Origin of the sequence: Oligoflexus sp. (assembly GCF_035638955.1) — a bacterium.
Lineage (GTDB): Bacteria > Bdellovibrionota_B > Oligoflexia > Oligoflexales > Oligoflexaceae > Oligoflexus.
This window is the reverse complement of sequence record NZ_DASQYZ010000187.1, coordinates 1-57,671: the sequence shown is the minus strand read 5'-3', so window position 1 is coordinate 57,671 and position 57,671 is coordinate 1. Positions and strand designations below refer to the sequence as shown.

The window sequence follows — 57,671 nt, the reverse complement described above, 5'->3', positions numbered from 1 at the left end:
CAGCGGCGAAAAACTGGAATGAAGGTCCACCACAGTCGCGCCGTCAATTTCCTTTTCCTGCACACGGGCGTTAGCCAAAATGCCCTTGGCCAGGCGGGTCGCCGTCCTGAGCAGGTCCTGATGCCCGCGGTTGCCGAGTTCGGCGCTTACAGACTGGATATAAATTTCATTCATGAATTTCAGACGAAAGATCAAATCCTTGATCAAGATATTGGCCCAGGGTGGAATGTCCTTCAGCAACTTTTCCATATCCTTGCTGCCAATCATCGTAACGACTGTCTCGGTCAGGGCTTTGACGGAAGCTGTCCGCGGCGTGCCGGTGGTTGCGGTCATGGCTCCAAGGAGTTCGCCCTGACCTAGCTGGGCGAGGAGGATTTCGCTGCCTCCGCGTACCTGGTAGACTTTGACTTCTCCCGACTTAATGATATAGATATCACCGCCGGGGTCGCCTTCATGAAAAATAACAGCACCCGCGGGGAAGGTTTTTTCAATTTTAGTCATACAGCCTCGTGTTTACCCTGAGCAGGACTCGAAACTTTTGTGTATTCAGAGTAAACTTGCAACGGAGCCATGGTCAAGATTTGCCTGGAGGTCAATCATTTCTTTATGGGCTACACCCCGCACCTGAAACTGAGGACGCCGATGAAGGTCATGCAGCTGCTGTCCGGATTGATCATCGTCACGAGCCTTGTGGGATTAGGCTATGGTGTGGCCTATCGTTGGGCGCTGCTCCCCTCGCATGAGACCGATGCCTACGGCCAGGTTACCGAACCGGAACGCTGGGGCGAGGAACCAGCTGCTGGTGCCGTCTGTGAACGTTGGCAAACCGATTGGCCACCAATCCAACCTGGACCTGAGCTTCACGAAATGAGTGGAATCGTCAGCTCACGTCTTTATAAAAACGTCCTCTATCATGTGGTCGATTCCGGCAATGATCCTGTGATTCTGGTCACCGATCTGAAGGGACGCCTCCTGCATTCCATTCGTTATGCGGACACGACCACCGATCCGGAAGCGCTGAGCCAAGGGCCCTGCCCCTGGGGAGGCCATTGCCTGTTTGTGGCTGACACCGGCGATAATTTTCATGTCCGCAGTAAAAAACGCATTCATGCCATCGATGAGAGCACGCTGTTCACCAATGCCTTGCATTCCGCTGAAATGGAATTTCAGTTTCCCAAACAGGATCGATTGGATGTGGAAGCCCTGGCCGTGCATCCCCAGACCGGCGACATGTTCTTATTCAGCAAGGAACCGAAACGCAGCCTTGTCTTCCGCCTGCCGGCCAAAGCCTGGCGCAAGAATGATGGTGAACAGGTTGCAGAAGCGGTTGGATTTTTTCTTTACGATATGATTACGGATGCGGCCTGGAGTGCGGACGGCAAGAGACTCCTCCTGATCAACTGGCAGGGAATCTTTGAGCGCACGGGACAGGCCGATCATGTCCATTCCGAGCGCGAAGGATGGTTGCCCTTTGAGCGCAAGATTCGTTTGCCACAACTAGCCCAGCAGGAAGCAGTGGCATTTCTGCCAGATCAACGATCCATTATCTACACTTCTGAGAAGAAATTCCTTAAAAGCAGCGGCTGGGGCCTTGTGACCGCGCGCTGCGTCCACGGTCAAGGCTGATCAAAACCTAAAAACGTCCTCAATTCCCCACACTATCAATGCGTTTTGGCTGAGTTCAAGATATTGAGCTTCCATCCGATAGGATTCCTTGATAATGACTAGAAATCGATAGTGGTCAACGAGTCAGAACCCACTGAGGTTTCCATGACATACGAAAACGAAAAAAACGACAAAGAAAACAGGATCATGGAGGCTGCCCAGACCCTGTTCAGTCGCTATGGCCTGAAGAAAACCTCCATTGAGGAGATAGCCAAGTCAGCTGGGCTGGGCAAAGGGACGGTCTACCTGTACTTCCGTAGCAAGGAAGAAATTTATGAAGCTGTGGTGCAAAAACTTGGCGAGATCTTTACGGAACAACTGCGAAAAGAAATTGCCGATGTCCACACTTTTACCAGCAAGCTCGAACAGTATATCAATACGCGTTTCCGCTTTATGTACGACTTGATTCGTAACAACGGACTGACAGCCGAAGTGATGAATGAGGGCAGCTGCGCACCTGGCGTTCTCAGATTGCGGGATAAGTTTGGTTGCCAGCAGATTGCCCTTTTGAAACAGATTATCGACGATGGGGTGGCTGCCGGTGAATTCGAAACCAGTGATTCGGAAGTGTCGGCCATGGCCATTTTTGTGGCGATGGATTGTCTGGAGAAACCCTGGAGTTTTCAGGGACGCGAGCTATCCGTGGAGAACAAAGTCAAAGCTCTCATTGAGCTTTATCTGGTTGGTCTGAAAAAAAGAACAAGCTAAACCTACGACAGGTTAAGATACGGTTACAATTTTTGTTGAAGGACGGCAACGATGGTACGATCCAAGTTAACAAGCTTGATGATGTTGGGGGCTCTCAGCATCACAGGGCCGACAGCCTGGGCTCAGGAAGCGGCCAATCAGAAAACCTTAACTTTACAAGATTCAGTGACGCGTGCAGTCACCAGCAATCCCTCGGTGGACCAGGCCCAGGCTGAAATGGATGCCGCCACGGAACGCAAGCGCAGCGCCTGGACCAACATCGGCCCTCGGGTGTCAGCCGAATATAACGAAGCGCATTTTGAAAAAGAGCAGACGGTCCCTTTCGGTGAAACGACTCTGGTGATACGGGATGATGTGACCAAGACCGGAAGTTTGACCATCGCCCAGCCGATCACCGGCTTGTATGCTGCGGTCCAATACGGTCGCTTCAGCAACATGCAGCAGGATTTGAGCTTTGAAACCCTGCGTCAGGCTAAACGTGACATCGCATTCCAGGCTGCCGAAGCCTTTTTAAATGCCTACCAGGCCCAGGAGCAGGAAGAAATTTCCGGAGCCTCCTTGAATGCCGCCAAACGCCAGTACGAAGACGCTCAGGCTATTCAACGTGTGGGAAGGTTGAGCCAGGGTGATGTGTTAAAATTTCAGTTGGCTTTATCACAGGCGGAAACGCGGGCCGCTCAGGCGCGAACGACCAAACAGGTGGCTTTCGCCATGTTGCGTCAGCTCATTCAGGCCAAGGATGAAGACGAGCTGCTTTTGGAAAAAAATCTGCCCAAGCTGGAAGAAGAGACGGTCGACATACAAAAAGGTATCGAGCAGGCGCTGGCCCATCGCCCGGAAGCGAAAAGAGCCGAGCTTGCCACCGAGCTTGCAGACTATAATAAGGATTTGGCCTATGCTCAGTTCATTCCCAGCGTGAATCTCTTTAAGAAATGGGATCGTAACTTTGGTGAAGTGGCAGGACTGGGTGCGGAGAAAGAGACTTCTTATTACGGCATCAGTCTGCAGTGGGATATCTGGAGCAATGGCTCCAGCGTGTTTGCGGTACGGGAAGCCATCGCCAATAAGACCAAGGCGGAAGCCACGCGCGACAGTGCGAAAGACGGAGTCAAACTTGATGTGATCCAGGCCTGGCAGAATTTTCAAGCGGCCAAGCAGACGTTAAAATTCGCCCAGACGGGCGTGGCCCAGGCTGAAGAAGCCTATCGAATCGATCAGACCCGTTTCAAAAACGGGCAGATTTCCGCCACCGATTTGATTTTTTCCGAGAGCGCCATGACCACAGCGCAGGGCGGCAGGGTATCAGCAGAAACGCAGTATCTGCTTTGGCATTTCCGTCTGCAGCGTTCCATGGGCAAAGACATTCCACAGGCACAAACCGCGTCGTGAGAGCGGTTAAGGAGATAAGATTATGAAACGGAATCAGGTTATTCTTTGGACAAGCGGTTTGTTGCTCCTCGGCTGTACAAAAAGCAAAGTGGATTTGCCGGCCACGCCTCCGCCCGCTCAACCGGCTGCGTTGCAGCCGGTTGAGACTCAACCTGCTGCGACACAGCCGGCTGCGACTGATGCGGCAACCGGGGCTCAGACTGCGGTCAATCCTGCTCCGGCAGCAGCCACGACGGCCCCAGCCACGACCCCCGCTGCGAATTCAGCACCGGCCTCCACAGCAGGCACACCGGCAGGCCAGGAGGGAAGTGTGAACACACGTCTTTCCGGAGAAGTGGCGTCGCAAACCAAATCGCAGCTTTCATTCCGCGTGTCTGGCTTTATACAGGAACTGAAATACAAGGCTGGCATGACCTGCAAAAAGGGTGATGTCCTGGCCGTCCTGGATACCCGTGACTATCGCCTGTCGCTCGATATGGCCCGTTCGCAAAAGGAAATGGCTCGCGTGGCTCTGACCAACGCGCAAAGCGAATTCCAACGGGAAGAGGAACTTAAAAAAGCCAATGTTTCAACCGAATCGATGTTCGATAAATTGAAAGCCGGTTATGATAAAGCACGGCTTGATTTGCAAATGGCAGACTTGAAACTGACTCAGGCGAATCAGGCCATGCAGGACACCAAGCTGGTGGCGCCGTACGATTGCATCGTGACCAAGCAGCTGCGCAATGTCGGCGAAAAAGTGAACCCAGGCGATGCCGTCTTTGAACTGTACAGCACTTCGGATGTGGAAATGAATTTCCAGGTTCCGGAACGCATGGCGGGTCGCATCAAAGTTGGCGACAAAATCAAAGTTACCATTCCGGCCACTGGTTTTTCCGGTGAGTTGGAAGTGATTCGCCTCGTTCCCGTGGTGGAACAGGCCAGCCGCACATTCCGGGTGATCGCGAAAGCTCCTGACCAGGATCAACGCGTGGTGCCGGGATTGTATGCCGAAGCTCAATTGCTTTAACACTCATACCTGAGGAACGGGTGCGACCATGATACTTTCAGACGTTTCCATTAAGCGTCCGGTGTTTGCCACCATGCTCAACCTTGTGCTGGTGGTGTTTGGTCTTTTCGCGCTGCCACGACTCGCGATTGACCAATATCCGGACGTTGACTTCCCTGTGGTTTCGGCGACGGTCGTCTACCCAGGCGCCGACCCTGAAACCATCGAACAGCGCGTTCTCGATCCGCTGGAAAAAGCTGTCAACGGTATTTCCGGATTGGACACGCTCCAGTCCACGGCCTATCCCAACATTGCCCAGCTTGTTTTGAAGTTCAAGCTCGACAAGAAAGGCGACCTTGCCGCTCAGGAAGTGCGTGACAAAATCTTTGCCGTGCTCTCGCAGCTGCCGGATGAGGCGGAAACGCCTATCATTCAAAAGTTTGATGTCGGCGGTGCCCCGATCCTGAACATATCCGTTTCCTCGGAGACGATGAATTATGGGGAGCTGTCCCGTTATGCGGCCGATACGATTCAGCCGGCGCTCGAACGCGTTAACGGTGTGGCCCGTATCGATACAGCCGGTATTCGGGAGCGGGAAATTCATATCCTGGTCGATCGGGAAAAACTGTCGAGCATGGGCCTGACGCCCCAGGATCTGATGACGGCCGTGCAAACCCAGAGCGTGGATATTCCATCGGGTAAACTCAAGACCAGCGAAAATACCTGGAGTATCCGCGTCAAGGGCAAGGCACGGGACGCCGCAGAGATTGCCAACCTGCCTGTGCAGTTGAATGGCCGCAGCCTGCGCGTTGGCGACCTGGCCACGGTTCAGGATACGATCGCGGAAGAGGAAACGGCCGCTTACATCGGCAAGACGCCGACTATTCTTTTATCCGCGTCCAAGCAGTCGGGTGGCAACACCACGCAGATCGCCGACGATCTGCGCAAGAACATCGATAAATTGAAACAGCAGTTGCCGCCTTCGGTCAAGATCGACATCGTGTCGGATAACTCGACCTATATCAAGGGTTCGATTGATGCCGTGAAGCTTGACCTTGTGCTGGGTGCCTTGCTGGCAACTCTGATCGTCTTTGTCTTCCTGCGCGATTTCTGGATCACGCTGATTTCTGCTGTGGCCCTCCCGACATCGGTTATCGCGACGTTTGCGTTCATTCAGTCGATGGGTTTCACCCTGAACATGATGACCACTCTGGGTTTGTCATTGGCTATCGGGATCCTGATCGATGACGCCATTATTGTGATCGAAAACATTCACCGACATTTGGCGATGGGCAAAAACGGTCCCCAGGCGGCGAAGGATGCCACCTCGGAAATCGGTCTCGCGGTATTTGCCACGACTCTGACGATCTGTGCGGTGTTCGTACCCGTGGCTTTCATGGAAGGTATCATTGGTCGTTTCTTCTATCAGTTCGGTTTGACCGTCGCGTTTGCGGTTTTGGTGTCGCTCTTCTGTGCGTTTACCATTGCGCCTATGCTGTCGGCCCGACTTTTGAAGCCGGGTGATCACAAGCCCCATAACCCCAAGGCTCTGCGGGCCTGGTATGCTGTGGAAAACTCGCTGACATGGCTGGACAATACCTATCGAAGCATTCTTCAGACCTGTATGAATCACCGCGCCCTGACTCTGCTCGGTGGTTTCGGCGTGTTTATCTTTGGTATTGTTCTGCTCGTCATGTTCGTTCCGGTTTCCTTCTTTCCTAAAGAAGATAAAAGTCAGTTCAATATCAACCTGACCTTGCCTGAGGGCGCCAGTCTTGATGCCACCCGGAAGGTGGCCTTTGACATCGTGGATCGGGTTCAGACCTATCCGGGCGTGAATATGGTGATTGCGGCGCTGGCGGCTACGGGTGATAAGAAGCCCAATAAAGCCAAATTCGATGTGCTCCTGATTCCCAAGGGGGACCGTAGTTTTTCACAGGCGCAACTGATTCAACGCATCCGTGATGACCTCGGTCCCACCTATAACGCCAATGGTACGGAATTTACCGTCACCGAAGCGGGGGGTGGCGGTGGTGGTCGTACCGAACCTATCCAGATGGTGTTCCGATCCGACAACTGGGAGCAACTGGTGACCTTCACGGATCAGGTGAAGGAGCATATCAAGACGAATATTCCAGGTGCGGTGGATACCAACAGCACCAAACCGAAAGTGGCCCAGGAATTCCGTGTGGTGATTGATCAGGGCCGCGCCGCGGATCTTCAGGTTTCAGCCGCCCAGATCGGGGGCGTTCTGCGCGCCCTGTACGAGGGTGATAAGGTCGGTGAGATTGAATCCAACGGCAAAACTGTCGATGTGCGCCTGCGCATTTCAGATCAGGACCGCATCAGTGCTGCGGATTTGGGTGGTATCAGCTTGATGAACCGCAAGGGTCAGTTGGTGACGCTGGGATCGATAGCACAGATCCAGGCCGCCTCAGCCCCTTCGGCCATTGAACGTTTCAACAGTCAGCGCCAGATCACGGTGTTTTCCGGTTTCACGGGCAAGGACTTGCGCGGCGCGATCGGCAATATCCAGGCCTTTGCTGCTCAAAATATGCCGGCGGAAGTGTCAGTAAGTCTGGCGGGTGAGGCCGAAGTCATGGCAGACGCCATTACAAACATGCTTCGCGCTCTGGCGATCGCCATCCTGCTGGTTTTCATGATTCTCTGCGCTCAGTATGAGAGTTACCTGGCACCACTGGTGATCATGGCTTCATTGCCTCTGTCGCTCACGGGTGCCTTTGGTTCGCTGCTGATCACGGGTCAAGTCATGTCGGTTTACACGATGATCGGTATCATCCTGCTCATGGGTCTTGTCACCAAGAACGGTATTCTTCTGATCGACTTTACCATGCAGCGTATGCGTGATGGTCTGTCGGTGAACGCTGCGTTGCTCGAAGCGGGTCCCATCCGCTTGCGTCCTATCCTGATGACCACTTTTGCCGCAGGTGGCGGTATGCTGCCCATCGCTTTTGGCCATGGTGAGGGTGGTGAAGCCCGCTCCCCCATGGGCGTGGCGGTGATCGGTGGTCTCTTGCTGTCGACCGTCCTGACTCTGGTTGTGGTTCCTTGTGCTTTCAGCCTGGTTGAAGAAATGAAGGAACGCTGGGTGCACCGACGCGAGCGAAAGAATGCCAAAGGCGGCGGCAGTTTTGCACCCATCCGTTGGGTGAAAAACACGGCGAATAAAACCCCTCCACCTGAAGTCTAAGCCCTTTCAAAAATAGGCCCCGTTCGGCTGCCCTTGCGCAGCCCGGGGCCTTTTGTACAAGGTCCACTTCACTTGCCACGCGACGCCTTTTCGCAACACATGCGTTAGAGTATGACAGAATTACCAGATCCTGCCGGCAATGGCGCACCCTTGGCCGTTTTCAAGGTATTAACAGCTTGACATGACGGGGTCTTTCTCAACACTATGAAGAGGTTGAACGCTGAGGAATCGTCGGGATTGCTCCATTGTAAAGGGACTTCAAACGTATGGGTGATCTGATCTTCTTGAGCCGCGATGATCTTCAGTATGTCCTGGATGGGCTGTCGCATCGGGAGAATAAACAGCACTTCCGGCAAAGCCTGCTCAAGGCAACCGCGGCTTCTCATCGCATGACACCGCATCTGATGCGCTGGCTCGAAACGGTCCTGGAGCGTCCAGGTCACGCGACGCAGCTTGGCAATCCTTTGAAGACCACCGCCTGTTTGTTTCTGTTGGCCTCGTTGGGAGAACGCAAAGCTTTACCGACAATCGTGGCTTTGATGCAGATGGATGATCCAGGTTATTACGATCTGGTCGAAGAGGAAGCGATCGAAAGTGCCAGTCGCATTCTGGCCGCTGTCAGTGAGCCCGAGGATCTGATGAATATCGCCCAGGACCAGCGCAATGTTTTGGAGCTGCGGGAAAACTGCATCGATGCTCTCCTTTTGCATTACACCCAGGACCTTTTGGATTTTGAAGATCTCAGTGATTTTTTATATGACCAGTGGCATAAGTTCCGGACCGATGACTATGAATTCTGGCGAACCTGTCTTCTGACTTCATTTTATGTGGCCGATGAACGGCGATATGCGGAAATCCAGGAACTGGCGCCCCGCATCAAGGAAAGCTATGGGCAGGATCTGATCCAGATGCTGAAGTCCAAAGATCAGCCGGACGGTTCCACCGTCAGGGCCAATCTCTTCGCCTGTCCGGAATTTCAACCGGTCCGCGATCCGGTGGCGGAACTGCGGGATATGGTGGTCTTCGATATGATCGAATCCATCGCTGCGGACGTGAGGCGACATGATATCGAAGACCTGAGCGATGAAGAGGATCAAACGGTGGCCACGCGCACCTTGCGTTTCCGTGTGCGACCCTTCGCGATCAGCGATTTTTCCTGTTCCATTGAATTGCTCGATATTCACGACCTGCATGACCTGCACCTGGCCATTCAGGAAGCCCTGCATTGGGATGCCGATCACTGCTATTCCTTTTTTTTGGATAACCGTTTCCTAGGTTCCGAGGAACCTTATGAAGCGCCCGCCGATGGCGGCGAGGAAACTCTGATTCAGCTGAGTCATTTTCAATTCAAAACAGGCCAGGAGTTTGCCTACGTGTTTGATTGGAGTGAAGAACGCAAGTTCACGGTCCAGGTGGAAGCCATCCTTCCCATTGATGATGAAGCGGCCGAAGCCACGCGTTTTATCCCTGTTATTGAACGCCGCGGAACACCGCCCCTGCAATACACCCACAAGCCGCAGCGGAGTTGAGTTCAGCGCCTTGTGCTGAAAACGCAATGCCGCTTGTCAAGCCGGGTGCCTGGAAAAACTCCGCATTCTTATGATTTTCTCAAGCTCGGGCTGCTTTAGATGATGGAGCATCTGCCGATACCAGCGATACGGAAATAAAACTAAGGAAATCGCTGATGAATTCCAAATCCTTTGATCTGCAACCGCTGCTCGAGGCTGTGAGCGGTGACGCAGAGATCATGAGTCAGGTCATCAGCATGTTCATTACCTCCACGCGTGAGAATCTGGACGCGATAAGGGAGGCTATCGATAAAAATGATGCCAAGGCGGTCAAGACCACAGCTCATCATTTGAAAGGCTCGCTGCTTGAATTGGCAGCAGCCGGTGCGGTAGCCCTGGCTTTCCAGTTGGAAACGATGGGTGCAGCCGAACAACTGTCCGGTGCGGACAAGGTTTGGCAGGACCTGGATCTTGCGATTCGCGACCTTGTTACGGAGCTCAACCACACCCAGTATCGTCACTCGGCTTAATGCCGGCCCCTAGCGTATTGAGGACGTCATATTTCTATGCTGCCGATTGAAGCTGAACCTGAACATCCTAAACTCTCCATTAAACGGCTGGTCAAAACCGATATCCGTATCGTGGAACCTTTGCAAATGGAAGCTTCGTTTGAACATCGTTTGATGGTCAAGCAGGGCGATGACGTCATCTATCCCAAGCGCTACAAGGTCGAGTCGTACTTTGTTTTTCCGCCGCAGATGAAGGTCAACAAAAGCACGTATCGCGTGGAAAACTTCTATCGCGATATGAAATCCTTTTTCAATTTTCGAATTCCTAAACTGAGCTACAAGGAAATGATGGGCCTGACCGATGATCCGGATCGGTCGCCCCTGAAGAAAATCCTGGCTGAAATCAGTGATGAGGAACGCCCCTTCAATTCGCAAAGGCAGTCCTTTATTGAGGATGAAGCGCGCATTTTTGCCTGCTCATTCTTTACGTTTCTGAAGCGCAAAGTGAAGCGCATGCACGGCATCCTGAATGAACTGAGTTCCAGCGAGATGCCGGATGAGTCGCTACGACTCTTGGAGGAGGCGGAGCGCGCCTTCCAGGATAGCCTGGTCAAGGTCTTTAATATCTATAGCGAGTGGCGGAAAGTTTCGCATGAGGTGGTTACCCGGGTCCCGGCGCTGCAGAACGAAATTCATTCGATTGATGAATATCTGATCATGAATATCAAGGACGTGGTGCTCGAGCTCGACCTTATCTTGCAGCGCCATGGGCTTTGGCCAGACCTCCGGGACCGTTGGCGTCAGCGTCTGCGGGCCATCCTGCGGATGATGCGCATGTATTCGAAACGCGAAAAATACATCTGGGTTGATTCGCGCAGTCCCAGCATGGAGCTGGAGCAGTATTTCTATCGCCGCGGTTTGCTGAAGCGCCGCATCTGGTCCGCGCTTTATCTGGATACGCGCACCAAGCCCTTGTTTTTTATCCAGCAGCAGACGTCGGCCGTTGTCGCTGCGGGTCTGGCCGGTGCCTGGGCCGTGATCGCGGATGTCGTGCTGCGTTTGCAAAGCGGTCGATCGCAGCTCAGTGTACAGTCCATCGGTCTTTCGACCTTTCTGCTTGGTACGGCTCTGATCGTGGCCTATATCATCCGTGATCGTATCAAGGATGTGGCCAGCGGTATGTTCAAGGGTGGAATTTTTGGCAATCTGCCGGATAACAGCTGCAAGATTGTCTATGATGGAAATGCCGCTGAAGGTGAAACCATTCATGTCGGTAACCAGGAAGAGAAGGTCAGCTTTAAAGACAGCACAAAGCTGCCGGATGATATTACCGCCCTCCTGGAAGCAGAAAGTATCACAAGCCTCGAAAATGAAGCCTGTACGGTCATTCGCTATCAGAAGATCCTCGATCTGCGCGGTGAGCGTACCCGCGTTTTGAAGCGAAAAATTCGCGCCATTTATACCTTTTATCGCCTCAATGTGGGAGCCTTTTTGAGTCCCTTGGATGCGCCTTTTGCGGAGCACCTCCTGCCCAATAGCAAATGGGAAGCTGGTCTGCACATGTTGCCCAAGGTTTATCATATAGATCTCATCATTCGTGTGAGTGGCGATGATGAAACGGTCAAGGATGTTTACTACCATTACTACCAGCTGATTGTGGATAAGGAAGGCATTCGCCGCATCGATAAGGTTCATCTGCCTGGTGACGTCGAGGAAGAGCCCGTCACGGAAATGGCTTGATTTTGCGATAGATTGTGCACTTATGCGACGATTGTAGTCTTGCGTATTTTCCCGTGAAATCCTAATCTCGAAAACAGTTGCTCGTGACTGTCGAGGGATTCTTATGATTGAAATGTCGATACGAAGGCCGGTGTTTGCCTGGGTCCTGATGTTTGCTCTTATTACGTTCGGTGCCATATGCCTGAATCGCATGGGCATCAGCCAGATGCCGGATGTGGATTTCCCAATCCTGAATATTTCTGTGAACTACGAAGGCGCGGCCCCTGAAGTGGTGGAGGCTGATCTTCTCTCACCTCTTGAAGAACGACTGCTGACCATCGAAGGGATCAAGGAAATGCGATCGAATGCCAGTCAGGGCATAGGCCGCATCACTCTGGAATTTGATATCGATCGGAACATTGATGTAGCCCTGCAGGAGGTGCAGTCGGCTATCAGTCAGTTCCGCATGCCGACAGGTGCGGATCCTGCTGTGATTCGTAAATCCAACCCGGAAGAGGATCCGATCCTCATAGTTTCCATCTATGGGAAGCAGGATTTTCGAGACATTCTCAATTGGACCAATAACTATCTTTTGGATCAGCTGCGATTTTTGCCCGGTGTGGGTGCGATCGACATCGGCGGCTTCAGTGAACGCAATCTCCGCGTCTGGTTCAATCCGCAAAAGCTTGCGGCCTATCAGCTGACGGTCAGCGATGTCGTCGATGCTTTGCGTTCCCAGCATTTGGAAAGTGCCGCGGGTCAATTTTCATCAGGCGATCGTGAGTTACGGGTGCGTTGGCTGGGAGAAGCCTCGGCGGTGGAAGAGGTCGGCGATATTCTCATTCTGCGCCGTGGCGGTCAGATCATTCACGGTTCGAATATCAAAATCAAGGATGTGGCCACGGTGGAAGATGGTCTGTCGGATATTCGGCGGATTGCCCGTTATGAAGGGCAACCGACGGTCAGTCTGCGGATCAGCAAGCAGCGTGGAACCAACGAAGTGGATGTGTCCAAAGCCATTCAAGACCGAATGAAGGAACTGTCCAAGGATTTCCCCGAGGGCATTGGCTATCGCGTGAACGTCGACTTCACCAAGTCCACACAAGCTACCGTGGAACTGACGATCGAAAAACTCTGGGTGGCCGGTCTCATCACGATTCTCGTGTGCTTTCTGTTCCTCGGCAGCTACCAGGCCGCACTTAATATTCTTTTTTCCATTCCGACGTCCATCGTGGGAACGTTTATTGTTTTATTCTTCTCAGGCTTTACACTGAACCTCTTTACGCTTTTGGCTTTAACCCTGTCCATTTCCATCGTGGTGGACGATGCCATCATGCTGCTCGAAAACATTATTCGACATTATCGCATGGGCAAGGGATCGGTCCGCGCTGCTGCGGAAGGCGCGCGAGAAGTCCTGCCTGCCGCGTCGGCTGCAACACTGGCCATGGTTGCGATCTTTTTGCCGGTCGTGTTTATGGAAGGCGTGATCGGTAAATTTTTCTTTCAATTCGGTGTGACCATTTCCGCTGCAGTTTTGATTTCCCTTTTGGAAGCGGTCACGATCACCCCGATGCGAGCCGCGGCGTTCTTACGAAATGAGCCCAAGATCGGCCGATTTGAAAAATTTATGGATGATATTTTCGAACGCCTGGGCCACTCCTATCAGTCGGTTTTGAGATTCACTCTGCGCTGGCGCTATGTGGTGATCCTCATTTCCATGGTGGGCTTTGTGCTGTCGCTGGGGCTGGTGAAAAAAATCCGGCAGGAATTCATCCCTCCCCAGGATCAGGACATCATACTGGTCAGTGGCCAGGCTCCCCCGGGCTCGTCGCTGGAACATACAGATCAACTGTCGAAGCAGCTGGAAGCTGTGCTCGATCAAATTCCCGAAGTGGAAGGCTATGTGGTTTCCGTCGGCGCCGGTGGCCCCAGCTCACAGATCAACCAGGTGACGCTGCCGACGCGTCTGATTCCCAAGGAAAAAAGAGAGAAGACGCATACCCAGATTATGGCCGACATGCGGGCGAAATTTCGTGAAGTCAAAGGCATACGCGTGAGCATGCGGGATATTTCCTCGCGCAACCTGAGCTCGGGACGGCAGAATCCCATTGGTTTGAGTCTGCGTGGGCCGGATCTGGCTGTTCTCGGTGCCAAGGCTCAGGAGCTGATTGACAAGCTGGAAGAGGAAAAGCTCGGGGTTGACCTGGATACCGATTATCGTGCGGGTATTCCTGAACTTCGCATTGAACCCAACCGTCAGGCCATGGCCGAGCGGGGCGTGTCGGTGGATGCCGTGGGCCAGGTGCTCAGCGCTGCGATCGGCGGTCTGCGTTCCGGCCGCTACACAGCGGAAGGTAAACGCTATGACGTGCGATTCAAATTACCAGACGACATGGTGAACTCGGCCGAAGATATCAAAAGACTCTATGTGCGTAACATCGCGGGTAACCTGATTCCTTTGCGTGAGCTGGTGAAGATTGAAGAAGGTCAGGCGTCGCAGTCCATCAGCCGCGTGAATCGGATGCGGGCGATTTCAGTCTACGGCAACCTGGGGCCGGGGCAATCCCAGGCTCGGGTCCTCCAGCGCGCGGAAGAGCTGGCCAAGGGCGTGCTGCCGCCTGGATATATCTTTGCCCTGGAAGGCGCTTCGGCCGGGTTCAATGAGGCTTTTGCGAGCCTTTATGGAGCTCTGCTGATCGGTATTCTGGTCGCTTATTTAATTCTCGCGGTGCAGTTTGATTCCTTCATCCATCCGATTTCGGTTTTGATGGCTCTGCCGTTCAGTGTCACGGGAGCTTTGATTGCCCTGTGGCTCACGGATCAATCGCTGAACCTCTTTTCCTTCATCGGTTTGATCGTGCTGATGGGGATTGCGAAAAAGAACAGTATTCTGCTCGTGGAATTTGCCAACCATGTGCGGCGGGAAAAAAATATTTCGGTGTTTGACGCCTTGCTCGAAGCGTCACCGGTTCGTTTGCGACCTATTGTCATGACCTCGGTCGCCACAGTCGCGGCCGCCACACCTCTGGTCCTGGGTGGTGGCATGGGCTCCGAAGCCCGCTTGCCTATGGGTCTGGCCATCATTGGCGGGACCATTGTGTCGACGATCCTGACTTTGTTCGTTGTGCCCGCAATTTATTTGCTGCTATCGAAACTTGAAAGCAAGAAACGTCACGAGGAGGCGACAGTTTCCGCGTAATCATTTCAGTGTTGCCTGCAGCGATCGACCCCGTTACTCTCATGGATCTTAAGTTGCGATAGAGACAACGATTCGGAGGTTTGAATGGGACTATGGGCTCGACTCGGCGTGATGACTGTTTTGATGGTTCAAGCCGCCCCGGCTTTGGCTTTCACCTATTTAATACACCCGTAAAGACTTCTACATGATTAACCCCGTCTTCCCCCATGACCCCAGATAGGCGAGTATCAGAGCGGGAGGTTGTCCATGAAAGAACTGTGGACGAAGGCCAATGCCTTCAGTTGGGCAACAGGACAGAATGCCTGGATCTATTGGGACGCCGCTAATTACTTCAAAGCCTTTATTGAAGCATGTTCCAACGCCACCCATGAAATTTTTATTACCGGCTGGGATATTCATAGCGAAACCAACCTGGCTCCTGATTGGGAAGGGACGTGGGTTCCACGGCGGTGGAGCCTAAGCCATTTTCTGATGGATCTGCTGAAAAGCAAGCCGGATCTACACATCTATCTGCTCTGCTGGGATTATGCGCCCATCTATCTGCTGGAACGCGAGAAGCTGCAGGCCCTACGCTTTGGCTGGTTCAGCCACGCCCGCATGCATTTTAAAATGGATGCCGCGCATCCTGTTGGGGCTTCCCAGCACCAAAAGTTTGTCGTGGTGGATCAAAGTTTCGCCTTCCTCGGCGGTCTGGATCTGACCATCCGTCGTTGGGATACCTGTGAACATTTGGCCAAACACCCCCTGCGCGTGGATCCTCAAGGTCAGTCTTATGGACCCTATCATGATATGCAGATCGGTTTTAACGGCTCGCTAGCCCGGCGCATGGCGGACCTTTTTTGTGAACGCTGGAAGCGCGCCACGGGTGGGGAGCTGGTCCTGAAATCCAACGAACGGGATTTCAAACCTCGTATGCTGCCTGGCATTTATGCGTTTGAAGACGTTTCAATGGCCTTATCGCAGACCGTGCCGTCGTTCCGCAACAATACACCCTCCTTTGAAATCGCTCAGCTTTATCAGGACTGCCTGGAGGCGGCGCAGCATCATGTGGTCCTCGAAAATCAATATTTGACCTCGCGGCATATCGTTGAAATCCTTTCCCGCGTCTTACAAAAAACAGTGGGCCCCGAGGTGGTGATCATCCTGCCCGAGCTGGCTGGCGGTTGGCTGGAGCAAAAAACCATGGGCCTGATGCAGGCTCAGGCTCTTTATACTCTCAAGCAGTCCGATACCCATGGACGGCTGCAGGTCTTTTTTCCTGCCCATCGGGAACTGGAGAAGACCAAACGCTATATTACCGTTCATAGCAAAGTGATGGTGGTGGACTCACATGTTATCTCGGTCGGATCGGCAAATTTAAATAACCGCTCGATGGGCTTTGACTCGGAAGTGAATGCCACTCTTCAGCTGCAGAAACCCTGTTACGGTTTTACCGCTCATCTGCTGTCCCATCACACCGAGGCCAAGGCCACCGAGATTGAAAGGCTTTTGGAACGGGGAGGTTCTCTGAAGGAGGCTATCGAGGTGCTGAACAGCACGTCGACCAACCGCTTTCTCCATGCATTTTCCATTCATTCCACGGGGCCCATGCTGCTGGATTCTGAACTGGTGGATGCCGAAAAGCCCAGCGTGCTGGAGGAGGGTATGGATCGATGGAGCCAGCTGATGCAAATCCTGTCGCGTCGACTTGGGCTTTCGTCACCGAAAGTGATGTTTGCCCTTGGCTTTGTGCTGCTGGGACTGTTCCTGTTCGGTCTTTATATGATTTCACGCAAATCGCCCATCGACTATTATCGTCTGCTGGCTTTTTTCCGTGGCACGGAGGAGGGTTCCTGGCTGCGTCACGGCCTAATCCCCTTGACGTTTGCCATTGGGGGCCTGTTCTTTGTTCCAATCAATATCATGATACTGGCCACGGCCGCGATCCTGCCCCTGGACCAGGCTGTGGCGCATATCGTGCTGGGCGTGGTCGCCAATGTCAGCACTTCGTATGTCGTGGGCCATGCCGCGGGGCGTTACTTTTTTCGACGTTTCTTTGGAGGCAAGGTTCGTAATATCCTAAGGCGGGTGGGCAATGGACACTTTTTAACACTGGTGGCGCTTCGTATCGTTCCCGTCGCTCCCAATTCCCTGATCAATTTAACGGCCGGGGTGGGGCATGTGCCGTTCCTGCGTTTTCTCGGGGCAACTCTTGTGGGAATGACGCCAGGTTTGCTCTTGCTCGTCGTGTTTCAAAAAAGTTTGTTCAGCGTTTTGGAAAAACCAGCGGTGGTGTCGGTCGTTCTTCTGGTGGCTCTGGTCGTGTTTGCCCTGCTGTTGGCCCAGTGGTCTTTGCGACGATTTTCGCACTATGGACGGTCATGAATATAAGGTCGGAGCCTATCAAGATCCTCAGTTATAACCTGCACCTGGGTTTAAGCGCCTTTCGCAAACGAGCGATCGAGGAACGCCTGATTCAGACAATCCTGCGCGAGCAGTGCGATATCGTGATGCTCCAGGAACTTTGGATTCCGGAGGATGCCGTCATCCTCTCGTTTCTGGATCATTTGCAGGAAGAGCTCGAACACCGCATCTGCGGCCCAACCGTCAAGTTCGCGACTGGAATTCAAGGCAATGGGCTACTGAGCTGCTTTCCCATTTTAAAGTGGCGCAACCAGACCCTGCTGGAGTCGAGCAAGAATCAGCCCCGAGCGATTTTACATGCGGACGTCCAGATGGACGATGGCGGACAACTGGCTCTCATCTGCACCCATTTTGGTTTGACTCATCGGGAGCGGCTGGAGCATGCGCGCGAGCTGGCCGAATACATTCATGAGCACGTGCCTCGGGAAAGGCCTCTGATCGTGGCCGGCGATTTCAACGATTGGCCCTGCAAGCTCAGTCGCTTCTTTCTGCGTGAACTTGGGCTGGCCGAAATCTTCAAGTCGACTCTCGGCCGACATCAGAGGACATTTCCCGCGATTCTGCCCATGTTCTGCCTCGACCGCATTTATGCGCGAGGCTTTACGGTCCAGGACGCACGGGTGGTCCATGAAGCCGGCTGGTTCGGGAGTTCGGATCATCTGCCGTTGGCCTCCACTCTGATTTTACAGGCGGCACCGTCGGTTTCCCCTCACGCCCTTGAATCGTTTTCACCGATCCCTGATCCATCTCGATCACCTGATCGCAAAGTCCCAGGGTTTCCAGGCGATGGGCGATAATGAGAACGGTCCTGTCGTGGCATTCCTCGGCTATGGTTTTCTGAATCAAAGCATCCGTCGCGACATCGACGCTCGCGGTTGCCTCGTCCATAACGATGATGCGCGTATCGAGCAGCAGCGCTCGCGCCAGACAGAGCAGCTGCCGTTGACCCTGACTGAAATTGGACCCATTTTCCTTGACCTCGGCGAGCAGACCACCGCCCAGATTTTCGACCCAGACCCCCAGGTGAGCCCGCCGCAGAGCCTGCAGAATGCGTGCGTCATCATACTGCTGGAAGCGATCCAGGTTACTGCGCAGGGTGCCCTGAAAGAGTATGGGATCCTGCGGAATAATCGCCAGAGATGAACGCAGACGATCCAAGGGAATGGTTCGCGCATCGACGCCATCGATCAGCACGCGACCTTCCGTGGTTTCAATAAAGCGAAACAGAATTTGAAAGATCGTGCTCTTGCCCGCTCCGGTCCGGCCGATAATTCCGACCTTCTGTCCCGCCGGGACGATGAGGTTGCAGTTTTTTAGCACCAAAGGCAGACCAGGTGCATAGCGAGCCGACACGTTTTCCAAACGTATTTCGCCCTGACGAGGCCAATGGGTTTCTGTGGGCAAAGCCGGAGTCAGGGTCACGTCGTGTTCCGCGTCCAGATTTTGAAAGTGCTGCAGACGTTCCACACCGATAAGATTGGATTCCACCATGGTGAACGCTCGAATGGCGTTATTGAGATATTCCCAAAGCCGCAGAGTATAAACCAGGGCGAGCCCGGTCACGCCCGGTGAAATCTGTCCCGAACGGGCCAGCGCCAGAATCATGACAACAAGGCCAAACGAAATCAAACCTCCGAGCAAGGGAATGCGCGAGGAGAACCAACGGTTGAAGAGGATCACACCGTAAAACATCGACTGAAAATGGGTCAGCACACCGCGGTAACGTTCGGTGAAACTGTCCATTTGCTGATGGGCCCGAATCACGGATGTATTCTGCAGTGTTTCCTTAAAGAAGGCAAAGCGTGGTGAACGTGCCATCGACATCAGACGCTGCGCATCACGGCTCGCATAACGATATTTCTTTTGAAAGACATAGTAACCATAAAGGGCTGGGGCGATCGCCAGCAGCAACCACGGAATGGCTATGGCCAAAAACAAGAGGGCCGCAAGAGCATGAAAAATGGGCACCAGCGTGCGTTCCAGATTGGTTGCCACTTCGCGTTCCACCGAATCCACATCACGGGAAAAACGATTCAGAATGCGGCCAATCGGAGTCCGATCAAAGAACCGCAGAGGGGCTTTCAAAACGGCGGCAAATGCAGCATCGTGAAGCTGGGCACCAGCTTTAAGTGCGCGACCCAACCACAGGAGTTGGTGCATGACCGCGGCTATGACCGCCAAAAGTCCTAGTCCGCCCCAAAGCAGAAGGGCATGATTGGACTCATAAAGGGATGTGGGCCAAAGACTTAAAATCCAGGGTGTCTGGGCACCAGGTCCTGACTGATGACTGGCCCAGTAAGCCAGCCAACCGTTTTGCAAAAGAGGAATGCCGACCGTTAAAACACTGGCGGTGGCCAGCTGGGCCGCTACCATCCAACGGCCTGGGCCACGAGGCCCCAGCAGAGCCCGACCGTAATCCTTATACACTTTGAATTGAACCGCGCCTGACGCTCGGTCCTCGTCATCGGTCAGCTTCACAAATTCAGCCGCCGCGGATGTGTCGCCAACGGCTCCAGATTTGCCCTGCTCGGCGTGTTGGGCTTCTTCCAAAGCCTCACGATCCACGCGGTTATAAAAGTTCTGAAAGGCTTCGCAACGCGCCAGGAGTTCCGATAAAGGTGCTGCATCCACAACGGTTCCGTTTTGCAGGAACACCACCTTATCAAAGCGATGCAGATGATGCAGACGATGGGTCACGACCACCCGAGTGGAGTTTTGCCAAAGACCAAAGAGCAGCCGTTCCACCAGCTTGTCTTCGGTATCGAAATCCACGGCCGACAAGGGGTCATCCAGCAGCAAAAGCCCTGGTTTTAAAAGGGCCGCTCGTGCGAGGTTAACCCTCTGCTTTTGGCCTCCGGAAAGATTAATACCCTGCTCGCCGATTTCCGCATGAAGACCACCAGCCAGGCGCTGCAGATCAAAATCAAGACAGGTCGCATGAATGACCTGATCGAGCCAGGCAGGGTCCTGAAGCGTCTGGCCCAGCAGAATATTGTCCTGCACACTGCCGTTGACGATAAAGGCTTCCTGAGGGACGTAGGCCAGGTGAGGCTGGGATCCATCAGGCAAGGCGGTCCAGGTCGCACGTCCCGAAATCCCCGGCACTTCACCCAGGAGTCCAAGCAGAAGGCTGGTTTTACCCGAACCCACCGGTCCCACAACCGCCACGGATTCACCGGGCTTGAGATGGAGCTGGATATTGGTCAGCACCGGCTGAGGCGCATCTTCGAATTGGTAGGAAGCGTTCTGCCAATGCACACCAACCGGCCCTTCAAACAGTGGACCTGGAATGGGTTCAGGTAATATTGCCGTGCGCAGGAACGAAGCCATGCGATCGGCACTGACGCGTGCCGAGGCCAGGGCGGCAATCATATCGGTTAAACTGCCAACCATGCTATCGAGCAGGCCAAATAAAGTTAAACAGGCAAAGATGGTCGCCGCATCCAGTGTTCGACCCAGATATGTGGCCGAAAGAAAGGAGACGAGACCCACCAGAAGACTGCCGGCAAAATAAACAAAAAGCGAGACAGCAGCATTATGAAACAGGCGGCGACGGGCGGAGATTTCATGCGAGCGGATGGCTTTAACTTCTTTTAGCATCTGGGATTCCCAGGCAAAATACTTCACAATGCGCATGCCGGCGAGCATCTGAGCCACGAGGGAAACCCGGCGATCGCGCTGACTCATCAATTCATCGTCGAGTTTGACAAAACGTTGAATGACTTTGCGGCTGAGCGGCACAATCAGTAGCAAGGTGGCAAGACCGGCCAGGCCCGCCCAGCCGAGCAGGTTGATCAGCATGATCGCAGCGCCGAGGATAATAACGGAGCGCACCACGATTTCGACAATCTCAAACAAGGCGAAACCGATGAGATCGGAGTCGGTGCCCATCAGGTTGACGATATCACCGGTGGGCCTTCCCTGACGTGAGGAGCGGGTCATGCGCAGGGCATGATGATAGATGCGCATGTTGAGTCCACTGACCACGCGCTGGAGCATCTTGAGGCAAATGTGAAAGGAATGATGCTGCAGGATCCCGGTGAGGGCACCGCTGATGCAAAGCAGGAGTCCCGCCAGCAAACCCATGCGCAAGGACGCCTGGCCGGTAGCCGCGAGATTCACATACTGAACCAGCTGGTAGACCAGCATCGGTGTGGCCAGGCTGCAGGCCGCATAGGCCATGCCGAGGCTCAGGGACTTCCACATTTCCCGCCGAACTATCCAGAGCATCCGCCGAATGAGCTGGATACCGGTGCTGACGTTGAAGGTCAGAAAATCCGGCGGCAGTTGCCGTGGATCACTGAGGCTCGGGAGTGGCGGCATGTCGTCTGGCTGAAGACTGCGTTGGGCTGCCAGCCGGATAATAGGTGTGGCCTGCAGAAACAGCAGCGATCGCAGCCAGCTATAAATAACGTTCAACATAGGATCATCCATCTGCGAGAGTGAGTCGCGCCTCTCGATTGCAAAAGAGGTGTGAAGGTTTTCTGTTCCAAGTTTTATGCCAGGGCTGCAGTTGAGTAAAGTCGCAGATTTAGGGAGGAATTTCGGAGAAAGGAGGACCGGATCGGGACGTCTGTCCCGGATCAGACCGCGTGTCTAGCCCTGTAAAGCCAGCCGTAATCGCCGAAAACCTTCCTGCATACTCACCGCGGGTTGATAGCCCAGTTCCTCGCGGGCCGCACGGGTGTTGTACCAGTGTGCGGTACTCATCTGCCTCGCTGCAAAGCGGGTCAGAACAGGTTCATTCTTAAGACGCAGCAGACGGTAAAATATTTCAAGAGTGGCGCCCAAACCATAGGCGATGCCAGCGGAAATACGCCTGGTCACCTGGGGGAGGCCGGCGGCCTGCAGAATGGAGTTGATAATGTTTTCGAGCGGCATGGGTTCATCGTTGGTGATGAAGTAGACCTTGCCATCGATAGGGGAACCTTTCTGCAGGCGATCATAGGCACAGAGATGAGCCTGGACGGCATTGTCGATATAGACCGCATCCACTTTCTTGCCGGCTGGCCCAATCAGGCGCAAACGCCCCTTGCGGGCTCGATCGAGCAGGCGCGGGATAATGTGGTTGTCACCAGGCCCCCAAATCAAGTGCGGCCTGAGCGAGACGGTGGCAAGGTCAGAACCCGCGGCAGCCAGCACCATTTTTTCAGCCAAGGCTTTGGTGGCCGGATAAGCCGCCATATAATGCGTGGGAAGGGGATTGCTTTCGTCAATGCCTTCCTGATCGGTTCCGCCAAATGTGATCGAAGGCGAACTCGTATAGATCAGGCGCGGAATGCTCAGGGCCCGGCAGGCCAGAAGCACGTTCTGGGTGCCGATCACATTGGCTTTATAGTAATCCGCATAATCACCCCAGACACCAGCTTTGGCGGCAACGTGGAAAACTGTGGTGCAGCCGCGTGCCGCTTCCTTGACGATAGCTGGATCGGCCAGATCCCCTTGAAAGCAACGCACACCCATTTTTTCCAGCTCGGGATACCGGCTGCGATTCAGGGTGTGAATCTCATGACCGCGTGCGATCAGTTGGTGGATGAGGGCCTTTCCAAGAAAGCCGCCCCCACCGGTGACAAGGATTTTTTCCGCCATTGCGCTTCCGCCCATGATTTCAATTTCTCTCTGAAGATTTTCGCATTGTGCCTGATATCGACCGGAAAGCTCTCGTGCGTTAAAAACAACTTGATATTGCGGGTGTACTCGTGAGCTTCGCCCATTTTTTTCAACTCGATAAAGAGTTTGTCCTCTTCATCCCGGGTTAAACGGCGCTTGGGTTCCACGCAGAGCAAAGGTTTTTCCGAGCCGCGTGTCCCAAGGCCCACCAAAGCTGTGCGTGCGACCAGTGGATGTTTGTTGAACACACCCTCGCAGTTGATGGTGAAGAGGTCTCCATCCTGGGTCTGCACGCGATGGGCTTTCCGACCGCAGAACCAAAGGCGACCCTGATCGTCGATGTAGCCCAGATCGCCCATGCGGTGCCAGATATGGCCGGTATTGGGGTCATGAATCTTTGCCAGTTGATTGGCGGCTTCCCTTTGATAATAACGAGTCGTCACCTGATCCCCGGTCACCACCACTTCACCGATGACGCCGGCTGGTAATTCCAAATCAGCTTTCCAGATTTGAATCGGAACATCACTGATTTTGATAATCCGCACGTCCGTCCCCGGTACGATCGTTCCCACGCAAATGCCGAAACCCATCTCGGTCAGCGTGCTGGTTTCTTTGAGAATCGTTCGACTCTCGGCGATGGCGACAGGGAGTGACTCTGTGGCGCCATACGGCGTATACAGCATGCAGGTTTCATCCACCAAAAGGCGGAACTGAGCAATCACAGCAGCAGGGACCGGGGCGCCGGCGGATATCACACGACGCAAGCTCGGGAAATGCCATTGCCGTTCCACGCCGTAGTTGGCCACAGCTTTAATCAGAGCGGGGGAGCCAAACATATTATTGATGCCAAAATTATGAATGGCTTCGGCAATTTTTTCAGGATCAACTTCGGCCGGGCGGGTGAAATCCATTTCAGGAATCACAGCGCTCATCCCCAAGGCGGGAGCAAAAAGAGCAAAGAGTGGGAAGGTGCAGAGATCGCGTTCACCCGGCTGGATGCCGAGCGTTTCCTTGAGCAGTCGCACCTGGGCCAGGAAATTGCCGTGCGTGTAAACCGCTCCCTTGGGAGCACCGGTACTGCCTGATGTAAAAAGGATGGCTGCGACTTCCTGCTCACCGGCTGGTTCCAGCGGGAGTTGATGAAATCGGTCACCGGCTTTTTCCAGATCGCGCAGGCTGATGCCACCGAAGTAAGCCCGGCGGCTGATCGAAACCTTGCGCTTCCAACCCCCGCCCTTCCAGCGAAAGAGAATGCGAGCCGCGTGCGCGGCTGGAATACCGACAAAGGCTTCCGCCTCGGATTCGGAGAGGCAGCGCCGCATGCTGCGAAGGCCTATGCCTGGATCAATCAAAACCGGGACGGCCTTGGTTTTGAAGAGAGCGAACGTGGTGATGAAAAATTCCAAGGACGGCTTGACGAGAAAGGCCGTCCGCATGCCGCTTTTGATGCCATAGGCCATCAAACCCCGGGCCATGCGACTGCTGGCCTCATCCAGTTGCTGATAGGTCAGCCGCGTGTAGGCGACACGACCGAAGGCATCACGTCCGGAAGGGAAAGCAACGGCTTCCTGATAAGGATGCGCCTCGGCCATGAGGCTGAGGGTGTGGGCAATATTATAGTCCATGCGATTCCCTCGGGCTCCGGGCCAGCTGCATTAAATGGGATGGCGTTTCAGGAAATCCCGCATCAGGCTGATCGCTTCATCACCCAAATCTTCCAGAATATAATGTCCAGCATCCGGAAAGCTGTGATACTCCGCCTGTGGCAGACGCTTCTGCCATTCCGCCAGGAAATGGCGGTCAAACACGAAGTCGCGCTCGCCCCAGATAATCTGAAACGGAATATTCTTAAACTGGTCAAGATGTTGGTTGGTATATTCCACGAGTTGCCAGGACGGATGTTTGGCATTCAAAGGAATATCCTGAACAAACCGATGGACGGCGATCCGCTGCTGCCAGGTATTGTAAGGCAAACGATAGAGCTGACGCAGACTCTTCGGCAAACGATGGCGTTGACAGCAGATCCAGCTCGCCGTGAAGGCAAAGGCATTCAATCCGCGAATGAGGAGCGCGCCCAGGAGCGGCGTGCGACTGAGTGTCAGGGCCAAAGGAAAGCCTTTGCTTTTCGGCAGTGGAAAGCCGGAGCTGTTCATCAGGATAATGCGTTTGATGAGCTCGGGATTGCGCGCGGCAAAAGCCAAACCGATCATACCGCCCCAATCATGAAGGACCAGCGTGATATTCTTGAGGTTCAGCTGGGTGACCAGCGCCTCGATATCGCGTACGCGCTGCTCCAGCCGATAACTGTATTGGCGGTCATCGGGTTTATCCGAGAAGCCGCAACCGATGTGGTCAGGTACGACCAGCCGGTATTGACCGCGAAACTGCTTGATCAGATTGCGGTAGTAGAATGACCAAGTGGGATTGCCGTGCAAGGCCAGCAGCACTTCGCCAGCACCTTCGTCGAGATAGTGCATGCGCTGGCGGCTCACCTCGGTGAAGCGGCTTTGAAAAGGATAATACTGCCGTAGAACTTCCGTGCTTGCTACCATTCGAGCCCCAGCATGAGACAATTCAGGCCGCTGCCGATACCAAGCCAGCCGACCTGATCGTTGGGTAAAAGAAATCCACCTTCATCCGCCATCGCTGCTGTCAACGGCAGGGAAACGGTGCCCATGTTGCCAAGCATCGGGAAGGTCGTATAGTCCTTGTTATCAGCAATGCCCAGCGCATTCAAAACCGACTTGCGATGGCTCTGGCCCACCTGGTGCGAAATGATTTTATCCACCCGCTCATTGCGCCAGCCCAATTCCAAAAGAAGGGCCTGCCAGGTTTTTAAACCGAGCGTTACGCCGTGCTTCATCACGTTAATGGCATCAGTGATCATGAATTGTTCAAAGACGGTTTGCCTCAGACGCTTGACGCCCCAACGGCAAAGATCATGATGCTGATGATCATTGCGCATCACTCCACCCAGCAGTCGGTGCGAGCGGCCCAGGGTCGGTTCGTTACTCAGGACCACCGCAGCGGCACCTGAACCACCGGTGAAGGTCGCTATGCTATCACGGAAATGGGGCATGTCCGGATTCTGCAAAAGATGCTGCAGGGAATCTTCATTCACTTCGCGGGCCGATTCACACGACACCACCACACCAATTCTCGCCTGGCCCAGTTCGATGCGGTTGGCGATATCAATCATGCCGTTCATCACACCCAGACAGGCGTTGCTGATATCATAAACAGCGGCATCGGGTTTCAAGCCCAATTCACTCGCAATACGACAGGCCGTAGCGGGTTCAAAAAAATCGCGGCAGACGCCGGCATAAATCAGCACATCCACATCGCTGCCTTGGAGGCCAAGACCATCCAGAGCCTTCTGCGCCGCGAGGATCGCACCGTCGGAAACTTTAAAATGGCGAGGCCACCACCGACGTTCACGAATACCGGTGATCGCTTCCAACTGCCCAAGGGGCAATTTGATCGCCTGATAAACGGGACGCAGGGCCTCTTCGAGGGATCGAGTGGAAACGACTTCCTGGGGGAGTTCGTAGCCAATCGCATTAACGAAAACCTTCTGATATCGCATCGACAACCTGGAACCTGGAGCAAAGCTCGGTTTATGAAGAGCTGCAGAGTCCCACGGACTTTAAAAACAGCTCAGGGATCGTAGCAAGGCAGCTGGACCCATGGCTAGCGTAAAACTCTGGGGAAACGACCAGATCGAAGGTCATTTTGACGTTATTTGGGTTCATAAGCATAAATAGATCGGTTTAGGTAGGTAAATTTGACTTGTTTGGTGCCAGATGGACTGAGGTACAACGATTCCCAGCTGGGGTTAAGCGTGGGAATCGTTGTACCAAAAGGTCACTAGGGATAGGGTCTGCTTACAGACTCTTCAGACATTCGTTGACTCGCTGCCGGCGCTCGTCATCCGTGGTCGCTGGCGGCGGGGGAGCGCGATCCGCATAGTACGTGTAACAACCCGTGGTGATGCCGAAGCCTTCCTGCAATTTCTCGCAGTTCACGCCGCTTACGGGTTTAATCCACTGGACAGCCATGCGGTTGCCGTCACTCGACTGACCACAGCTGATGAGTTTGGCGCCAGCTGCATAATCCTTCTGGAGCGTTTCTGTCAGAAGGTTGAGTTCCTTTAATTTTCCCTGCAGCGTTTCCCAATCACAGCTGAAAGCGGCCTTGGGCATGGCGACACAGGTTTTTGATTCAAAATGCCAGGTCTTGCCGGAATCGATGCATTCCTTGACAGCACCCGAGAACGCGAAAATCACGCGGTCACCTTCCACGCAACTGTCGATGCCAGGGCCCGTTGGGGCTGGTGGCGCTTCAACCGCGGGCGTATCGCTCACGACGGCGTTCGCGTCATCCTCTGCGGATTTTCCCGAAAAGCTTTTTTGCTGGGTACAGGACATCGCAATCAGTGTCAGCCAAATCAAATGTTTCACTTGTGACCTCCGGGTACTATTCTCTTAGCAAATGCTTGGCCATATCAGAATTCTCTAAAATTTCTGGATTTCAGACCCCTGAGCCCCCTTGGGACCTGTCGAGGAAAAACAGAGGCGCTTCATCGGTACGACTTATCTTTCAGTTATTTACGGCTTTTTTCACCAAAGTCTAAAGCCTGATATGCAAGGAACTCCATCGTTGATGGCATTTTTTGTCTAAGTATTGGATAATTATAAGTTATTTTTACACCTGTACGTGCAGGAAAGAAGGCAAAAGCTGGATAATTACCGGGGGCTACCCAGGGTGTTGCAAAACCGGGGCCGCGACTCCAGGCGCAATTGCAGCCCTTTTGCATCGACTGCCGTTGGGGCCCCACCCACGGAACGGGGCTTGCTATGTTTGGCAGTGAACACATGAACAAGCGGGAGCAATTTATGGTCACACATCTTCAAGCAGCAGTATTGTTGGGAGCCTTGACGCTAGCGTCGTGTAAAAGTGATTCTTCATTTAAAGCTGGTGTGGCCACCGAAACTCCTGTGGCTGCACAGCTTCCGGAGGTCACCCCTGTTGTTGACGAAGCCAACTCCAGAGGGGAAACCCCAGCCGCCTTTGACGAGCTGGGAAGTTTGACAGACAAGTTTAAAGTTTCTCTTAAGGTCGATGTGGTGTTTGCGATCGACACGAGTGCCAGCATGGACGATGAATTGATCGCCACACAAAATAACCTGCAGAAACTGATTACGACCTTGAACGATGGGAAATTGGATTCGCGCATTCACCTGCTGGTGGAGCAGCCACTCACGCTCCCGGCCGGAACGGATCCGAATAAAGTAGCTCGCATCGAGCAGCGGGTGGATTCCGCCGATGCCATCAGTCGCTTGAATGCCCTGTTCACCGGTCTTTACGCGGCGAACTATCTTACGATCGATAACCTGCCGATGGCGACACCGATGCCGTTTCGCAAGGACGCCAACCTTGAGGTCGTCGTGATTACGGATGACAATGGATCCGGTGAAGGCAACCTGGCTGTGGATTTTGATCCGACCAAGACGCTTAAGGCGACGTTTAACGGGATTATTGGTCTGCCGACTTCGGTCGCAAGCGATACATGTCAGGTTGCGAATGTGGGCAATGAGTATATCACCCTTGCCACGCAGTCGAAGGGCTCCACTCTGGATATTTGCAGCGCCGATTGGTCGGGACTCATCACCAGGCTTTCCAATGATATGGTCAAGCGCAGTGTGACGTTCAGTCTGGGTAAAAAGCCGGTGAATCCCAAAAATATTCTGGTGACGCTGGATAAGCAGAAGATGGCTTCCACCGACTGGGCTTATGATGACAAGACCAATGCCGTGACCCTGGTGAAAACCACCGCTGTGAAGGATGGTTCGGAACTGACTCTGAATTACAATCCGGCCATGTAAACCAAGTAGGGACAATCATGCTTTCGCGCATGAGTGTCCCCGCACCAAGATTATCGAGCCGGAATGGTGCGACCTGGGGTTTTGTTCAAAACACCAAAGGCTGTTGACCTAATCCGGAGTCTATTAACAAAACGAACGACCGCCGATAATATTGCAGAAAAAATTCAAAAACCCGGCTTTTTCTTGCTGGGCAGCAATTTCCCGTTCAAAACTTAAGCCAAATGCCGAGCCCAGAGAGAACCCTTGAAAGGATTTTCTCGTGCTCTTCATCAGGCTCATGGCCGCGCTCGCCATTTGGCTTCTTCCCAAGCCAGCGTTGGCGTATTTGAGCAAGGACGTGCAGCTGGAAAATCTTTCCTATCGGCTCTTTGCTACAGTCGACCCGGATTGTCAGTATCCATTGGAAGAATCAGGGATCGAGCGTCTCCAGATGCAGCTTGAAACCAGTCCCTTGATCACTACCATGAACTTTCGTGGCTGCTTTGCCGCAGTCTTCGACGTCGAGGTTCGTCAAGCCGGGACTTTTTCGTTTATCAACAACGGGTATGTTCAGAAAGTGGCTGTCGTCAAGGACGGCAACTATAAGGAAGCCTATGCGTTCTATGAAAACGATGCGGTCGTCGCCGACCTGGAACTTGCGCCCGGTCACTACCGGATCTATAGCGCCGGGAAAGGGCTGGGACAGATGACGGCGAACCGCTGGGGGCTGGGCAATGCTCCTTATTGGGTTCAACCGAGTGCCCAGTATCATCATTCTTCGTTTTTGATAACGGCCCTGCGCGGGATCTGTCTGGGTGTGCTCGGTATCATGGCGGTTTTCTTCCTGTTCATGACGCGGGAAAATAACCGGGTTTTTCTGATTTATGGGACGTTTATCATGATCAATATCCTGTTCACGGAATCGATGCGCAGCCTGGCGGCGGAGCTGTTGGGCTTCCGTGGTGGGCAGTATTACTTTGCGGAATGGAAATTGGTCGCGCAGCTCATGGGGACGCTGGGCCAGCTGGTCATGGGAATCTTCTTTGCGGCCTTCTATGAAGTTAAGAAGCGCCATCCGCGCTACTATCGCGTTTTCCTCGTCCAATACGCGCTGATCCTGCTCGAAATTCCTATCGTTCTTCTCCAGGTCCCCTACGGTTATGTGTATACCGCTACCGTTATCCTGACCGGAACCATGACCTTGCTGGCCATGGCCCTTTGGTTCTCCATCAAGCGCGGAGGCATCTACCATCTGATGCTGATCGGTTACGGCATCATGTTGAGCGGAACTCAGTATTTTGTCATGACAGCCATGGGCCTTGTCGAAATGAACAATATCTGGGGACGCGATGTGCATCTGATTGGATCCACGATTGAAGTGATCTTGTTTTCGATAGCCACATCCCTTAAACTCAATAACAAATTTGCAAAGCAGAAAAAAGAAAACGATCACGTCCTGCAGCAGCTGCAAAAAATCGTGTATCCGCATCAGCTGCAGAAGATTCGCGAAGGCTCGTCTCTGGAACAGACTATGCCGACCGGTAAAACGGAAGCCTGCGTCATGGCTTTTGACATTATTGGGAGTTCGCGTATTCAGCATGAAAAGGTCAAGGATTTCGTGGAGCGTGCGATCGAGCTTTGCATCGCGAATATGTATGAGCGCTACGATGCCGAACGTCTCGCTGCGGACGCGTACCGCATCAAGGTGGTAGGGGATGGGTTTCTGTGCTCCATTGGTTTTCCTTTTCGGACACCTGATTCCATCCCTGTCGGGGAAGCGGCCGTTCGCCTGGCCATGCGTATGGTCCAGACCTTCAGGCAGGTGGAGAAGGAATTCAATTACCATGAACCGATTTATTGCGCCATTGGCCTCGCCCATGGATCGATCGAAGCCTATTACCCGCAGATCGGTACCAAGGAATATGACCTGTATGGATCGGCGATCGTCCTGGCCACTCGCTACGAGCAGCTGCGCAAACAGCTTTTCTCACCCGAAAATGCCAATTACATCATTCTGCACGAGCGGGTCTATGAAACGCTTGGGCAGGATCTGCAGGGTTCATTTGCATGTATTGACCTCGTGAAGAGACAGATTCGAGTGCGTGATGACGACCAGGCGCAGAGAGTTTATGTCTGGCAAAGTTCTGAACGTCAAGAGGCACAAAGTGTAGCTTGAGTCTGATGCGCCGCCGACCGAAAGTAAATCCTGAGGGGGATCAATTATGAAATACCGTGGAATGATATCGTATGCTGCCACCGCTCTCGTGCTGATGACGACGGCCTGTGGTCGCGCTTCATTTCAAAGCATCGGTCCGGGTCCTGAATCCGAACGTACGGAAGAGGAAGCGGCCGTAAATCCCGGCGCTGGAACGCAGCCTTCTGGTGATGATGCGGTGAATGGGAACGGCGATCGTCTGCCCCAGAACCCAGGATCCGATCAGCCGAACAATCCTATCGCTATTGTCAATCGTGCCCCGGTCCTCAACTGCCCCGCGCAGCTGACCCTCGGTGTGGGAGAATGGGTGCGAGCCAACCTGTGTCGGGCCACCGACCCGGATAACGATGTCGTGACGTTCACCGCCGGCCGAACCAACTGCCTGGGTTATCGAGTCAGTAGTCTCGGTTATGTCGATGGCCGTGTTGGAAATGAAAGCTGTGACCTCGTCATCACCGTCAGCGATGGCAAGCTGGAAGCCAGTGCTTCGATTCGCATCGATGGCCAGCAGTGGAATCAGACCATCGGCGGCGATCACGCAGCGCCTCGGGGGTTCTTCAATGAATCTGATGGCGCCCTGGCTATTTTTAATTGGCAGCTGACGCAGCCGCACAGTCTTGTGTCCTTGGCCTTCAGCGATGACAAAGGTGAATTGATGGCCTGGGATGGCCGCAGCTCCCAGTTGCCACGCGGCAAGGTCATCCAGAACTTCGCCAACTGTCATCCTCTGACCCGTTCGGCGACCACGGGTCCGCTCTCGATGACGACCGCCGGCAACTGCGGGATCAATCTTGCAGCCGTCTTGAGTGAGCGTGTGCCTGCCGCCAAACCCTGGGAAAAACGCTTTCTACGCTTTGCCGCCTCGAACGGGATGAAACCTGGGGACACCTTTATGTCCCCCATTCGAACGGTTGCCAACGTTCCGGACGGCATGACCTTTGTCGATGCTGAAGAGTGGCCTCAGGCGGATTTCCCCACCAACAAATTTGCATTCTGCAATGGCGAAGCGCAAGGCAGTACACGCCGCAACTGTCGCTATGATTTTGCGATCGATCGTTATGAAGTTTCCGCAGCGGTTTCGGCGACAGCCCCGGTTGATCCGCTGGATTATGATGCTGTGAAGAGCCCCTTGGTTCGCGAAGATCATCAGGCCAGCAGCAGCCTGGCCGACTCGTTTGAAACACACTGTGCCGATTATCCTTGCCGCGTGGATCTCAGTTCGCGCGTGGATACCACCCGCACGGTTACTCAGGCCAATGGTTCCAAGGTGGAATGGGTCGCAGCCAAGCAGCTTTGTCTGAACCGCAGTTATGATTATGAATTTGGGGCCTGGACCAAGCTGGATGATTTGAAGGCGGAAGACCGGTTTACGCAGAAGACGCCCACGCCGTTGCGAAAATTCCACTTGCTGATGGACAGCGAATTCATGGTCGCTTCATGGCAGACTCCGGATACGTCGTCCCTTTGTCAAAGTGAAGGTCGTCACCTGTCGGGTGATCCACTGTGGGCCGGCTGCCGGTCCTATTTTGGTGTGCACGATCTTTTCGGAAATCGCAATGAAATGACCGATGATATCCTGACAACGGAAACCAATCGCATCTACACGCGTCTCTCGCTGTACAACACACAGGATGAGATGAGCCAGCCGGTGCCTTTGATCGGTGACGGATCAGATTCCATTTTCTATGCGAATAGCTGGGACCTTTCCGCCATGCTGCCTTCCCTGGTGAGCACGACGGCGAGCCCCACCACTCTGGGTCAAGGTGATACATTTATCTGGAACACCCAGTTTGCATTGCCTTATGCCCTCACGCGCGGCGGTGGCGAAACATTTTTCTATGTCGGGCTGAATCAAAGAGAGGCGATAGGCCGTTACTTCATTGAAGCTGGATTGCCGCTGCACCTTGAATCTCGCGGCGATGGCTGGATGGGTGATTCCGGGCTGCGTTGCGCGCTGCATCCACCGCAGCGATTGCTGAGCAAGCGCTTTGTGAGTTTCATGACATCATCGACTCATACGGCAGACCTCGGCGGACTGAGCGGTGCGGATAGCATCTGCAATGCCAGGGCCCAGGAAGCTGGCTATACCGAGCCCTTCACGGCTTTACTTTCGGACGCGAACACCGATGCCCGCACACGGATCACGATCAATGGCCCCGTTTACAGCACCCGTGGTCAGCTGATTGCAGAGAACGCGACGGAATTCTGGGACCAGAGCTGGAAGATGAGTCCTTATTATGATGAAAAGGGCGATCTGGTGAAGTCGGTGCGTGAAATCTGGACGGGGAGTCAGCGCGTGTCCGGAACGGTTGGCTGGAAAACCGATGGCGCAGGGACCGCAGGTTCATGGACCAGTGGCGACCGGGCCCTTTATCCCAACGTGATGTTCGGCAAGATCTTTACCGATGCCGACGGTTCGCGGGCCTGGCTCGATACACGGCGCTTTGGTGATTTTGCCGGTGCCGCGAACAGCAGCAAACGTATTCTTTGTGTCAGTCGTTCAGCTTTCTAATCCCTCTTTATGGGCGGCAGGGTTTTCCATCCTGCCGTCAAACCCAGTCAACCTCCCGTATAAAATACCCTTTCATTTGTTGTTGGCAATTCACTGAAGGCGATGGGATAATGCCCCAAACTTCTGGAGAGCCGTTCATGATCGAACTGATCAAAGTTAAAGTTACGGAAAGCAATTTTCACGAGGATCTCTTGCCTGGTCGGGAAATCGAATTGAATCTGGCTCACGTTCGCTTTGTTGTGCATGATCAGGATTCCACGCTGCTTTTCTTTCAAAACGATGACTGTTTGCGCGTCAAACCCAGACTCGAACTCAATCGTTATAATCGCCCGGCCACGCGCAGTAACGATGTCAGTCCAACACTCTGAATAACTCTCTCTCATTTTTATGGCGCGCCAGTTCGCGCCTGTTCGTCATCGCGGTCCGGGAAAATTTGAGGGGACGCGCGAAAAGTCATCGCTTACGACGCAAAATCGTCATAAAAAACTGCTTTCGTCGTGACGAGCTCATCACTCCGGTCTGACAGGGGACGCGAGGCGTATAAGGATTTCCAGGATGGACACCGATCAAAGTTTTCGCAACCAATTGCGTCACATCGAAAGCGACCTGGCCTGGACGCGTCCTGATGGTCGGAAGGCCTTTGTGCCCGGTCTGAAGCTCAGTGATTTTGGCGATCCTGGATTCTGCCTTGAGCACAAGCTGCGCCTGCCCTATATGGCGGGTGCCATGGCGCATGGGATTGCCAGTGTCGATCTGGTGGTGGCCCTGGCGGAACAGGGGATGCTGGGGGCTTATGGAGCCGCCGGTTTACCTTTGGAGCGCGTCGCCGCTGCCATTGATGAGTTGAAAGAGCGACTGGGTTCGCAGACCTTTGCGGTGAACTTTATTCACAGCCCGCAGGAGCCGGTCCTTGAACAAAAACTGGCGCAGCTGCTCATTGATAAGGACGTCCGTCTGGTCGAAGCTTCGGCGTTTATGCGGCTGAGCAAAGCGCTGGTTTATTATCGCGTGAAAGGCCTTCGGCAGAACGAAGCCGGTGCGATCGAGGCGCGACATCATATTATAGCTAAGGTCTCGCGTGTGGAGGTGGCTCGGCAGTTTTGGGCGCCACCCCCGCCGACCCTTTTGGATCAGCTTCTGAAAGAAGGCCTCATCACTTCCGAAGAGCGCCAGCTTGCAAGTCAATTGCCTATGGCGGTGGACCTGACCGTCGAAGCCGACTCAGGCGGTCACACCGATAACCGTCCGCTGGTGACTCTGATGCCCCAGATGCTGGCGCTGAAAGAGCAGATGGAAACGGCTCATGCCTGGCCTATGCGTTTGCGGGTAGGAGCGGCGGGTGGCATTGCTACGCCTCATGCTGTGCTCGCGGCGTTTGCGATGGGAGCCGCGTATGTTGTGACCGGCACGATCAATCAAGCCTGTGTTGAGTCCGGGACCAGCGCTGTGGTCCGCGAAATGCTGGCGGAAACCCAGCAGGGTGACATTATGATGGCGCCAGCGGCGGACATGTTTGAAATGGGTGTGAAGGTTCAGGTCCTGAAACGTGGGACGATGTTTGCCATGCGTGCCCAGCGACTTTACGAAATTTATCGCCAGTATGCTGGTTTGGATCAGATTCCTGACAAGGATCGGCAGGTCCTGGAAGACAGCTTCTTTCGACAGAGCCTGGAATCGGCCTGGGAAAGCACGGAGGCTTATTTCCAAACCCGTGATCCGCACCAGATCGCACGGGCGGCCCGCGATCCTAAACATAAAATGTCTCTTCTCTTCCGCTCCTATCTGGGGCAGGCTTCTCATTGGGCGACCCAGGGCCATGCTGAGCGCAGGATCGATTACCAGATTTGGTGCGGTCCGGCGATGCCAGCCTTCAACGATTGGGTCCGCGGTTCCTGTCTGCAGGCACCGACTGAACGCCGAGCTGTGAGCGTTGCCTGGAATCTTTTGTATCATGCGGCTGTGTTGCAGCGCGTCCAGTTCGCAGCACTTCAGGGTCGTTTTCTGTCGACGCAGGATGACCTTCTGCGGCCGGTACCAGATGCGGAATTGCAGCAACGTCTGCAAGGTGCGATTTAATTCGAGCAAAAAACTCACGCTGCTCTAGAAGGTGATCCGACATGGTTCTTGAAACCAGGCCTGCTTCCTCCCGGAAATCTACTGACATTGCTGTGATTGGTATAGGCTGCCTTTTTCCTGATGCCAATGGTCTGGAAGAATTCTGGCACAATATTAGACAGGGTCACGACGCTATTGGCCCCATTCCTTTGAGTCACTGGCGCCCGGAAGATTATTTCAATGCCGATCCGAAAAAACCGGACCATACGTATGCGCAAACTGGGGGCTATTTAAAACCCTATGCGTTTGATCCTTTAAAATTTGGGATTGCCCCGCATGCCCTGGAAGCGACCGATAGCACGCAGCTGCTGGGCATGGTTTGCGCCCATGAAGCGTTGATTGATGCCGGCTACGGACCGGAAAGCCAGTTTGATCGCGATCGCGTGTCCTGTGTCATTGGAGTGACGGGTACATTGGAGCTCGTGATTCCTTTGGGCGCGCGTTTGGGCCATCCCATCTGGAAGGCTGCCCTGAATAAAGCCGGTGTTCCTTCGGACCAGGCGCAGCAGGTCATGGATGAGATTTCGGCCGGCTATGTGTCCTGGCAGGAAGCTTCTTTTCCTGGTTTGCTCGGTAACGTCGTCGCGGGACGGATTGCCAGTCGACTGGATTTGGGTGGTACCAATAGTGTGGTTGATGCGGCTTGTGCCAGTTCGCTGGCGGCCGTACATCTGGCTGCCATGGAATTGCAGTCGGGTCGTGCTGATATGGTGATTACCGGCGGCATGGACACCTTCAATGATATTTTCATGTACATGTGTTTCAGCAAAACGCCCGCCCTCTCACCCACCGGTTCGGCGCGACCTTATGATGGGGAAGGGGATGGAACCATCCTTGGCGAAGGCCTGGGGGCTGTTATTCTCAAGCGTCTTGAGGATGCTGAGCGCGATGGGGATCGCATTTATGCTGTTCTGAAGTCGGTTGGTTCCAGTTCAGATGGCAAGGGCCAGGCGATTTATGCGCCGAGTGCCAAGGGTCAAGCCAAAGCCTTGACGCGTGCCTATGAACAGGCGGACGTCAGCGCGCGATCCATTGAACTGGTGGAAGGTCACGGCACCGGAACCAAGGTTGGTGATGGGGTTGAACTGGAAGCTTTGGCTCGGGTGTATCGCGACGCGGATCCTGATGCGGTCTGGTGTCAGCTCGGTTCCGTGAAATCACAGATCGGTCATACCAAAGCTGCGGCGGGAGCGGCGGGTCTGATCAAAGCGGTCATGGCTTTGCACTATAAAATCTTGCCGCCGACCATCAAAGTGTCGGAACCCCATCCGAAACTGGTGGGCGCACCTTTTATTTTAAGTGATAAGGCCCGTCCTTGGGTTGGTCACACATCATGGCCACGACGTGCCGCTGTGAGCGCTTTTGGTTTTGGTGGCAGCAATTATCATGCTGTTCTGGAAGAGTTTCATGCCGAAAAAACGGCATTGGATTGGGATCCTGAATTGCAGTTGATCGCTGTCTCGGCTGACGAACCTGCGGGACTTTTAGCGACCTTGCGTGAAGCCCAGAAACTTTTGCAAAAGGGTTGGTCGGGTCGTGGCCTGGGTCGTCACCTGCGCGGGAAATTTCAAGCGCAGGCTACCGAGCGACTTTGCTTCGTGGCGGCGAGCCGTGCGTTGCTCATGGAACGGTTGGTTGCGGCGGAGCTGGCCTTGCAAACGGAAGACGGCAAGACTCCGGCCTGGCTTTATCGTGGTCGTGGTGCGGTTCCCGGACAGCTGGCCTTTATTTTTGCGGGCCAGGGTTCGCAGGAACCTGGCATGCTCCGCGAGCTGAGCTGTCTTTTTCCTGAGTTTCTGACGAGTCTGCAGGATGGCAATGAAATCTTACAGGCCTTTGAGCCGGACGCCCCGCGGCTTTCCGATCGTATTTATCCAGGTCAGGCGTTTGACGAGGCGACACAAAAAGAACAGCGTCAGCAGTTGACCGAAACACGTTATGCCCAGCTCGCCCTTGGGACCTTGGGGTCAGCTCTGACAGAAGTTTTGGAACGCTTCGGTCTTAAGCCCGACGCGGTGGCCGGACATTCTTATGGCGAGCTCCTGGCTCTCCAGACGGCTGGAGTTCTGGAACGATCGGATCTTTTGCATTTAAGTTATGAACGTGGTCGCTTGATGAATACCTTGGGTAAGCCCAACGGTGCGATGCTGGCTGTCATGGCCAGTGAAGAGGATATTCGCAAGGTTCTCGATGACAATGGGTTGGAACTGGAATGGGCCAACTTTAATGCGGATAAGCAAATTGTTCTCGGGGCCGATACCGAGCTTTGTCAGAAGGCAGCCGCGGCGTTCAAGAAATCTGGCATTGGCTGTCGCCGTCTGGAAGTAAGCACAGCCTTTCATACCAGTTTTGTAGAGCCAGCTTCCGCTGCGTTTTTGCAGGAACTGCAGGCTGTCGAGTTCCGGGCCCCTCGGACGCGAGTTTATGCGAATTTAACGGGTCATCTCTATCCAGAATCGTCCAAGGACCAGAAGCAGATTTTAAGCCGGCAACTGGCACAGCCGGTTCGCTTCGCGGCCATGCTGCGGCAGATGCAGGCCGATGGTGTGCGGACTTTTATTGAAGTGGGTCCGCAGAAGAAATTGAATGGTTTGTTAAAAGCCGCGGCCTTGGAGGGCGTCTGTCTTTCTCTGGACGGTGATGCAACCTCCAGCCTTGCTGGTTTGGGACAATTGCTGGCGCAACTGGCAAGTCTGGGTTATCCGGTGCAGCTGACGGCATGGGATGCAGGGCCTGAGATTCCCCAGCCGACGGAGCAAAAGAATTTTACTGTGATGATTACCGGCGCCAATTATCGAAATCCAAAGAAGGCCGCTCCGGCAGCGAAGCCTGCGGCTTTAGTAGCGCCTACGGTTGCGGTTGATCATGCAGGGTCGCCTTCACATGGTGTGGGTGGGGTCGTGGCTCATCATCCAGCCCTTCGTGAGAAAGGAGAGTCCTCGCGGGCTCCCACTCCAGCTATCGAAAGTATGACGAGTGCTCCGCGTGAATCCATTCTTTCTGCTGCGCCTCAACGTAAGCCAGAGGTTTTGGGCGATCGTGTTCAGCGACCGGCGCAGTCGAGGCCACAAATGTCAATTGATCGCGCAACGCCTCCTGTTGCGCAGGCCAGCACGACTAACGATTCGAAAGTAAGTTTTCCACAAGAGGGTACCATGTCTTCTTCCAATGATTCCTGGCAACGTCTCGAAAAAATCATGCAGGACATGCACGACATCCAACGGAAAACTGCGGATGCCCATACCCTCTTTTTGGAAAACCAACGGCAGTTTCAAACTTTACTTCATGGTCTGATGCGAGGCGAAACTTTGCCGGCCGCTCCTGAGGCATCGGTTGCACCTCAAGCCGCCGCGCCCGCACCCGTCGCACGCCCGGCTCCTCGTCCTCAGACAGTGGTCCAGGCACCCGCGAATGATGGACCTCAAGGGAGGGCACAAAACCCTGGGGCTCGTCCCGCTCAAACGGCTGCGCCGGCACCAGCACGACCGGTTCCGACAGCTGCGCAAGCTCCTGCGGCTCGTCCCACTCAGACGGTTGCTGCCAGACCTGCTCCTGCGGTGACAGCCTCTGTAGCACCCGAAGCTTTGCCTTCGGCTGCTGAAGCCGCGGCGGTTTTGAACACATCGAATGAAACCAGTGTCTATGATGTTCTTTCAGCTTGCACGGGATATCCTGCTGAACTCCTCAAGCCTGAGATGAACCTGGAAGGTGATCTTGGTATCGATTCCATCAAAAAGGTGGAAATTTTCTCGCAGCTGCAAAGCCACTATCCTCATATGGAAGGTGATGCCAGCCGACTCGGTGAACTGCAAACGATCGGCGATCTTTTGCAGCTGAGTCGCGGATCCGAAACACCTGCCGACCCGAGCGAGCGCGTGGGTGCATGGGCTGCTGGTACAGTGGCGCTGGCCGCGTCCTCCTCGGCACAGGATCAGCAAAGTATTTTGGAAATCGTGGCTGAAAAAACCGGATTTCCAGTTTCCATGCTCCAGCCCGGAATGGAACTTGAAGCCGATCTGGGCATAGATTCCATCAAAAAGGTGGAGATTTTTTCGGTCATTCAGGAACGCCTGCCGCAATTGGCTGGTCTGAGTACCGAAGAGTTGAACGGTTTGCGCAGCATTTCTGATCTTTTCGAACTGCTCGGCGGATCGAACCCGCCGCCTGCTGACGACGACGTTTCGCCTCTGACCAGGATCATGAGCAGCGGCGCCGAAGAGCTGGTTTATCAGGTTCTGGCTGATAAAACGGGATATCCTCAGGAAGTCCTGGCCGCTTCGATGCAATTGGAAGCCGATCTGGGCATAGATTCCATCAAACGAGTCGAGATTTTTTCAGCGCTGGCGGAATTGATTCCCGGGTTGCAAAGCGCGACCCAGGATAAAGTCGGAGCGCTCGCCACGGTTGCTGATCTTTTGCACCTGGCTCGAGAGGGTCTCGGTGATGCTGAGCAGCTGGCGGAACAATCCCTGCTGGAACCGGATCATCGTCACGCAGACTGGGATCTGAGCAAAAAAAAAAATCCACCCGAGCCAATCCCAGCTGACGCCGAAGAACCGGTAAGAGCCGGTGCCATCGCTGCTGCCAAGGTTATAACTTTGGCCGACGCGCTGGATGCCGAGGATTATGAAGATGACACTCAGGCGGATCTTAGGGATCCGCTCGAAGCCCTGCATCTGCAGAGGCTGGATGCCGAAGTCTTTCTCCCACAAGGTCAGGCTCGCTCATGGCAGGCCGGATCGGAAGTGTGGATTGGTGACGATGGCAGTAACCTGGCCCGTAACATCATGCTGAAACTGCAGGAGCGCGGTCTTCTGGCTCGCCTGGTGTCATTGGCTCAGGCCGATCGGCTGCAGGTTCCTGAGCAATTGCAAGGCCTGATTCTTCTCGCCCCTTTGAAATTGGAAGTGCCTCCCGTCCGCTGGCTGGGCTATGCTTTCCGCCTGCTGCGCCGCTGCGGCCCCGCTTTGAAGGCCCAACCGGATCAGAGTCTGGTTGCTGTTGTCACGCGCAATGGCGGTCGATTTGGTTTGGATGGCCTGCAGACCACATCGCAGGTTTATGGGGGAGCCTTAAGCGCTCTTTCGAAAACCGTTGCTGAAGAATGGTCAGGCATTCACGCTCGCGCTTTGGATCTCGGACGCGATTTTACCGACGGCATCGAAGCCGCTTTGCGTTGTCTGGATGGAATTCTTTTGGCAGGACCTGTTGAACTCGGCATCAGCCGCGATCAGGTTTACCAGCTCGTCCTGCATGACCACTCTTTGGAAACCCAGGACGATTCGAGTGAAAGCCTACCCAAGGATGCTCTGATTCTGGTCACCGGTGGAGCGCGCGGGGTGACCGCCGCATCGTTGATACCACTCGCCCGGACCTGGCAACCCCGCTTTGTGATCTGGGGTCGCACCGCCCTGGGTGAGGACGAAGCAGACGACCTGCGTGCGTTGAAAGAACCAGCTGCTCTGAAACGCGCCCTTATGAATCAAAACCCAGAATTAACCAATCCTCGCGAATTGGAAGGTGCCTATCGGCAGCTCATTCAGCAGCGGGAATTACGTGACAACATTCGTCAGCTGGAAGCGGCGGGTGCCACAGTCATTTATCAGGTGGTGGACGTGAGCAAGGATGCCGAGTTGCGGCAGAGCTTTCACGATCTCTGGCAAACGCACGGCGTCCCCACAGCTGTGATCCATGGGGCGGGCGTGATCCGCGATAAATGGATTCTGGATCAAAAGGACGAGGAATTTTTTGAAGTCCTCGATACCAAACTTCGTATCCTGCCTTATATCGAAGAGTGTGCGAAAAAAGGCTTGCGTTGGGCCCTGCTGTTTTCGTCATCCACGGCGCGTCTCGGACGCAAAGGACAGGTCGCCTATGGTGTGGCCAATGAGGCTTTGAACAAGTTCGCCCAGTACATCAGCACACACTATAGCGGATGTCATGGACTCGCTTTCAACTGGGGCCCTTGGGCGGGTGGTATGGTCAACGACGGATTGAAAAAAATATTTGCCTCGGAAGGTGTGGCGACCATTCCCCTCGAATCCGGTGCCGCACTGGTGCATCATGCGCTGGCTCATCCCTTGCGCGATGTTCATGAACTGGTGGTTCTGGCCCAAGCCGAGCCTTTGGCCGCGCGCCAGCAACCGATGCAGGAGCTTCTGACCTCGTTCACAATCAACGTGCACACTGTGCCTGTGCTGCTGGACCATGTGATCAAACAGCGTGCCGTGGTTCCCGCCGCTTTGCTCCTGGAATGGCTCGCTGCGGCGGCGCAGGCCCTGGATCCTGAGCGACGGGTCCTGCAGATTAAGGATTTTAAGGTCTGGAAGGGCATCATTCTGGATGCGGATCAAAGTCTTTCCGTCTGGATTGAGCAGACTTCGGAACCGGGACAGTCCCCGGTGGAATTGGTGCTGTGCAGTCAGAACCCTCAGCAAAATAAGATGCGGCATGCCAAGGCGCTACTGCTGCTCGGCCCGATCGCGCCACGCGAAGCGATTGCTGCCGAGGCTGCACTCCCACTGGATCCTCTCTGCCAGGGACTCAACCCTTATGCCGAAATTTTATTCCATGGTGAGGACCTGCAGCTGATCGAGAGCATCCAGAACTGTTCCAGGGAAGGTGTCGATGCCACGCTGATGCTGGGGCATACACCTGGGGAATGGAGCTCGGTGGGATTGCCGGAATCGTGGCTGGTCTCGGGTGAAATTGTGGACGCCGTATTTCAGGCTGCCATCGTTTGGTCCACCATGCAGCAAGGCAAACCCTGTCTCCCGGCTCAGGTGGGAAGCCTGGAGATTCTGCAGCCGCTACCCAAGGAGCGCTGCCAATTGCAATTGCGCGTTCGCCGTTCGGAGTCGCATAGACTGATCGCGGATGCCGACCTTATCAATGATAGTGATGAAGTTGTGATGCGTTTCAAGGATGTTGAAGCGGTTCTGGATGCCGGGCTTTCCCAGGCGTTTCGTCAGACCAAACTGGGTTCCGTTGAACCTGGAATCGGAGCCATATAATGTCGATCGCTATAGTCAGTATGGGTCTTCGGTTGCCAGGCGCCCGAACCGCTCAGGAATTCTGGCACCATATTGTGCAAGGCCGTGACCTGGGACAAGCCGTCGAGGATGGTCGATGGCCCCTGCCTTCGTCTTACTTTCAGCAGCATCCTCAGGATCGCATTGCGCATGACCGGGTCTATGCCCTGGAACAAAAGACCGAATCGTCGGTTGGGCTGGAAATTGATTCCAGTGTTTTGCAGGGACTCGACCCCTTGTTTCATATGGCTCTAGGCGCTGGACGCGATGCCTTCTTTGGATCCCGGCATCAGACTGTCGATCGGCAACGCTGCGGCGTCATTCTCGGTAACATTGCGTTGCCCACCGAAACATCGGCGGCGTTGGCTGCGGATTGGGTAATGGGTCGCCTTGGATTGCAGGAATCCCTGGGATCAGCACCGAGCTGGAATCTTTCACCAGCGGCTCTGCCGGCTTCCGTATTGGCACGAGCTCTGGGATTGGGTGGCGCCGCTTTCACATTGGATGCCGCCTGTGCATCGTCCCTTTATGCGATTAAGCTCGCCTGCGACAGCTTACGTTCCGGTGAGCTGGATTGCGTTCTGGCAGGTGGTTTGAGTCGCCCTGATAGTCTTTACACGCAGGTCGGTTTTACAGCTTTGCAGGCTCTCTCCAGGACGGGTCGATGTCATGCGTTTGATGAGCGTGCCGATGGACTTTTGGTGGGCGAAGGCGCGGGTATTTTCGTTCTGAAGCGCCTGGAAGATGCCCAGGAGCACGGCGATTTCATTTGGGCCGTCATCCGTGGGGCGGGCTTGTCCAATGATCGGGAGGGTCGTTTAATGGCGCCTTCCAGTGAAGGTCAGTTGCGGGCCATGCAGGCTGCCTATGCCGAAGCCGGATGGCAGCCGCAGGATGTGCAGATGATTGAATGTCATGCGACAGGAACTCCCCTGGGCGATAAAACAGAATGGGAAACCCTGCTGCAATTGTGGACCGATGCTCCAGTGTCAGCGCAGTGCACCCTGGGATCGGTCAAGCCCAACGTGGGACACATGCTGACAGCGGCAGGCGCCGCAGGTCTGGCGAAACTTCTGATGGCCATGCAGGAAGGCAAGCTGCCGCCGACCGCTAATTTTGAAAAAATGCCTTCAACCTGGAACAAGGAGCGACCGCATTTTAGGGTTCTCCAGCGTCCTGAGCCGTGGGACGCCCAAAATGGCAAGCGACGGGCTGCCATCAGCGGATTTGGCTTTGGTGGGATCAATGCTCACCTTTTGCTGGAGCAATGCACGGATCCTGCGGCTTATCCGGTGGAGCAGCAGAAACCCTCGGCTTCGAAAAAAGTTGCGATCATTAGTGCGGCACATTTAAGCGAGGACGATCGCGCCTGGCTTGCGACGGAGTGGATTCCAGGTCAAGCCGATGAAATGACCGCGGAAGCTTTCACCCGTGCCGACATCCCTTATGGACTCTTTCGAATTCCGCCGACCGAATTGAGCGAAATTCTTCCGCAGCAGCTTTATAGTCTTTTGGTCCTGCGTAAACTCGATCTTCCAGCCTGGGATGAATCCATCCTTAAAAAAATAGGTTGCATGGTCGGTTTGGAACTCGATCCTGTGACCAACCTTTATGCCTGCCGATGGGCCTTGCAGGCCGCAGGGGAAGCCGAAGCAGCTGACGAATTGATTTCGCCTTTAAATGCCGATCGGGTGATCGGAGCCTTGGGCAGCATCGTCGCATCGCGGATTGCGCGTGAGGCACGTTTGGGCGGTCCGTCCTTCACTGTCTCGGTTATGGAAAATTCCGGGCTCAAGGCCCTTGATATTGCACGCGCCGCCATTGCGCGCGGTGATATGCCTGCAGCTTTGGTTTTTGCAGTCGATATGCTCGGCAGCGCCCGCGGTCGTGCGCAGCTGTCGGAACGCATGGCGTCGGGTGAAATTGAGATTGATCATGCCGCGGATTCAGCCACAGCGTTACTCCTTGCTGATGCCGACTGGGCCCGTGCTCAGGGCCTCTCCATACTTGCTGAAATCGAGAGCGTCGCCTTAAGCGCGCCATTGCCGGGATCCGCGCCGAGCCTTTCCCACGTCGGACCTTATCGCGGGAGCGCCACAGCATTGGCTGATGTGATCCAGGAATTACAGAGTTCGGCATGGATCGGCGGCTCAACCAAGGAGTGGATCATCGCAGGAAGTGATCAGCAACAGGGGTCCCTGCGTCTAACCCGTAAAGAGTTATCCATGCGCTTTAAGGGTTTGCCAGAGCAGCCAGGAATCACGATCGAACGTCGTGATTTACAGGCTTTGTCAAGGGCCGAGGTGGCCGTGGAGTCGCCTTTGCCAGTTTCAACGGCGGCATCCCTTTCTTTATCACCCGTCTGGCAGCAGCTGATTGATCACCAGAAGGTCGTGGCGCAGAGTCATGAAACATTTCTGCGTTATCGCGTGGAAGGTGATGCTCTGTTGCAAAGCCTCTTTAATGATCCACCCGCGTCAACCGTTTCACCGTCCGCACCCGTTGAGATATCACGGCCCGCGCGTGAACATTACGCTGCGCCGTCCCCGGCCGCCGAAAATTCACGGCCCGGGCGCGAGCTTTACCGTTGGGTGCATGAACCATTCAATGAAGAACCTGCGCTCTTCGATTACGCAGCCTGCAAGGAATTCGCAGCTGGGCGTATTGCTCCGGTTTTTGGTCCTGAGTTTGCTGCAGTGGATTCCTTTCCCAAACGGGTTCGTTTGCCCGATGAAAGGCTTCTCCTTTGCCACCGCGTGATGCATATCGAGGGTGAGCCTCGTTCCATGCAGGATGGATTCATGGTCACCGAGCACGATGTCTTTGCCGACGCCTGGTACCTGGATGGGGGCCGCATGCCGACGAGCATCGCTGTGGAATCCGGCCAGGCGGATCTTATGCTTTCTGCCTGGCTCGGTGCGGATTTCAAAACGGAAGGCCAGGCCGTCTATCGCCTGCTCGATGCGAAAGTTTGTTTTCATAATCGACTGCCGGAGCCCGGTAGCACGGTGCGTTACAACATTCGCATCAAACGTTTTTTTGAACAGGGTGGTACACTCTTTTTCCACTTCGGCTTTGAAGCCACGGTGGACGGTGAGCCCCTGATGACCATGACCGACGGTTGCGCCGGATTTTTTACCGACGAAGCATTAGCCGAAGGACGTGGCGTGAAGCGCAGCCAGCTGCAGCTGACACCGCAGGCAGGACGCTGGACCGGTGGTTATCAGCCGCTGGTTCCTGTGAAGGATGAGTCGTTTCATGACACGCAGCTGGATGCCTTACGCCGTGGTGATTATGCGGCCTGCTTTGGCCCCGCCTTTGCTGATTTACCTTTGGAACAACCGAAAACATTGCCCGGCGGTGACATGCGTTTGGTGCACCGCATCCCGGAACTTCAAGTGCATGGCGGACGCTATGGCAAAGGCCGTATCGTGGGTGAAGCGGATATTCATGCGGATGACTGGTTCCTGACGTGCCACTTCGTGGATGATCAGGTGATGCCTGGCACCTTGATGTATGAATGCTGTCTGCATACTCTGCGCGTTTATCTGATGCGCATGGGCTGGGTTGGTTCCGAGTATGATTTCAGTTTCGAGTCCATTCCTGGTGTGGTGTCGCAATTGAAATGCCGTGGACAGGTGCTGGCCACAACGCGGAAAGTCACCTACGAAGTCGAGATCAAGGAAATGGGCTACGGCCCGGAGCCTTATGTGATCGGGGACGCGTTGATGTATGCGGACGGCAAGCCTATCGTCGATATTACGGATATGTGTTTGAAGGTACCAGGGCAGAGCCGGGAAAAGCTGGAAACCCTCTGGCGCCGGCCCGAAGTTCCTGCTTATACCTATGAACAGATCCTGGCTTTTTCCAGCGACCGACCTTCTGATTGTTTTGGCAAGCCCTATCGTATTTTTGATGAGCAGCGCCGCATCGCGCGCCTGCCACGTCCTCCATTCCAGTTTTTGGATCGGGTGGAATGGGTGCGTGGACCTTTGATGCAGCAGCACGTCGGGACTGAGCTGGTGGCCGCTTATGATCTGCCCGACAACGCCTGGTACTGGTCCGCGGAAGCCAATGGTAGCATGCCGTTTTCAGTTCTTTTGGAGATTGCTCTGCAGCCCTGTGGATTCATGGCTGCGTACATGGGATCGGCTCTCCTCAGTGAGCAGGATCTTTCCTTCCGCAATTTATCAGGGGATGCCCGACTATATCAAAGCATTCGTCCTGGTTCTGGCACTCTATATACACGTGTGACCAGCACCAAGATTGCCCGTTCTGGCAACATGATTATTCAGGATTACGCGTTTTCCGTGAGCAATGCGCAGGGCCTGGTCTATGAAGGCACGACCAGTTTTGGATACTTCACGACCGAAGCGCTGGCGCAGCAAATAGGATTGCGACACGTTGCACCGCTTCAGGGTGGAAATGCGGCTGAAACTCCTTACCCTCAGGGTGAGGCCTGGCCATGTGCTCCCCTTTTAATGGTGGATGCGATTGCTGTTAACGGTGATCATGCTGTCGGTAAAAAAGAGGTGCGTACCGACGAATGGTTCTTCGAGGCCCACTTTTATCAGGATCCTGTGATGCCAGGATCCCTGGGTCTTGAAGCGCTGCTGCAAACGCTCAAGGCCGCTGCGCATGAACGCTGGCCGGAACATAAAGGCTGGCGCATGAGTCCCACGTCGCAGCATAGCTGGACCTATCGCGGCCAGGTGCCGCCTCGTACTGCGCTGGTAACCTTGGATCTGAAGATTCAGAAAACTGATCCGGCCACGCATGCGCTTACCGCAGATGGCCTCTTGTATCGCGATGAGTTGCCGATTTATGAGATTAAGGGTTTGCAGGTGGAGCCAATATAAATTGCAGGCGCAGAGTGCCGGGAGGCGACGCGGCTCCGTTCGCGCCTAAAGCTTGCGCTCCAGGGAAAAACTGCGGTTCTTATCATGAACTTGACATACTACCAGCTGCGGTAGGGAAGGTCGAGGAGCGGTGCAAAGCATTTGATTCAATGGTTTGGGATATTCTGTTGAACATGAGTCAACAGTGAACGTGGCCGCATCAACATCGGACACCAGAGAATTCATAAACAGGACCTGGGTGGTATTCTTGCAGAAGCGACGGTCGATACAGGTGAAACCTAAGGGATCAACGCCAGGCATCAGGTTGCCTTTATAGAAAACCTGCCTGGAATCCAGGGCATAATCAGGATCCACCTTGTCCACGGTTAAAGAAGCGGGATCAGCGCCCTCAACAATACCGCCTTTGTACAAAGCATGAGATCGATCTTTTGCCCAACCGGCAGTCAGCTCGACAAAACTGCTCGGATCGATACCTTCCATGACCTGACCTCCAAAGTAGACTCTGGTTTTGTCTCGAGCATAGACATTCAAGGCTTCAAAGCTTCCAGGATCGGCCTCAATAAGGCGTTCGCCTTGATAATAGACTGCGATGGTATTCTGCTAATAAGGAGCCAATAGATTCGTGCTCTTGGGGTGCAGAACCTGCTTGATTTCATCGAGCAGCTTAGGGGGGATCACACCAGTCACATCTGGAGACAATTCCTGACCGCATCCTATGGACGTTGACACAAGAACGTCCTGCGAGCCGTCAGATTTTTTGAGCTTTAATCTGATTTCCAAAGGCTGCTTTTCTTCGGCAGCGATTGCGCAGACCGAGCCTGGCTCATAAGCTGATTTTGGGGTGTTGGCGATGCTAGAGAAAATAGGGTGCTTGAGATCATCACCCGTGAAGAGCAGAGTCATAGTTCTTTCTGTACTGCAGACGTAAGATTCGGGATAAGAGTATATGACACTTGCGAAACCTCCCATCGAGGCGGCCACCAGATCCTGGCTTTGTTCGGTGCCCTTGTTGGTTTTTGGGATGCATGCCTGAGGCACAATCAAAATGAATGTAAGAGTTGCAAAAGCACCTAAGCGCCTCATCGATTTTCCCCACTGTCGTTTACAGTGTGCCGATGCAAAAAGCAGGCCAATGACAACATACTGAAAATAACAGCACCGAACCGCAAAATCCGTGGACAGGATCACAATTCAAAACACCACTTGCCATCAGGGACTCACGCTCATCAGGCGAGCATCCTGAGGGCGTAGCAGAGTGGCTGCTGGAATATAGGTGAACTCGTTATCGTGGGGACCCTTCCAATAGAGTTCCAGCGCGATGTTGTAGCGAGGTCCTTGGAAATAACTCACACGAACCTCATGCAAACCTGCTGTCAACTGACTGCGACCAGTTTTTTCCTTGGTCTCATGAACGCCATCGTTATCGATGACCTTGGTCTGATCGATATAAAGGATGGCTCCATCATCCGCCACGAGTTTGAATTCCCACTTACCGGCTTTGGGAACTTTGATCGCAAAGCGCATGTCGAGACTGAACCATTCAAATAGTTTTTCCACGCCGGGAAACCCTTCGGTAAAACTCCGGGTTTTGATATCCAGCTGCGCCAGGCAAACTTTTTTCAAGGCCTTCATTTTGTGGTAGTCCGGCAGTTCCCTGGTGTTCGGCGCCAGCTGATAGAGATCGCCTACGATGGGACGTTCTGGAGTGGTCTGACAATCGGCAAAGAGAGGATTTGCAGCTGGAGCGGTGTCGGCATCAGCGGTGGTTTCCGTCACGTCGGTTGGCATGCTGGCGTCTTCCGAGTTTGGCTCGGGAACGGCATCCGGGTTGGTGTCGGCGGTTTCTGCGCCAGCAGGGGCTTGGGTCTGCGACCCTTGATCGCGAAATTTTTCGTTGGCACAGGCTGAAAACAGCATAAGGCTGAACGCCGATGTGAGCCACAATCCTTGCATGAAAACTCCTCCTCCATGAGGTCGCACATTCGGACTGCATTCGGCCTGATGGCGGGAGGAGTGAAGTTTCTCATTCTTACTTTAATGAAAGCACGTCCGCTACATGACGACCTGGGTCGCCGTCCATATCCCGCTTAAACTTAAAAAAATACCGACAATGCCGGCGAAAACCGTGACCTGGAAAAAGTTCCATTTCATCGTGGGCCGCGAGATCATGATGCCGACCGATCCCGTGACGAGACAGAGTTGAAAGAGCATGGATGCGATATCAAAGAAGTTGCCGGCGCTGTCGAGTGACTCCAAATAGCCATCGTATTCCTTGGCCCCTACGATCAGCCCCAGTTTGCCATCGGTGGGCTGAACCCACAGATCCTGCGGCAGTTGCCTGGAACCCACCAAAATTTCCGTCTTTTCCTTTTCATATTTGCGGACCTTGCCCTGGAGCTGGCCTACGAGTTTTTGCATGTCTTCGTTCTTATCCGCCGCGATGCTGCCGGACGCCAGCAGCACCTGAAGCAAATCCACCTGGCCCTCCACGATGGTACTTTTGATGCCTTTGCTCTGGTACCACTGATAGGAATTGTTGCGCATGTTACTGAGTTTGATTTCGTCGGAACCATATTTTCCGGCAAACAGGTCATTAATAGCCAGAACAGCCGCAAAAATTGCGATGCTCAGAGGCATGGCAACTTCCAGTTTGGACTTCAAACGCACCCAGGACTTCATCAATGCAAGGCCCTCCATTGCCTTAAATCGAGTGATTGATCGCTTCATCTTACAAATAAAGCGAAAGTTGGCGTCAAGGTCAAGGGGCTTCGCACATCCAAGGCCCACCGGGGCATGAACTTCCCAACTTCTTTCGTTGGGTAAGAATGAAAAAAGTGCAAATTCTGTTTTTGATATCAAGATTTCCCTGTAAATGCCGATCCCTCCAGAGACGAGTGAGAAAATGCCCTGCAGATGCCGATCCTACCAGGGACACGCGAGAAAATACCCTGCAGGTGCCGATCCCTCCGGGGACTTGTGAGAAAAATGGGTCTACTGTTATCAGCACTAACGCTTTTCGTAGGACTGCTGGCGTGCGATCTGTCAGCGGAGACTCTTGTCGTGCCCACGAAAGGCGACCTGATTGAGTATGGCGTCTGGGGACGCAGCGAATTTCAAATCGATCCCGATGGCACCATGGATCTGGATACCGTCAGCCGCTCGGTGAACTGGCAATCGACCGCAGATTATCCTTCATCCCAGTCCCAGGTCAAGGGTGCGCTTTGGATCAAATCGTTGATCATCAATCGCAGCAAAGAAAAAATACATCTGCTGCTCGACCATCCTTATACCCTGACTGATGAAATTCACGTCCACCTTCAGCACAAAGGCGTCACCATCCAGACGATGGCGGCAGGGGATCGTATTGCAACGGTCGGTGCTGTGGCTCATAGCCGCAATCCGCTCTTTAACGTCGAACTTCAGCCGGGCGAAAACTTTCTCTACATAAGAGTCAAAAGTCAGGCGCTGCTCAGCGGCAAATTCGATCTTTGGGATCCCATGCCTTACTTCAATAAGGTGAACCAGGAACTGGTATTTGTGTCGGTTTTGCTGGGCGGTCTGCTGATTCTGGTTTGTTATAACCTCTTCCTCTACTTCTCGATGAAATCCAAGGTCTACCTGCACTATGTTCTGTACCTTGTGACCTTTTTGAATGTCCAGATTATTTTTTCCGGAGTGAGTCGCATCTTTTTGGTTGGAAGTAACGACGCATTGATTTTTTATTGGAATGAAGGCGTCCACGTGAGTGTGAAGCTGGCCTGGACGTTCGCGCTCAGTTTTGCCATTCATTTTCTCAACCTGCCGACCTATTACCCGCGCCTGGGTCGCCTCATACAAGGCGTGATGATTTTTATGGCCAGCAGCATCCTCACAGGCCTATTCCTGCCTTACGGTCTGGATTCCTTCTTCATGGTGTTCCTGACCGTGGGAGCTGCAATCCTGCTGCTGGGCCTCGGCATCTGGTCGAGCCTTCGTGGTTATCGTCCGGCGATCTATTATACGATTGGCTGGGCCATTCTCCTGGTCGCTTCAGGCGTTGTCGCGTTAAAATCAGCCGGGGTCCTGCCCATCAATCTGCTCACGACCTGGGCCCAGATCGTCGGTGCGGCCATTGAAGGTCTGGTCCTTTCGCTCGCACTCGGCGAACGCTACAACTATCTGCAGAATCGATCCCACGCGGAACGGGAAGTCTTCATTAAGAAGCTGATGGAAAAAGAAGCCTCCAAGGCGCACAGCTACAGTCAGCTGGAAAAAATCATCTATCCGCATCAGATCGAACTGATTAAAAATGGTTCAAGCCTCGAACAGACCATGCCTACGGGCCAGGGCGAGGCCTGCGTGATTTCCTTTGATACGATAGGCAGTTCGAAACTCGATCGCAAGAAAGCCCGAGCCTTTCTCAATGATACATTTGCTTTATGTTACCGGGATATGCTGGCTGGTTATGATCAAAAAAAGATGGAAGCCAGCGCCTATCGATTGAAGGAAGTGGGTGATGGATTCTTCTGCTCCATTGGCTTTCCGTTCCAAACGCCGGGCGGCCAGAATCCAGCGGATCTGGCTCTCAAACTGGCTTTGCAGTTCTCGAAGAATTTTCAGAAGGAAGCCCATCGGCATGGATTCACTCGGCCCGTGCAGGCCTCGATTGCCATCAGCTTTGGTGAGGTGGAAGCCTACTATCCATCGGCCGGTGTTCTGGAATACAACATGTTCGGGCGTGGGATTATCCTGGCTGATCGCTATGAGAAGTTGCGCAAAGGCGCCTTGCGGCAGATTACCTTCACCGGCAATTTACTGGTGGTCGACTATCGCGTGTTCAATATGCTGAGCCCAGCGTCTCAAGTCCTGTTTCAGCGCTTTGATGTCGATGCTGTCCAGCAAACCATTCGAGACGATGAACAGGCTCATTGCTTTTACTTCATGGAACTCCGGTCGGAGTCCGCGCGATCGCAACCGGCTGCCTGAGCCCGAACCCAGCGACTCATTGATGGCCACACGATGAACCTTATGCACTATTCGACGTTTTCCACAAAAGCATGAATGAAAGAGGTAGAGAATCCAACTCACAGCTTCTTCGGGTCAACATTCACGAGTACAGAAATTTTGGGCCCTGTCGACAGGCGCTAAAATCAACCCTTGCTCCTGACAAGGAGGATTGAATCTCCCAGGAGGGACATTTATCTTGATGCTTTCTTCGGCAGTCGGCTTTCTTTCCTCGACGCTTCCGGTTCATCCATCTTCCACCCCATATCAACAAAGCGCTTGCGATAACGCCGATAGGCAAGCGCGAGTTGATCAGCCCGGGCGTGAGGCTGCGACGACAGGGACAGGGGCACCGCCACTGAACCCATGCTTTCCAGGATAGCTTTGTCTTCGCGTAGTATTTTCTGAACTCGATAAGCACAATCCCAGTCACCAGGACGGATTCTGAGAAAATTACGTATCATAAGCCAATGACTGATAGTCTCATGTTCATTGACAGGCGTATGAACCACAATCAGGCAAAAGCGAATCGCACCGGCGTCAGTGGTCATGCAAACAATATTCGGCATGTGAAATTCGAGCGTAACAGTCAGCGTTTTTCTTTGACCATGGAAGAGCTTCCAGATGCCTTTCGGCGGTCTGGGTTCATGAGGAATGGTGGCGGCTGCACTCCATGCGTTCTTCACAATCCGATAATCTGGAACCATGGCCGGATTAGCGAATGTTTTTTTGTGAACAAAGGCCGTATGTGCCATATCAACTGCATTATCCATCACCTGCGAATAGTGATTATTCCAATAAAAGGTTCCGTGAACAGCCCTCCATCCGTCGGCATCGAATAGGGGATACTCGGGCAATGGCGGCCTTTGATCATCAGCGAGGTCCGCAAGGTAAACCCAAAGCCAACCGTAACGCTCCTGAACACTATATTTTCTGAGTCGCGCGAGGGGAGGAATTCCATCCCTCGGGGTATTTGAAGGAATTTCCACACAGTCACCATGCGAGTTGAATTGCCAACCATGGTAGGGACAGCGCACACAGTCACCTTCGATCTGACCCTGGGTTAGCTCAGCGCCTCGATGAGGACAGCGGTTGTCGAAGACCAAAGGCTGACCCCGGCTGTCGCGGTAGGCGATCAGTTCCTTGCCCAATAAAATAACTTTTTTCGGAACTCGAGTGATGTCCCGGGTCTGACCGGCAATATACCAGAAATTTTTGAGCATCGGTCCACCTCCAGTCCTGTGATTTCCATCTATCTGCGTCATTTTGTTCCATATCGGATAGTTAAATATTCAACTTTAACGGAAAGACTTGCTTTCACGATTCTGATGGATAGAGTGCCCCAAAAATGGAGGTAGATGAGATGGACCAACCATACCAACCCGCTTTTTCTATGGTTCAAACAAAGGGCTCGTCGCTTGATTATGTCGTGCAGGTTCACGGGGGCGCGTGGGATATACCGCAAAGTCTTAAAGAGGCTCATCGCGCCGGAGTCGTTGCTGCCTATGATTACGCTGTTAGTCGGTTGCAGTCTGGAAAGGATCCAATGGACACTATTGTGGAAGTTCTTGGGATTCTTGAAGACGATCCTGTTTTTGATGCAGGGTCAGGAAGCTTTTTGAATGAACATGGCGTGGTTGAGCTGGATGCGGCCGTCATGGAAGGTGCAGGTCTCCGCGCGGGTGCGGTCGCCGCACTCGGTAGTTTTCCAAATCCTTCGCGCATTGCACGCGCTGTGATGGACTGCACGGACCATGTTCTGCTGGTCGGAACAGGTGCCGAGGACTTTGCAATGTCCCAAGGATTTCGAAAGGTCGATATAAGTGTTCTTGTCCATGAGCGGGAAATCACGGCTCATAGAGCATGGCTGGCATCGGGCAAGCCAGATGCAAAGACCTTCTTTTCCAATCCCGAAACGAAGAGTCGATCCGGACCTGAGCCGGATCGCCGAGGAACTGTTGGCGTTGTTCTAGGAGTCAAAAACAAGACGGGTCACTTTTGCCTTTTCTCAGGCACAAGTACCGGTGGAACTCCTGGAAAAAAAGCCGGTCGGGTTGGGGATGTACCCCTTGTAGGGTGTGGAATATATGCTGACAATGAAGGGGCTGCTGTCAGTTGCACAGGATGGGGTGAAGGTCTGACCCGCATCGTGGCCGCTAAATCTGTCAGTCAGCGCGTAACCGCGGGGCAGCATCCTCAGCAGGCGATCGAAGCTGTTCTTCAGGAAATGTGGAGACGAACAGGCGGGCGCGGCGGCATCATCGCGGTCGACCGTGAAGGGCGCTGCGGTGCAGCGTTTAGCACACCTGATATGGCGTTTGCTGGGTCAGGCTGTAAGCAAATTTTTCCGTGACAGGGAGTGTGCGCTTATATGCAGGTCGACTTATTGAATGGGTCAAAGATGGTGCTGAGCAATTTTCTAGTGCAAGAGCATCATTAAATTGGCTCGAGAATGCCGGGTGGTGACTTCTTCACGGTTTCCTCCTCAGCTGGCTTGGATTAATTGGTCTGCGCGCACTAGATATTTCCATATCGGATATTTCGAAACCGAACTTTAGATTTTTGAACTATATTTGTAAAGGTGCGGTTTTTTTCAGGGAAAAGTAGAAAAGGTCAAATCAAAGGCGTACAGCCGGGGCTGCACGCCTGAGGTAGACAAACAAAGTCTTCGAAACGCCAGGACGGTTATTTAATAGCTTCGGCTATGGCCTGGGCTTCAGTCGCCGTCGGCCAGGGTACCTGCCCGGTGGGGTCCTGCACAAGGCGGTTTCCTCTGGCCAAATCTGATCATGAACAGCATAGTCTACAGGTATCTCGCCCGGAAGTGGGGGATACTCAGGCAGGTGTTGATCCCGAATAAAAAACAGGCGAACCGCTATCACCTGGGGATATCTGCATATCTCAATTTGGGAAATAGACGAGAAATAAGCTGGATTAATTTTAAGCGCGGCAACGTCAAAGCGAATAATAATACAGAGCTGCTATATCTGTCATAGCTTGGGTGCGCAACACCACCATCAACAATCCCATACGTGAAGGGCCTTACCGTCGAGCCGCCATCTTTTCGATGGACGCCAGCCCACGCATTGACCCACATTTCTTTAACTTCAAACTCTGGTTTAACACAGTGGGCTGCAGTTGCGATTAAATCCGGCTGATCCATAAAAAATCCGGTGCAGCTCCAGTTCGTCAAAGAGTCATCATTACGCCTGCCAGTTATTGCCGGGAGAACAGTTCTGGGTAGGTGAACATAACTTGGATCCACACGCCAGATACTAGTCACTTCGCTGGGCTGCACACAAATGGAACTGCTTGTTCCTACACTGCTCGGTCCAGGTTCCACTTTGCGGTCAAGTGGAGGAAATTTCGCAAGATACTTTTGCCAGTCGAATGTATCCTACAGAGCCCTTTGAACACATTAACTCACCGGGGTTCACTAAGAATGTGCTCACGGTGCTCACTAAGTGGCCACAGATGGCATGAACCATTGTTGTGTTGCGGCGACAGGACTTGTGGTTCTGGAGAGAAAACTGTCGCCCTTTGAGGACCAGATATGACAGGGAAATACTGCATAAGGAAGCTTGACTGAAGGGCTTGAAGGGTATAGCTCATCAGAGTCGTGTTTCGTATTTGGACAATCGGAAATTCGCATTTGCTCACACTGGTAACCTAAGTGTATTTTGTTCGTATAGTTATCAACGGGAAACAAGCATCCAAACGCACAAGGCGATAGAAGCAAGGCATGCACACTTCTTATGGGTGCAGGTCTTGAATTTTTGACTAGTCCCGATAGAGTTTACATTTCGGGACCAGAGAGGGCGTTGAGTGGATTGGATATTCGATGAAAGGATGTGGAATCATGAAGAGGGTCGTAATTGGTTCGGCGGTGCTTGCCTTGTTCTTGAGTTCGTGCCGAGATAGAAATAGTGATAAGGACGTGGATTTTCTGGGTGAGGATGGCCGCAATCGTGAAATCGTTAGGCTCACTCAGGACGAAGGTGAAGGTCCGGACATAACGTTCTTCATTAAAATCGATGCCGTGGATTCGCAGGGGAATAGAATCAACAACGCATTTAACAAAGTATTGGCTGAGACTCCGTTCATCGTAGATACGGAGTTTACGGTTGGCACCCGTTTGGCCATACAGGTAACCAAACAGGAGGGAGACCAGAAAAAACTGGCTACGAAAAACTGCTCTGAGGAGCAGCGGCCTCTCCATACGGTCCAGGTAGATCCTGGGAGAAATAATACTTTCAAAGTTCACCTGTGTTCTGCGATATCCTCTTCCGAGAACGATGAATTATCTGAGACGGTTGAGGTCACTGTTCAAGTCAAATCCGATACTGCAGGTCGCGGTAGTACGCCGGATGTTCAGCCTACGACCGAACCGCAGCCTCAGGGGCCAACCAGTTGCTATAAAGCTGATCCGCTATCTTGCGAAGCCGAAGCCAAAATCGTAGATCTGTTGAATCAGAAAAGGAAGGCCGCGAATCTTGCGCCTATAAAGCTTTCACTTGAAGGATCGTTCGTCGCCAGGAAATGGTCCAAATCTCAGGCGGCTGCTGAAACTATTTCTCACGCCGGGTTTCCGAGTGAAAGGCAGGACGTCCTGAACGCGGAGTTTCCCGCTTCATCCGTTCGCTTCACGGCCGAGAATGTGGCTTCTTACAGCGCACTGCGCGCGGAGACCACGTCAGAAATCGCGAATACCTTGTTCACCTTGTGGTGGAATAGCAGCGGTCATCGTAACAATATGATGGGTGCTTATCGATTTATCGGCATGGGCTTGCACGTCAAGACGAATTCATCCAGCCAACTGGAATACTACGGAACGCAGCTCTTCCATAATTGAGTGGAGGCCCTAGGCCAATCAGGGCCGTAATCTATTAAAGATCTCATTCACTGGGATGCCATCCACCTTCACAAAGGCGGCAGTTATTTCATAGGAAGCCATAAGCCCCATAATACCAGGGCCCCGGAAAGAATGTTTAAGAATTAATCCGTGCCCTGAGTGGGTCTGCTTCACTGGATTGAGACAGGGCCCCGGAAAGAATGCCTAGGAATTAATCCAGGCCTTGTGCGGGTCTGCTTCACTGGATTGCGATAGCCTTAAAATTCATGCAGGAAGGCTGACCAGAGTTGAACCTTCTCCGCTTTTTGGCAAAAAGTTCATTTTGTGGCCG

Annotated in this window: 33 protein-coding genes and 1 pseudogene (1 of these 34 running past the window's edge); 21 read left to right on the top strand and 13 right to left on the bottom strand. The window is 53.7% G+C overall.

The window, feature by feature from the left end; all coding sequences use genetic code 11:
• Positions 1-501 carry the beginning of a cyclic nucleotide-binding domain-containing protein gene (locus VE954_RS17560; RefSeq protein WP_324955089.1) on the bottom strand. 510 nt of this gene lie to the left of the window's left edge, so 501 of the gene's 1,011 nt are visible here — the first part of the coding sequence; it begins with the start codon at positions 499-501; the stop codon falls past the left edge of the window.
• 69 nt (positions 502-570) lie between these two features.
• Between VE954_RS17560 and VE954_RS17555 the strand changes: the two genes are divergently transcribed.
• The 11 genes and pseudogenes from VE954_RS17555 to VE954_RS17505 all read left to right on the top strand — a co-directional run.
• A complete protein-coding gene (locus VE954_RS17555; protein ID WP_324955087.1) occupies positions 571-1,626 on the top strand; it encodes a hypothetical protein in 1,056 nt (351 codons plus the stop codon).
• 144 nt (positions 1,627-1,770) lie between these two features.
• Positions 1,771-2,373: a TetR/AcrR family transcriptional regulator gene (locus tag VE954_RS17550; RefSeq protein ID WP_324955085.1), complete on the top strand. Its 603-nt coding sequence runs from the start codon at positions 1,771-1,773 to the stop codon at positions 2,371-2,373.
• 51 nt (positions 2,374-2,424) lie between these two features.
• On the top strand, positions 2,425-3,762 hold the full coding sequence (locus VE954_RS17545) for a TolC family protein (RefSeq protein ID WP_324955083.1): 1,338 nt from the start codon (positions 2,425-2,427) through the stop codon (positions 3,760-3,762).
• Positions 3,763-3,784: 22 nt separating this feature from the next.
• Positions 3,785-4,771: an efflux RND transporter periplasmic adaptor subunit gene (locus tag VE954_RS17540; RefSeq protein WP_324955081.1), complete on the top strand. Its 987-nt coding sequence runs from the start codon at positions 3,785-3,787 to the stop codon at positions 4,769-4,771.
• A gap of 28 nt (positions 4,772-4,799) precedes the next feature.
• Positions 4,800-7,961, top strand: a complete 3,162-nt coding sequence (locus tag VE954_RS17535) for an efflux RND transporter permease subunit (protein WP_324955079.1) — start codon at positions 4,800-4,802, stop codon at positions 7,959-7,961.
• 266 nt (positions 7,962-8,227) lie between these two features.
• Entirely contained in the window at positions 8,228-9,490 is a 1,263-nt protein-coding gene (locus VE954_RS17530) for a DUF1186 domain-containing protein (protein WP_324955077.1), read from the top strand.
• A 155-nt stretch (positions 9,491-9,645) separates the two neighbouring features.
• Positions 9,646-9,999 (top strand): Hpt domain-containing protein, encoded by a 354-nt coding sequence (locus tag VE954_RS17525; RefSeq protein WP_324955076.1) that lies wholly within the window; start codon positions 9,646-9,648, stop codon positions 9,997-9,999.
• A gap of 36 nt (positions 10,000-10,035) precedes the next feature.
• Entirely contained in the window at positions 10,036-11,718 is a 1,683-nt protein-coding gene (locus tag VE954_RS17520; RefSeq protein WP_324955074.1) for a hypothetical protein, read from the top strand.
• A 103-nt stretch (positions 11,719-11,821) separates the two neighbouring features.
• On the top strand, positions 11,822-14,896 hold the full coding sequence (locus VE954_RS17515) for an efflux RND transporter permease subunit (protein WP_324955072.1): 3,075 nt from the start codon (positions 11,822-11,824) through the stop codon (positions 14,894-14,896).
• 246 nt (positions 14,897-15,142) lie between these two features.
• Positions 15,143-17,260, top strand: coding sequence for a VTT domain-containing protein (locus tag VE954_RS17510; protein WP_324955069.1), 2,118 nt, complete (start codon positions 15,143-15,145; stop codon positions 17,258-17,260).
• Positions 17,257-17,898, top strand: a pseudogene (locus tag VE954_RS17505) (endonuclease/exonuclease/phosphatase family protein); the annotation flags it as partial. The gene VE954_RS17510 and the pseudogene VE954_RS17505, both read left to right, overlap by 4 nt.
• A gap of 1 nt (position 17,899) precedes the next feature.
• On the opposite strand, the gene VE954_RS17500 reads toward VE954_RS17505, so the two are convergent.
• The 6 genes from VE954_RS17500 to VE954_RS17475 form a co-directional block, all read right to left on the bottom strand.
• Positions 17,900-21,721 carry an ABC transporter transmembrane domain-containing protein gene (locus VE954_RS17500; RefSeq protein ID WP_324955067.1) on the bottom strand — a complete coding sequence of 1,274 codons (3,822 nt, stop codon included), beginning with the start codon at positions 21,719-21,721 and terminating at the stop codon, positions 17,900-17,902.
• A gap of 174 nt (positions 21,722-21,895) precedes the next feature.
• The gene (locus VE954_RS17495; RefSeq protein ID WP_324955065.1) at positions 21,896-22,888 is read right to left on the bottom strand and encodes an NAD-dependent epimerase/dehydratase family protein; all 993 of its coding nucleotides are present in this window, start codon (positions 22,886-22,888) and stop codon (positions 21,896-21,898) included.
• Positions 22,822-24,534, bottom strand: a complete 1,713-nt coding sequence (locus VE954_RS17490) for a fatty acid CoA ligase family protein (RefSeq protein ID WP_324955063.1) — start codon at positions 24,532-24,534, stop codon at positions 22,822-22,824. Before VE954_RS17490 ends, VE954_RS17495 begins: the two co-directional genes overlap by 67 nt.
• A 30-nt stretch (positions 24,535-24,564) precedes the next feature.
• Positions 24,565-25,461, bottom strand: coding sequence for an alpha/beta fold hydrolase (locus tag VE954_RS17485; protein WP_324955061.1), 897 nt, complete (start codon positions 25,459-25,461; stop codon positions 24,565-24,567).
• On the bottom strand, positions 25,455-26,495 hold the full coding sequence (locus tag VE954_RS17480; protein WP_324955059.1) for a 3-oxoacyl-ACP synthase III: 1,041 nt from the start codon (positions 26,493-26,495) through the stop codon (positions 25,455-25,457). The genes VE954_RS17485 and VE954_RS17480 overlap by 7 nt, the downstream gene beginning before the upstream one ends.
• Positions 26,496-26,793: 298 nt before the next feature.
• A complete protein-coding gene (locus tag VE954_RS17475) occupies positions 26,794-27,369 on the bottom strand; it encodes a hypothetical protein (protein WP_324955058.1) in 576 nt (191 codons plus the stop codon).
• A gap of 435 nt (positions 27,370-27,804) precedes the next feature.
• On the opposite strand from VE954_RS17475, the gene VE954_RS17470 reads away from it, so the two are divergent.
• From VE954_RS17470 to VE954_RS17440, 7 genes are all read left to right on the top strand, one after another.
• Positions 27,805-28,794, top strand: coding sequence for a hypothetical protein (locus tag VE954_RS17470; RefSeq protein ID WP_324955056.1), 990 nt, complete (start codon positions 27,805-27,807; stop codon positions 28,792-28,794).
• Positions 28,795-29,053: 259 nt separating this feature from the next.
• A complete protein-coding gene (locus VE954_RS17465; RefSeq protein ID WP_324955054.1) occupies positions 29,054-30,949 on the top strand; it encodes an adenylate/guanylate cyclase domain-containing protein in 1,896 nt (631 codons plus the stop codon).
• A 46-nt stretch (positions 30,950-30,995) separates the two neighbouring features.
• Complete coding sequence (locus VE954_RS17460; RefSeq protein WP_324955052.1) at positions 30,996-33,500, top strand: hypothetical protein; 2,505 nt, start codon at positions 30,996-30,998, stop codon at positions 33,498-33,500.
• Positions 33,501-33,637: 137 nt separating this feature from the next.
• Positions 33,638-33,868, top strand: a complete 231-nt coding sequence (locus VE954_RS17455; protein WP_324955050.1) for a hypothetical protein — start codon at positions 33,638-33,640, stop codon at positions 33,866-33,868.
• A 187-nt stretch (positions 33,869-34,055) separates the two neighbouring features.
• Complete coding sequence (locus VE954_RS17450; protein WP_324955049.1) at positions 34,056-35,576, top strand: PfaD family polyunsaturated fatty acid/polyketide biosynthesis protein; 1,521 nt, start codon at positions 34,056-34,058, stop codon at positions 35,574-35,576.
• 41 nt (positions 35,577-35,617) lie between these two features.
• Positions 35,618-42,628 (top strand): SDR family oxidoreductase, encoded by a 7,011-nt coding sequence (locus VE954_RS17445; protein WP_324955047.1) that lies wholly within the window; start codon positions 35,618-35,620, stop codon positions 42,626-42,628.
• Complete coding sequence (locus VE954_RS17440; protein ID WP_324955045.1) at positions 42,628-47,505, top strand: beta-ketoacyl synthase N-terminal-like domain-containing protein; 4,878 nt, start codon at positions 42,628-42,630, stop codon at positions 47,503-47,505. Before VE954_RS17445 ends, VE954_RS17440 begins: the two co-directional genes overlap by 1 nt.
• A 45-nt stretch (positions 47,506-47,550) precedes the next feature.
• Here VE954_RS17440 and VE954_RS17435 read toward each other — a convergent pair whose 3' ends face one another.
• The 4 genes from VE954_RS17435 to VE954_RS17420 form a co-directional block, all read right to left on the bottom strand.
• Positions 47,551-48,096: a DKNYY domain-containing protein gene (locus VE954_RS17435; RefSeq protein ID WP_324955106.1), complete on the bottom strand. Its 546-nt coding sequence runs from the start codon at positions 48,094-48,096 to the stop codon at positions 47,551-47,553.
• A 9-nt stretch (positions 48,097-48,105) separates the two neighbouring features.
• Entirely contained in the window at positions 48,106-48,588 is a 483-nt protein-coding gene (locus tag VE954_RS17430; RefSeq protein WP_324955043.1) for a hypothetical protein, read from the bottom strand.
• 126 nt (positions 48,589-48,714) lie between these two features.
• Complete coding sequence (locus VE954_RS17425; protein WP_324955041.1) at positions 48,715-49,458, bottom strand: PA14 domain-containing protein; 744 nt, start codon at positions 49,456-49,458, stop codon at positions 48,715-48,717.
• 99 nt (positions 49,459-49,557) lie between these two features.
• Positions 49,558-50,184, bottom strand: a complete 627-nt coding sequence (locus tag VE954_RS17420; RefSeq protein WP_324955039.1) for a DUF4337 family protein — start codon at positions 50,182-50,184, stop codon at positions 49,558-49,560.
• A 381-nt stretch (positions 50,185-50,565) separates the two neighbouring features.
• On the opposite strand from VE954_RS17420, the gene VE954_RS17415 reads away from it, so the two are divergent.
• Positions 50,566-52,470 (top strand): 7TMR-DISM family protein, encoded by a 1,905-nt coding sequence (locus VE954_RS17415; RefSeq protein ID WP_324955037.1) that lies wholly within the window; start codon positions 50,566-50,568, stop codon positions 52,468-52,470.
• 212 nt (positions 52,471-52,682) lie between these two features.
• Here the strand turns inward: VE954_RS17415 and VE954_RS17410 are convergent, their stop codons facing one another.
• On the bottom strand, positions 52,683-53,711 hold the full coding sequence (locus tag VE954_RS17410; RefSeq protein ID WP_324955035.1) for an aromatic ring-hydroxylating dioxygenase subunit alpha: 1,029 nt from the start codon (positions 53,709-53,711) through the stop codon (positions 52,683-52,685).
• 140 nt (positions 53,712-53,851) lie between these two features.
• On the opposite strand from VE954_RS17410, the gene VE954_RS17405 reads away from it, so the two are divergent.
• On the top strand, positions 53,852-54,841 hold the full coding sequence (locus VE954_RS17405) for an isoaspartyl peptidase/L-asparaginase family protein (protein ID WP_324955033.1): 990 nt from the start codon (positions 53,852-53,854) through the stop codon (positions 54,839-54,841).
• Between the two features lie 525 nt (positions 54,842-55,366).
• Here the strand turns inward: VE954_RS17405 and VE954_RS17400 are convergent.
• The gene (locus VE954_RS17400; RefSeq protein WP_324955031.1) at positions 55,367-55,651 is read right to left on the bottom strand and encodes a hypothetical protein; all 285 of its coding nucleotides are present in this window, start codon (positions 55,649-55,651) and stop codon (positions 55,367-55,369) included.
• A 696-nt stretch (positions 55,652-56,347) separates the two neighbouring features.
• Here VE954_RS17400 and VE954_RS17395 point away from each other — a divergent pair.
• Positions 56,348-57,340: a CAP domain-containing protein gene (locus VE954_RS17395; RefSeq protein ID WP_324955029.1), complete on the top strand. Its 993-nt coding sequence runs from the start codon at positions 56,348-56,350 to the stop codon at positions 57,338-57,340.
• The last annotated feature ends 331 nt before the right edge of the window (positions 57,341-57,671 follow it).

Excerpts from the sequence above, each read along its gene's own strand:
- VE954_RS17395 (WP_324955029.1), top strand. The coding sequence starts at position 56,348 with ATGAAGAGGGTCGTAATTGGTTCGGCGGTGCTTGCCTTGTTCTTGAGT.
- VE954_RS17555 (WP_324955087.1), top strand. The coding sequence starts at position 571 with ATGGTCAAGATTTGCCTGGAGGTCAATCATTTCTTTATGGGCTACACC.
- VE954_RS17400 (WP_324955031.1), bottom strand. The coding sequence starts at position 55,651 with ATGGATCAGCCGGATTTAATCGCAACTGCAGCCCACTGTGTTAAACCA.
- VE954_RS17550 (WP_324955085.1), top strand. The coding sequence starts at position 1,771 with ATGACATACGAAAACGAAAAAAACGACAAAGAAAACAGGATCATGGAG.
- VE954_RS17500 (WP_324955067.1), bottom strand. The coding sequence starts at position 21,721 with ATGTTGAACGTTATTTATAGCTGGCTGCGATCGCTGCTGTTTCTGCAG.
- VE954_RS17410 (WP_324955035.1), bottom strand. The coding sequence starts at position 53,711 with ATGCTCAAAAATTTCTGGTATATTGCCGGTCAGACCCGGGACATCACT.
- VE954_RS17515 (WP_324955072.1), top strand. The coding sequence starts at position 11,822 with ATGATTGAAATGTCGATACGAAGGCCGGTGTTTGCCTGGGTCCTGATG.
- VE954_RS17425 (WP_324955041.1), bottom strand. The coding sequence starts at position 49,458 with ATGCAAGGATTGTGGCTCACATCGGCGTTCAGCCTTATGCTGTTTTCA.
- VE954_RS17520 (WP_324955074.1), top strand. The coding sequence starts at position 10,036 with ATGCTGCCGATTGAAGCTGAACCTGAACATCCTAAACTCTCCATTAAA.
- VE954_RS17510 (WP_324955069.1), top strand. The coding sequence starts at position 15,143 with ATGAAAGAACTGTGGACGAAGGCCAATGCCTTCAGTTGGGCAACAGGA.
- VE954_RS17525 (WP_324955076.1), top strand. The coding sequence starts at position 9,646 with ATGAATTCCAAATCCTTTGATCTGCAACCGCTGCTCGAGGCTGTGAGC.
- VE954_RS17490 (WP_324955063.1), bottom strand. The coding sequence starts at position 24,534 with ATGGACTATAATATTGCCCACACCCTCAGCCTCATGGCCGAGGCGCAT.
- VE954_RS17455 (WP_324955050.1), top strand. The coding sequence starts at position 33,638 with ATGATCGAACTGATCAAAGTTAAAGTTACGGAAAGCAATTTTCACGAG.
- VE954_RS17445 (WP_324955047.1), top strand. The coding sequence starts at position 35,618 with ATGGTTCTTGAAACCAGGCCTGCTTCCTCCCGGAAATCTACTGACATT.
- VE954_RS17485 (WP_324955061.1), bottom strand. The coding sequence starts at position 25,461 with ATGGTAGCAAGCACGGAAGTTCTACGGCAGTATTATCCTTTTCAAAGC.
- VE954_RS17530 (WP_324955077.1), top strand. The coding sequence starts at position 8,228 with ATGGGTGATCTGATCTTCTTGAGCCGCGATGATCTTCAGTATGTCCTG.
- VE954_RS17420 (WP_324955039.1), bottom strand. The coding sequence starts at position 50,184 with ATGAAGTCCTGGGTGCGTTTGAAGTCCAAACTGGAAGTTGCCATGCCT.
- VE954_RS17495 (WP_324955065.1), bottom strand. The coding sequence starts at position 22,888 with ATGGCGGAAAAAATCCTTGTCACCGGTGGGGGCGGCTTTCTTGGAAAG.
- VE954_RS17535 (WP_324955079.1), top strand. The coding sequence starts at position 4,800 with ATGATACTTTCAGACGTTTCCATTAAGCGTCCGGTGTTTGCCACCATG.
- VE954_RS17405 (WP_324955033.1), top strand. The coding sequence starts at position 53,852 with ATGGACCAACCATACCAACCCGCTTTTTCTATGGTTCAAACAAAGGGC.
- VE954_RS17450 (WP_324955049.1), top strand. The coding sequence starts at position 34,056 with ATGGACACCGATCAAAGTTTTCGCAACCAATTGCGTCACATCGAAAGC.
- VE954_RS17470 (WP_324955056.1), top strand. The coding sequence starts at position 27,805 with ATGGTCACACATCTTCAAGCAGCAGTATTGTTGGGAGCCTTGACGCTA.
- VE954_RS17460 (WP_324955052.1), top strand. The coding sequence starts at position 30,996 with ATGAAATACCGTGGAATGATATCGTATGCTGCCACCGCTCTCGTGCTG.
- VE954_RS17545 (WP_324955083.1), top strand. The coding sequence starts at position 2,425 with ATGGTACGATCCAAGTTAACAAGCTTGATGATGTTGGGGGCTCTCAGC.
- VE954_RS17430 (WP_324955043.1), bottom strand. The coding sequence starts at position 48,588 with ATGAGGCGCTTAGGTGCTTTTGCAACTCTTACATTCATTTTGATTGTG.
- VE954_RS17440 (WP_324955045.1), top strand. The coding sequence starts at position 42,628 with ATGTCGATCGCTATAGTCAGTATGGGTCTTCGGTTGCCAGGCGCCCGA.
- VE954_RS17480 (WP_324955059.1), bottom strand. The coding sequence starts at position 26,495 with ATGCGATATCAGAAGGTTTTCGTTAATGCGATTGGCTACGAACTCCCC.
- VE954_RS17540 (WP_324955081.1), top strand. The coding sequence starts at position 3,785 with ATGAAACGGAATCAGGTTATTCTTTGGACAAGCGGTTTGTTGCTCCTC.